This is a genomic window from Pseudidiomarina sp., from assembly GCF_048267825.1.
Lineage (GTDB): Bacteria > Pseudomonadota > Gammaproteobacteria > Enterobacterales > Alteromonadaceae > Pseudidiomarina.
This window is the reverse complement of the sequence record NZ_JBLWWR010000002.1, coordinates 57672-115342: the sequence shown is the minus strand read 5'-3', so window position 1 is coordinate 115342 and position 57671 is coordinate 57672. Positions and strand designations below refer to the sequence as shown.

At 49.5% G+C, this 57671-nt stretch carries 52 protein-coding genes, 1 other RNA gene, 1 pseudogene and 2 riboswitches; of the genes and pseudogenes, 19 read left to right on the top strand and 35 right to left on the bottom strand.

The features are described from left to right. Positions 1 to 42 precede the first annotated feature (42 nt). The 5 genes from aceF to ampD form a co-directional block, all read right to left on the bottom strand. Positions 43 to 1773: a dihydrolipoyllysine-residue acetyltransferase gene (gene aceF, locus ACN0UN_RS03445; RefSeq protein WP_417658748.1), complete on the bottom strand. Its 1731-nt coding sequence runs from the start codon at positions 1771 to 1773 to the stop codon at positions 43 to 45. A 21-nt stretch (positions 1774 to 1794) separates the two neighbouring features. Continuing rightward, positions 1795 to 4467 carry a pyruvate dehydrogenase (acetyl-transferring), homodimeric type gene (gene aceE, locus ACN0UN_RS03440; protein ID WP_417658747.1) on the bottom strand — a complete coding sequence of 891 codons (2673 nt, stop codon included), beginning with the start codon at positions 4465 to 4467 and terminating at the stop codon, positions 1795 to 1797. 10 nt (positions 4468 to 4477) lie between these two features. Next, positions 4478 to 5233 carry a pyruvate dehydrogenase complex transcriptional repressor PdhR gene (gene pdhR, locus ACN0UN_RS03435; RefSeq protein ID WP_417658746.1) on the bottom strand — a complete coding sequence of 252 codons (756 nt, stop codon included), beginning with the start codon at positions 5231 to 5233 and terminating at the stop codon, positions 4478 to 4480. Positions 5234 to 5397: 164 nt separating this feature from the next. Further along, positions 5398 to 6180: a regulatory signaling modulator protein AmpE gene (gene ampE, locus ACN0UN_RS03430; protein ID WP_417658745.1), complete on the bottom strand. Its 783-nt coding sequence runs from the start codon at positions 6178 to 6180 to the stop codon at positions 5398 to 5400. Between the two features lie 2 nt (positions 6181 to 6182). After that, positions 6183 to 6743, bottom strand: coding sequence for a 1,6-anhydro-N-acetylmuramyl-L-alanine amidase AmpD (ampD, locus tag ACN0UN_RS03425; protein WP_417658744.1), 561 nt, complete (start codon positions 6741 to 6743; stop codon positions 6183 to 6185). 244 nt (positions 6744 to 6987) lie between these two features. Between ampD and ACN0UN_RS03420 the strand changes: the two genes are divergently transcribed. From ACN0UN_RS03420 to zapD, 12 genes are all read left to right on the top strand, one after another. Beyond that, positions 6988 to 7575: a sigma factor-like helix-turn-helix DNA-binding protein gene (locus ACN0UN_RS03420; protein ID WP_417658743.1), complete on the top strand. Its 588-nt coding sequence runs from the start codon at positions 6988 to 6990 to the stop codon at positions 7573 to 7575. 151 nt (positions 7576 to 7726) lie between these two features. After that, positions 7727 to 7817, top strand: a riboswitch (cyclic di-GMP riboswitch). Between the two features lie 141 nt (positions 7818 to 7958). Beyond that, positions 7959 to 8417, top strand: coding sequence for a spore coat U domain-containing protein (locus tag ACN0UN_RS03415; protein ID WP_417658742.1), 459 nt, complete (start codon positions 7959 to 7961; stop codon positions 8415 to 8417). Positions 8418 to 8428: 11 nt separating this feature from the next. Further along, a complete protein-coding gene (locus ACN0UN_RS03410) occupies positions 8429 to 9193 on the top strand; it encodes a molecular chaperone (RefSeq protein WP_417658741.1) in 765 nt (254 codons plus the stop codon). Beyond that, positions 9150 to 11903, top strand: coding sequence for a fimbria/pilus outer membrane usher protein (locus ACN0UN_RS03405; RefSeq protein WP_417658740.1), 2754 nt, complete (start codon positions 9150 to 9152; stop codon positions 11901 to 11903). The genes ACN0UN_RS03410 and ACN0UN_RS03405 overlap by 44 nt, the downstream gene beginning before the upstream one ends. Further along, positions 11894 to 12340: a spore coat U domain-containing protein gene (locus ACN0UN_RS03400; protein ID WP_417658739.1), complete on the top strand. Its 447-nt coding sequence runs from the start codon at positions 11894 to 11896 to the stop codon at positions 12338 to 12340. Before ACN0UN_RS03405 ends, ACN0UN_RS03400 begins: the two co-directional genes overlap by 10 nt. A gap of 88 nt (positions 12341 to 12428) precedes the next feature. Beyond that, on the top strand, positions 12429 to 13295 hold the full coding sequence (gene nadC, locus ACN0UN_RS03395; RefSeq protein WP_417658738.1) for a carboxylating nicotinate-nucleotide diphosphorylase: 867 nt from the start codon (positions 12429 to 12431) through the stop codon (positions 13293 to 13295). Positions 13296 to 13401: 106 nt separating this feature from the next. Next, positions 13402 to 13508, top strand: a riboswitch (cyclic di-GMP riboswitch). Between the two features lie 193 nt (positions 13509 to 13701). After that, the gene (locus ACN0UN_RS03390; protein WP_417658737.1) at positions 13702 to 14220 is read left to right on the top strand and encodes a pilin; all 519 of its coding nucleotides are present in this window, start codon (positions 13702 to 13704) and stop codon (positions 14218 to 14220) included. Between the two features lie 109 nt (positions 14221 to 14329). Further along, a complete protein-coding gene (gene pilB / locus ACN0UN_RS03385; RefSeq protein ID WP_417658736.1) occupies positions 14330 to 16027 on the top strand; it encodes a type IV-A pilus assembly ATPase PilB in 1698 nt (565 codons plus the stop codon). A 54-nt stretch (positions 16028 to 16081) separates the two neighbouring features. Further along, positions 16082 to 17308, top strand: a complete 1227-nt coding sequence (locus ACN0UN_RS03380) for a type II secretion system F family protein (RefSeq protein ID WP_417658735.1) — start codon at positions 16082 to 16084, stop codon at positions 17306 to 17308. A gap of 1 nt (position 17309) precedes the next feature. Then, positions 17310 to 18176, top strand: a complete 867-nt coding sequence (locus ACN0UN_RS03375; RefSeq protein ID WP_417658734.1) for a prepilin peptidase — start codon at positions 17310 to 17312, stop codon at positions 18174 to 18176. After that, positions 18176 to 18787: a dephospho-CoA kinase gene (gene coaE, locus ACN0UN_RS03370; protein ID WP_417658733.1), complete on the top strand. Its 612-nt coding sequence runs from the start codon at positions 18176 to 18178 to the stop codon at positions 18785 to 18787. The genes ACN0UN_RS03375 and coaE overlap by 1 nt, the downstream gene beginning before the upstream one ends. Positions 18788 to 18818: 31 nt before the next feature. Further along, the gene (gene zapD, locus ACN0UN_RS03365; RefSeq protein WP_417658732.1) at positions 18819 to 19583 is read left to right on the top strand and encodes a cell division protein ZapD; all 765 of its coding nucleotides are present in this window, start codon (positions 18819 to 18821) and stop codon (positions 19581 to 19583) included. A 13-nt stretch (positions 19584 to 19596) separates the two neighbouring features. Here the strand turns inward: zapD and mutT are convergent, their stop codons facing one another. From mutT to ACN0UN_RS03350, 3 genes are read right to left on the bottom strand one after another with little or no spacing between them, the layout of a single operon-like run. Beyond that, positions 19597 to 19995 (bottom strand): 8-oxo-dGTP diphosphatase MutT, encoded by a 399-nt coding sequence (gene mutT, locus ACN0UN_RS03360; RefSeq protein WP_417658731.1) that lies wholly within the window; start codon positions 19993 to 19995, stop codon positions 19597 to 19599. Beyond that, entirely contained in the window at positions 19982 to 22681 is a 2700-nt protein-coding gene (secA, locus tag ACN0UN_RS03355) for a preprotein translocase subunit SecA (RefSeq protein WP_417658730.1), read from the bottom strand. Before secA ends, mutT begins: the two co-directional genes overlap by 14 nt. Positions 22682 to 22717: 36 nt before the next feature. Continuing rightward, a complete protein-coding gene (locus ACN0UN_RS03350; protein ID WP_417658729.1) occupies positions 22718 to 23650 on the bottom strand; it encodes a M23 family metallopeptidase in 933 nt (310 codons plus the stop codon). A gap of 29 nt (positions 23651 to 23679) precedes the next feature. Here ACN0UN_RS03350 and ACN0UN_RS03345 point away from each other — a divergent pair, with 29 nt between their 5' ends. Further along, entirely contained in the window at positions 23680 to 24156 is a 477-nt protein-coding gene (locus ACN0UN_RS03345) for a DciA family protein (RefSeq protein ID WP_417658728.1), read from the top strand. A gap of 105 nt (positions 24157 to 24261) precedes the next feature. Here the strand turns inward: ACN0UN_RS03345 and lpxC are convergent, their stop codons facing one another. The 16 genes from lpxC to mraZ form a co-directional block, all read right to left on the bottom strand. Next, complete coding sequence (lpxC, locus tag ACN0UN_RS03340) at positions 24262 to 25176, bottom strand: UDP-3-O-acyl-N-acetylglucosamine deacetylase (RefSeq protein WP_417658727.1); 915 nt, start codon at positions 25174 to 25176, stop codon at positions 24262 to 24264. 89 nt (positions 25177 to 25265) lie between these two features. Continuing rightward, entirely contained in the window at positions 25266 to 26489 is a 1224-nt protein-coding gene (ftsZ, locus tag ACN0UN_RS03335) for a cell division protein FtsZ (RefSeq protein ID WP_417658726.1), read from the bottom strand. Positions 26490 to 26554: 65 nt separating this feature from the next. Continuing rightward, positions 26555 to 27787: a cell division protein FtsA gene (gene ftsA, locus ACN0UN_RS03330; RefSeq protein ID WP_128352137.1), complete on the bottom strand. Its 1233-nt coding sequence runs from the start codon at positions 27785 to 27787 to the stop codon at positions 26555 to 26557. Positions 27788 to 27804: 17 nt separating this feature from the next. Continuing rightward, on the bottom strand, positions 27805 to 28539 hold the full coding sequence (locus ACN0UN_RS03325) for a cell division protein FtsQ/DivIB (RefSeq protein ID WP_417658725.1): 735 nt from the start codon (positions 28537 to 28539) through the stop codon (positions 27805 to 27807). 1 nt (position 28540) lies between these two features. Continuing rightward, positions 28541 to 29464, bottom strand: a complete 924-nt coding sequence (locus tag ACN0UN_RS03320) for a D-alanine--D-alanine ligase (protein WP_417658724.1) — start codon at positions 29462 to 29464, stop codon at positions 28541 to 28543. Further along, positions 29464 to 30957 (bottom strand): UDP-N-acetylmuramate--L-alanine ligase, encoded by a 1494-nt coding sequence (murC, locus tag ACN0UN_RS03315; RefSeq protein ID WP_417658723.1) that lies wholly within the window; start codon positions 30955 to 30957, stop codon positions 29464 to 29466. Before murC ends, ACN0UN_RS03320 begins: the two co-directional genes overlap by 1 nt. Continuing rightward, entirely contained in the window at positions 30957 to 32057 is a 1101-nt protein-coding gene (gene murG, locus ACN0UN_RS03310) for an undecaprenyldiphospho-muramoylpentapeptide beta-N-acetylglucosaminyltransferase (protein ID WP_417658722.1), read from the bottom strand. The genes murC and murG overlap by 1 nt, the downstream gene beginning before the upstream one ends. Next, positions 32054 to 33340, bottom strand: a complete 1287-nt coding sequence (gene ftsW / locus ACN0UN_RS03305) for a cell division protein FtsW (protein ID WP_417658721.1) — start codon at positions 33338 to 33340, stop codon at positions 32054 to 32056. The genes murG and ftsW overlap by 4 nt, the downstream gene beginning before the upstream one ends. Then, on the bottom strand, positions 33330 to 34685 hold the full coding sequence (gene murD, locus ACN0UN_RS03300) for a UDP-N-acetylmuramoyl-L-alanine--D-glutamate ligase (RefSeq protein ID WP_417658720.1): 1356 nt from the start codon (positions 34683 to 34685) through the stop codon (positions 33330 to 33332). The genes ftsW and murD overlap by 11 nt, the downstream gene beginning before the upstream one ends. Positions 34686 to 34688: 3 nt before the next feature. Next, the gene (gene mraY, locus ACN0UN_RS03295; RefSeq protein ID WP_417658719.1) at positions 34689 to 35771 is read right to left on the bottom strand and encodes a phospho-N-acetylmuramoyl-pentapeptide-transferase; all 1083 of its coding nucleotides are present in this window, start codon (positions 35769 to 35771) and stop codon (positions 34689 to 34691) included. Next, positions 35765 to 37210, bottom strand: coding sequence for a UDP-N-acetylmuramoyl-tripeptide--D-alanyl-D-alanine ligase (locus ACN0UN_RS03290; protein ID WP_417658718.1), 1446 nt, complete (start codon positions 37208 to 37210; stop codon positions 35765 to 35767). The genes mraY and ACN0UN_RS03290 overlap by 7 nt, the downstream gene beginning before the upstream one ends. Then, complete coding sequence (gene murE / locus ACN0UN_RS03285; protein ID WP_417658717.1) at positions 37207 to 38700, bottom strand: UDP-N-acetylmuramoyl-L-alanyl-D-glutamate--2,6-diaminopimelate ligase; 1494 nt, start codon at positions 38698 to 38700, stop codon at positions 37207 to 37209. The genes ACN0UN_RS03290 and murE overlap by 4 nt, the downstream gene beginning before the upstream one ends. After that, positions 38693 to 40441 carry a peptidoglycan D,D-transpeptidase FtsI family protein gene (locus ACN0UN_RS03280; RefSeq protein WP_417658716.1) on the bottom strand — a complete coding sequence of 583 codons (1749 nt, stop codon included), beginning with the start codon at positions 40439 to 40441 and terminating at the stop codon, positions 38693 to 38695. Before ACN0UN_RS03280 ends, murE begins: the two co-directional genes overlap by 8 nt. Beyond that, a complete protein-coding gene (gene ftsL, locus ACN0UN_RS03275) occupies positions 40432 to 40749 on the bottom strand; it encodes a cell division protein FtsL (RefSeq protein ID WP_417658715.1) in 318 nt (105 codons plus the stop codon). Before ftsL ends, ACN0UN_RS03280 begins: the two co-directional genes overlap by 10 nt. Continuing rightward, positions 40739 to 41689 (bottom strand): 16S rRNA (cytosine(1402)-N(4))-methyltransferase RsmH, encoded by a 951-nt coding sequence (gene rsmH, locus ACN0UN_RS03270; RefSeq protein ID WP_417658714.1) that lies wholly within the window; start codon positions 41687 to 41689, stop codon positions 40739 to 40741. The genes ftsL and rsmH overlap by 11 nt, the downstream gene beginning before the upstream one ends. Further along, positions 41689 to 42147, bottom strand: a complete 459-nt coding sequence (mraZ, locus tag ACN0UN_RS03265) for a division/cell wall cluster transcriptional repressor MraZ (RefSeq protein ID WP_128352147.1) — start codon at positions 42145 to 42147, stop codon at positions 41689 to 41691. The genes rsmH and mraZ overlap by 1 nt, the downstream gene beginning before the upstream one ends. Before the next feature lie 187 nt (positions 42148 to 42334). Between mraZ and ACN0UN_RS03260 the strand changes: the two are divergent. Then, positions 42335 to 44485 (top strand): annotated as a pseudogene (locus ACN0UN_RS03260) (putative bifunctional diguanylate cyclase/phosphodiesterase); the annotation flags it as partial. Positions 44486 to 44580: 95 nt separating this feature from the next. On the opposite strand, the gene rnpB reads toward ACN0UN_RS03260, so the two are convergent. Both rnpB and rsmI read right to left on the bottom strand, forming a co-directional pair. Then, an RNA gene (gene rnpB, locus ACN0UN_RS03255) (RNase P RNA component class A) lies at positions 44581 to 44942 on the bottom strand. Between the two features lie 12 nt (positions 44943 to 44954). Further along, the gene (gene rsmI / locus ACN0UN_RS03250) at positions 44955 to 45806 is read right to left on the bottom strand and encodes a 16S rRNA (cytidine(1402)-2'-O)-methyltransferase (RefSeq protein ID WP_417658713.1); all 852 of its coding nucleotides are present in this window, start codon (positions 45804 to 45806) and stop codon (positions 44955 to 44957) included. Positions 45807 to 45900: 94 nt separating this feature from the next. On the opposite strand from rsmI, the gene ACN0UN_RS03245 reads away from it, so the two are divergent. Genes ACN0UN_RS03245 through dolP form a run of 4 tightly spaced genes read left to right on the top strand, consistent with a single transcriptional unit; the run spans position 45901 to position 49291 of the window. Then, positions 45901 to 47748, top strand: a complete 1848-nt coding sequence (locus tag ACN0UN_RS03245; protein ID WP_417658712.1) for a penicillin-binding protein activator — start codon at positions 45901 to 45903, stop codon at positions 47746 to 47748. A gap of 38 nt (positions 47749 to 47786) precedes the next feature. Further along, positions 47787 to 48137 carry a YraN family protein gene (locus ACN0UN_RS03240; RefSeq protein WP_417658711.1) on the top strand — a complete coding sequence of 117 codons (351 nt, stop codon included), beginning with the start codon at positions 47787 to 47789 and terminating at the stop codon, positions 48135 to 48137. Between the two features lie 9 nt (positions 48138 to 48146). After that, a complete protein-coding gene (locus ACN0UN_RS03235; protein WP_417658710.1) occupies positions 48147 to 48719 on the top strand; it encodes an SIS domain-containing protein in 573 nt (190 codons plus the stop codon). Beyond that, on the top strand, positions 48716 to 49291 hold the full coding sequence (gene dolP / locus ACN0UN_RS03230) for a division/outer membrane stress-associated lipid-binding lipoprotein (RefSeq protein ID WP_417658709.1): 576 nt from the start codon (positions 48716 to 48718) through the stop codon (positions 49289 to 49291). The genes ACN0UN_RS03235 and dolP overlap by 4 nt, the downstream gene beginning before the upstream one ends. A 6-nt stretch (positions 49292 to 49297) precedes the next feature. On the opposite strand, the gene ACN0UN_RS03225 is transcribed toward dolP, so the two are convergent. From ACN0UN_RS03225 to zapE, 9 genes are all read right to left on the bottom strand, one after another. Beyond that, positions 49298 to 49765: a ClpXP protease specificity-enhancing factor gene (locus ACN0UN_RS03225; protein ID WP_417658864.1), complete on the bottom strand. Its 468-nt coding sequence runs from the start codon at positions 49763 to 49765 to the stop codon at positions 49298 to 49300. A gap of 11 nt (positions 49766 to 49776) precedes the next feature. Further along, the gene (gene sspA, locus ACN0UN_RS03220) at positions 49777 to 50406 is read right to left on the bottom strand and encodes a stringent starvation protein SspA (RefSeq protein ID WP_417658708.1); all 630 of its coding nucleotides are present in this window, start codon (positions 50404 to 50406) and stop codon (positions 49777 to 49779) included. A gap of 17 nt (positions 50407 to 50423) precedes the next feature. After that, the gene (locus ACN0UN_RS03215; protein ID WP_417658707.1) at positions 50424 to 51170 is read right to left on the bottom strand and encodes a cytochrome c1; all 747 of its coding nucleotides are present in this window, start codon (positions 51168 to 51170) and stop codon (positions 50424 to 50426) included. Next, positions 51170 to 52432, bottom strand: a complete 1263-nt coding sequence (locus ACN0UN_RS03210; RefSeq protein ID WP_417658706.1) for a cytochrome b — start codon at positions 52430 to 52432, stop codon at positions 51170 to 51172. The genes ACN0UN_RS03215 and ACN0UN_RS03210 overlap by 1 nt, the downstream gene beginning before the upstream one ends. After that, positions 52432 to 53022, bottom strand: a complete 591-nt coding sequence (petA, locus tag ACN0UN_RS03205; protein ID WP_417658863.1) for a ubiquinol-cytochrome c reductase iron-sulfur subunit — start codon at positions 53020 to 53022, stop codon at positions 52432 to 52434. The genes ACN0UN_RS03210 and petA overlap by 1 nt, the downstream gene beginning before the upstream one ends. A 206-nt stretch (positions 53023 to 53228) precedes the next feature. Continuing rightward, positions 53229 to 53621, bottom strand: a complete 393-nt coding sequence (gene rpsI / locus ACN0UN_RS03200; RefSeq protein WP_128352158.1) for a 30S ribosomal protein S9 — start codon at positions 53619 to 53621, stop codon at positions 53229 to 53231. A gap of 17 nt (positions 53622 to 53638) precedes the next feature. Next, the gene (gene rplM, locus ACN0UN_RS03195; protein WP_128352159.1) at positions 53639 to 54067 is read right to left on the bottom strand and encodes a 50S ribosomal protein L13; all 429 of its coding nucleotides are present in this window, start codon (positions 54065 to 54067) and stop codon (positions 53639 to 53641) included. Between the two features lie 263 nt (positions 54068 to 54330). Then, positions 54331 to 55884 carry a Na/Pi cotransporter family protein gene (locus tag ACN0UN_RS03190; protein WP_417658705.1) on the bottom strand — a complete coding sequence of 518 codons (1554 nt, stop codon included), beginning with the start codon at positions 55882 to 55884 and terminating at the stop codon, positions 54331 to 54333. Continuing rightward, on the bottom strand, positions 55881 to 57002 hold the full coding sequence (gene zapE / locus ACN0UN_RS03185) for a cell division protein ZapE (RefSeq protein ID WP_417658704.1): 1122 nt from the start codon (positions 57000 to 57002) through the stop codon (positions 55881 to 55883). The genes ACN0UN_RS03190 and zapE overlap by 4 nt, the downstream gene beginning before the upstream one ends. Before the next feature lie 76 nt (positions 57003 to 57078). Here zapE and ACN0UN_RS03180 point away from each other — a divergent pair, with 76 nt between their 5' ends. Beyond that, a complete protein-coding gene (locus ACN0UN_RS03180) occupies positions 57079 to 57495 on the top strand; it encodes a YhcB family protein (protein WP_417658703.1) in 417 nt (138 codons plus the stop codon). Positions 57496 to 57671: the final 176 nt, after the last annotated feature.

The following is a 57671-nucleotide window of genomic DNA, read 5'->3' as shown; positions in this document are numbered from 1 at the left end:
ACGTGGGGCTGATTATAACAGCCCCTGCACAATTTGTTTAATTTATAGAACCAATTTACGAATATCCGACAGCACGGCGCTCAAGTACACGCTGAAACGCGCGGCTACGGCGCCATCAATTACACGGTGATCATAGCTCAGGCTAAGTGGTAACATCAGGCGTGGATCAAAATCTTTGCCATTCCACTTCGGTTTCATTTCGCTTTTCGACACGCCTAAGATGGCAACATCTGGCGCATTCACAATTGGCGTGAACGCTGTTCCACCGATACCGCCAAGGCTTGAGATTGAGAAGCAACCGCCTTGCATGTCTTGTGCTTTAAGCTTGCCGTCACGTGCTTTCGCACTAACTTCGAGTAGCTCGTCAGACAGTTCATAAATGCCTTTTTTATCGACATCACGGATAACCGGCACAACCAGACCATTTGGCGTGTCCACCGCGATACCGATGTGCACGTACTTTTTCATAATCAAGTGTTCGCCATCCGGCGCCAATGACGCGTTAAAGACAGGGTACTCGCGCAATGCCTTGGCAACAGCTTTCATGATGAAAACCAACGGGGTGATTTTCACGCCGTCTTTCTTCTTCGCCTGCAGTTCGTTTTCTTGCTTGCGGAATGCTTCCAGCTCGGTGATATCAGCTTCATCAAACTGCGTCACGTGCGGGATGGTTACCCAGTTGCGATGCAGATTTGGGCCTGAAATTTTCTGAATGCGCGTTAGTGGCACTTCTTCAATTTCACCAAACTTGCTGAAATCAACTTTCGGTGGCGCAATGACTTGCAGACCGCCTTCACCTTGTGCAACACCGCTTGATGCGTTCGCTTTCGGGCGTGACAGTTCGTATTTCACGAATTCTTGCACGTCTTCTTTAAGGATACGTTCTTTGCGGCCCGAGCCTTTGACTTTGTTCAAGTCAACGCCAAACTCGTTCGCCAAACGGCGTACTGCAGGTGACGCATAAGCTAGGCCTTCGGCTTTCGATTTTTTGTCCAGCGGGTGATCGGGCACCGGTGGTTTGCGATCGGTTTTTTCAGAGTCGCTGTCAGCGGCTTTGCCGCTGTGAGATTGGGGGTCAGACACCGCTTCCGCGGTATCAGACCCCGATTTGGCTGAGGTTTCGAGTTTTATGACGAGCGAGCCTTGTTTCACTTTGTCACCGACTTTTACTTCTACAGACTTAACCACACCCGCTTCCGGGCTTGGCACGTCCATGGTTGCTTTGTCGGTTTCAAGCGTGATGAGGCCGTCTTCTGCGTTAATTTCATCGCCTTCTTTGACGAGCACTTCGATAACATCAACTTCACCGTCTTCACCAATGTCCGGCACGTTAACTTCAATCACTTTCTTCGCTGCCGGTTCAGAGCTGCTCTCGTCACTTCCGCTATCGGGGTCTGGCTTGGCGTCAGCCGTGCCTGACCCCTCACTTACTTTTTCAGCATCACTGTCAGCGCCTTCGCCGCTGGGAGATTGGGTATCAGAACCCGCTTGCGCGGTGTCAGACACCGGTTCGTCTGCTGAGTCAGCATCGCCTGCTGCCGCTTCGAACATTGCCAACAGGTCGCCTTCTTTGATTTTGTCGCCGACTTTAACCTTCAGTTCAGCCACAACACCGGCAAACGGTGCTGGGATGTCCATCGATGCTTTGTCGCTTTCAACTGTGATCAGTGAGTCTTCGGCTTCCAGGCTATCGCCTTTGCTCACCAAAATTTCTATGACTTCAACTTCATCACCGCCCACATCGGGGGCTTTTACTTCTTTTAAATCTGCCATGCTTGCCTCCGCTCCCGTTGCTTACGCGTACAGTGGGTTGATTTTATTGGTATCGATGCCGTATTCCTTGATCGCTTTTTCAGCGACCTTGGCATCAATATCGCCCGCCTTCGCCAGCTCAGTTAGAGCAGCAACAACAATGTACTGTGGATTCACTTCAAAATGACGGCGTAAGTTTTCACGGCTGTCTGAACGACCGAAACCGTCCGTACCCAATACACGATAAGGTGTTGGCATCCATGCACGGATTTGATCCGCGTATTGCTTCATGTAATCCGTTGCCGCAATGGTTGGGCCTTTGGCTTTTTCAAACACTTTGGTTACATAAGCGGTTTTCTGCTTCTTACCTGGGTGCAGCATGTTATGGCGTTCAACGTCATAACCGTCACGGGCCAATTCATTAAACGACGTCGCGCTGTAAACTTTTGCGGTAATGCTAAAGTCATCTGCCAACAACTTCGCAGCAGCACGTACCTGCTCCAAAATTGTGCCAGAGCCAACCAGCTGTACTTCGCCTTTCGCTTTACCCGAGGCTTTTACTGTTTCGAACTCATAAATACCTTTAACAATGCCTTCTTCAACGCCTTCTGGCATTTCCGGCTGTTTGTAGTTCTCGTTCATAACAGTCAGGTAATAGAACACATTCTCTTGTTCACCATACATACGGCGTAAACCGTCTTGCACGATAACTGCCACTTCGTAGCCATAGGTTGGGTCGTACGTAATACAGTTCGGCACGGTGTTGAACAGGATGTGGCTACTGCCGTCTTGGTGTTGTAAACCTTCACCATTGAGCGTGGTTCGCCCTGCAGTACCGCCGACTAAGAAGCCGCGTGCTTGGCTATCACCGGCAGCCCACACCAAGTCACCCACACGTTGGAAACCAAACATGGAGTAGTAGATGTAGAACGGAATCATCGGCTCGTTGTTGGTAGAGTAGCTGGTGGCTGCTGCAACCCATGACGCCATAGCGCCGAGCTCATTGATACCTTCTTGCAGTACTTGGCCCTTGGTATCTTCGCGGTAGTAGGCAACTTGATCCGCGTCTTGTGGTTCGTACTTCTGGCCTTGGCTGGAATAAATACCCACTTGACGGAACAAGCCTTCCATACCAAAGGTACGGGCCTCGTCTGGAATGATTGGCACAATGCGTTGGCCAATCTTCTTGTCTTTCAACAGCGCAGTAAGAACACGTACAAACGCCATGGTGCTGGAGATTTCACGATCGCCTGAACCTTTGGTTACAGCTTCAAATGCTTTTAATGAAGGAATCTCTAGTTCAACGTCGGTTTTCGGTAGACGTTTCGGCATGAAGCCGCCAAGCGCTTCACGGCGCTCGCGCATGTACTTCATTTCTTCGCTGTCGTCTGGGAACTTGTACAATGGAATGTCTTCAAGTTCGCTGTCTTTAATAGGAATATTAAAGCGGTCACGGAAGTGTTTAATTGCCTCCATGTCCATCTTCTTCACTTGGTGCGCAATGTTTTTACCTTCACCCGCTGTGCCCATGCCATAACCCTTAACGGTTTTAGCAAGGATGACCTGTGGGCGGCCTTTGGTGTTCACGGCTTTATGATATGCCGCGTAAACTTTCATTGGGTCATGGCCACCGCGGTTTAAGCGCCAGATGTCTTCGTCGGTCAGGTTTGAAACCATCGCTTTGGTTTCTTCGGTTTTGCCGAAGAAATGCTCACGGGTATAGGCACCGCCCTTCGCTTTGTAGTTCTGGTATTCGCCGTCGACGCTGTTTTGCATAATTTCAGCAAGCTTGCCTTCGGTATCACGGTACAACAATGGATCCCAGTAGCGCCCCCAAATTACCTTGATAACTTCCCAGCCTGCGCCACGGAATGTACCTTCCAGCTCTTGAATGATTTTGCCGTTACCACGTACCGGACCGTCTAAACGCTGCAAGTTACAGTTTACAATAAAGGTTAAGTTGTCTAAGCCTTCGCGCGTTGCCAAGCCAATAGCACCTAAGCTTTCTGGCTCGTCCACTTCGCCGTCGCCCAAGAAGCAATAAACGCGCTGGTTTGAACAGTCTTTAATGCCGCGATCAGTTAAGTACTTCAGGTAACGTGCCTGATAAATTGCCTGAATGGGACCAAGGCCCATAGATACAGTTGGGAACTGCCAAAAATCAGGCATTAAATGTGGGTGCGGATACGATGGCACGCCTTTGCCGTCTACTTCTTGACGGAAGTTATTCAACTGCTCTTCACTAATACGGCCTTCAAGGTATGCGCGCGCATAAATGCCCGGCGAAACGTGCCCTTGAACATACAGGTAGTCGCCACCGTCTTGATCAGTCGGAGCGCGGAAGAAATGATTAAAACCAACATCGTACAGCATGGCTGAAGAAGCAAAACTTGAAATGTGGCCACCTAATTCGAGGTCTTTTTTCGAACCACGCAGAACCATCGCCAATGCGTTCCAACGAATTGCAGCACGCACCCGCGCTTCAATTGAGCGGTCACCCGGCATGGTTGGCTCTTGACTAGCAGGAATGGTGTTCAGGTAAGCTGTCGTTGCGTTATACGGCAGATACGCACCGCTTCGGCGAGCCTTTTCAATGAGTGATTCGAGTAAGAAATGGCCGCGCTCGGCGCCGTCTTCTTCCAACACGACCTCGAGGGCTTCAAGCCACTCGCGCGTTTCTTGCGGGTCGATGTCGTCTTTTAAATGGTCAGTCATACTTCTGTCCTTACCCTTGCTGAGTTCGGCGTAGCGACCGCTGAATTCGTGACTGTTCACGATTCGAGGTGAGCAACGCATGTTCAATATAGGCTAGCAACTGATGGCAGGTTTCTCGAGCCTGCTCCGGTTCGCCAGCGGTAATGGCAGCCACAACTTGCTGCCGATGTTCGTGTAATTGCTGCATAACGCCCGGCTTGTGCGCTAGGTCCTGCAGGTTTTGAAGAATATTTTTCTGCAACAGTGGCAACATACTGCGCACCAAGTGCAACAGGATCACATTGTGCGAGGCTTCGGTAATACGCAAATTAAACTCGGTCAGCGCCTGCGCTTGTGCGGCGAGCTCCGCACCTGGGTCTAATTGCAGTGCGGTGAACGCTGATTTTATCGCCTCAATGTCGGCGCTGGTGCCACGCAACGCAGCGTAATATGACGAGATGCCCTCTAAGGCATGACGAAACTCGAGTAAATCAAATTGGGATTCTGGATGCTGCGCTAACAAGTTTAGTAACGGCTCTGCAACACGCTCTTGCATGTTATCGCAAACATAAGTGCCGCCACCTTGACGTCGCTCAACTAAACCACGTGCTTCAAGTTTCTGAATGGCTTCACGCAAACTCGGACGGGACACTGAAAACTGTGCGGCAAGATCGCGCTCAGACGGCAACCGCGCCCCGGCTTCGAGCGTGCCGTCAACAATCATGGCTTCAATGCGTTCCATGATCACATCTGAGAGTTTAGTCTGCTGAATGCGTTTGAATGTCATGAAAACCCGTTACTGGTTAGTCGTTATTGGTTATTCGTTATTCGTCGGTGGGTTTTTCGAGCAACCAATAACCAACAGCCAATAACGCTTTTGCTTTTATCTTTGGTAATACCAATAGACCAACATTGTAGATCAGGGTTTCGTAAAAACCAAACAGATTCCGACTAAACCCAACCGCCAATGGTTAATAATGCAACAAAAACGACGTATAACAAGAAGTTACGTTTAACCAGCGCCGTAGTGGTCGGAGCAGTGAGGTCATCAGCGAGTTCGCCTACCTTGGTCAACGCGATAAAGTTGTTTTGCGGTTTGTTGCCAATGGAGCTTAACCACACCGGCAGCGCTTTAGAGAAGTTACCGACCAGAAGAAAGCCCAACGTCATCAGGCGGGTTGGTAACCAGTTGATAATTTGATGCACGGTTTGCCAGCGCCGGCTTTTATTGTGACGCATGTCACGCAGCGTGGCGTAGACCAATGCACCGGTAACGCCCAACAACACGAAGTAGATCATCACTGCAAAATAGTGCCGCAGATGAATCCATAGCAATAGATGTTCAACCGGGGCGGGTTCTTTAAGCCCTGAGGCCTGTTGCAATAATTTCAGTTGGCGTGCTTGTTCCGCGCCGTCTTCTTCAGATTCGGCCTGTAAGTAACGCTTGTAAGCTGCACGCGCGGCGGGTGCCTGAATGGCGGCCAGTAAGCCGGCTGCACTTACCAGGAAGGTCAACAACACATTGTTGAGGAGCGCCAGCACAAAACCGATAAACAGCGCTGGAATAATTGCCCAGAGCACTTGGCCTAAATCGTGCTGACGCCAAGCCTCCAGTTGTGTGCCGCGCACCTGCCAATGTTGCCAACGTAAAATGATTCGCCGCCAATGCAAATTACGGGTAATTTCTAGCGTTCGTTCTAACGAATATGCAAGCAATATTACCAACAAATACATGCTTATACCTTCTTACTGAGCAATTGGTGGAACCGCTGCCAGTCAAATGCTGGGCCTGGGTCGGTTTTGCGCACTGGCGCAATATGTTCGTGCCCTACTATACGATGCCGCGTTAAGCCCGGGTAGTGTTCGATGAGTTGTCGGGCCACTTCAGCGAGGCGCTGGTACTGTTCATTAGTGTAGGGCTGGTGGTCGGTTCCCTCAAGCTCTATTCCAATTGTGAAGTCGTTACAGCGGCGGCGGCCGCAGTAATGCGAGCGCCCAGCATGCCATGCACGACGATGAAACGGCACATATTGAATCAATTCACCGTCGCGTCGAATGAAGCAATGCGCGGAAACACGCAGCCCCTCAAGCACAGCGAAATCTGGATGCGCGCTGGTATCCAATGTTCCCATAAACAAGTCGTCGATATACGGCCCACCGAATTCGCCGGCTGGCAGACTAATGCCATGCACCACCAACACGCTGATGTCGTTCGCGTCGGGGCGTTCGTCAGCGTGGGGTGATTCGCGATGTTGGGCCTGTGATAACCAGCCATCATTAATGTTAGGTGTTGTCATGTGTGTGACTTCATGTGCCTCGTTGTGCCTCGTTAACTAACCAAAGCTAACCAATGCGGTGCTAAGCAACAGCTACCACCATAGTTTTATCTTCAGTAATTTTATAGGCTTTTTATAAATCAGATGTAAGTTCAAAGCAAAATAACGTACCGACTCGAATAATCTAAATGTAATTAAATTTGATTACTTTTATTTATGTAACTATATTCAATTACTAATATATCAGTCGAGGGGAGTATCCGCTATGACGTCCAAACGCGCCGTGTTGACCGGTGAAGTCGTCGATTTACCAAATAATACGCCCCAAAGCAGTCGGCACTTAAGTGCGCACATTGAATTGGGACTGCGGTTACTCCATGACTATGTTCCGTTTTCCTATGATGTGTTTCGCGGCAAACACTTTGTTATCGAAACGGCGCAAGCACGTCATGCGCTTGATATTGCCATGCTGCTGCGGTTATTTCTTAAATCGAAACAACAACAGGATGATTGGGATGTACGAATTGGGGTTGGGTTAACCGAAGACTTATCGAACCAGGCACTGGCGTCTTTAAAGAAAGACCGGCTTATGGTTCTAACCGGAAGCCCCGGCACAGATGATCGGTTCAGATTAACAACTAAGTTTGCTGATACGTTGCTGTCGCAGTTAACGTCGACCCAAGCTCAGGTGCTCAGCTATTACCTGAGATTTATGCCGATAACCCATCAGGATTTAGCGGATAAACTGAATAAGTCGCGTGTCAATGTCACGCAGATACTTAATAGCACACATTACAAACTATTTGAGCTTTATTTAAAGGAAGCTCAAACTCTTCTAGGAGCCTCAAAATAATACCTTTTTGCAAATCTGGCTTGCCGGAAAAGGATCACTTTGGAACGCGTCTTTACCGAATATTTTCATTGTAAATTTGATCTATATCAAACTTCATACGACAATGCCCATACAAGCAACTGCAATATTGGTTCTTGATTTAGCAACGTTGAGTTGATAAAGGCAAACCCACCGAAAGGTGGCGACGCAAAGTTACCTGTCTAAAGGCTAACAAATTAGCCCATGATCGAGGAACCGCCACACATCGTTTTATACTGCGAAACACCTCGGTGTTTCTTAGCTTGCTGTGGTTTTTAGTGGCAGTTTTCATCCTCTTACTGTCCCCTCTCAATGTTGTTCTTTTTAAACGTATTTATACGTTCACAGATTTGTGGAGAGAACACATGAAAAAGATTTTACTCACGACTATCATTACTTCAGCCTTAATGGCATCGGCTCATGCTGCAACCGAAACTTCAACCTTTGAAGTTACTGCTGAAGTTGCTGCAAGCTGCCAAATCACGACCAATCCGTTGGCATTCGGTGCATTTGACCCGTCGGTAGGCACCACAGGTTCAGCGGCACTTGATGTTGCCTGCACTTCTGGCTCTACCGGCACAGTCACGTTAGCTTCAGCAAATACTTGGAGCATGATCGACGGAGCCAACACTCTTGCGTATGGATTATACACAGACTCAGCGCATACAACTGTGTGGGATAGCGCGACAATTGGCCAATCGGTAACGGGCGCTGGTTTATCAACCCCAACCAACTTTACTGTTTACGGGAAAATTGATGCTCAGCCGAGCGCTGCGGTTTCCGCTGCGTACGCCGACACTGTTACTGTAACTGTAACTTACTAAGCAGGATGCTTATGAGCCTTTTACATCGAATAAAAGGTTATGATCAGCGGGTTAGTCAAACTAGCCCGCTGAGTTTATTGGGGCGCACACGCACAGTTTGGCTGGTGGTTTTAATCATTCTAGGACTGCTCAACATTGCCGAAGCTGGCTCGCTTGGGGTTTCCCCTGTTCGCGTAGATTTATCGACGCAGCAGCGCGTCGCATCCATAACCGTAACAAACTCAAGTAACGAGCCGAAAACCATACAAATGCGTTTATATAAGTGGCATCATGACGGCACTCAAACCAACTTGGAAAAAACTAAAGATATACTTCCAGCCCCCCCGATTGCTGTGATTCCTCCTAAGCAGTCACAGTTATTACGTGTCGGACTTCGCACCAAGCCAGGCTCAAAGCTCGAGAAAAGTTATCGTTTAATGATTGAAGAAATCCCTTCGCAACAGAATGTTGGGGTAGCTTTAGCACTTCGAATTTCTATTCCCGTATTTGTGAAGCCCGAAGTATCCGTGCATGCGCAACTGTCCTGGAGTATTGAATCTTTGAACGGCAAAAAATTCCTGCGTGTGGATAATCATGGCAATGGCCATGCCAAACTTAATGATTTTAAGGTTGCACCCGCCGTTCTTAAAACAGCCGCACCAACGAGTAATGTTTACGTTCTACCCGGTGCACATTTTCGTTGGGAACTAACATCACAGTTCAATTCTCACCAAGCGTTGCAGGTTGAAGCCATTGTTCACGGAAAAGAAATTTCGTTGGCTGTGCCGCCGCATTAAAGCTTCACAACCCATTATCTATTTTGCCATTGCGTATGCACTGGTCGGTTACCTGCTATTCTCCCAACCGTCAGCCCAAGCGCAAAGCACGATTGCGAGCACTGAATCAAGCATTGATGCAGTGCGTTTGGGGAAATGGCCAAATAAGTCGCGCCTCGTATTCGAAGGGCGCGAAGGAATGCACGCCCAAGTAATTTCGGGCAGCCAAGCGACCATTATTCGCTTGCGTCTTAGTTTACCGAGCCCCCACCATACGACGTCTTGGCTGAAAAACATCGTTCCACAAAATCATCACGCCATCAAAAGTCTATTAGTTACTGACATTTCAGCAACTCAAGTTGAGCTTACTGTTCATTTTTACCGCCCAACCGTAGCGGAAATTTTTAATCTGCGCGCTATGGAGGGGTTTCAACCACGTTTGGTCATCGATTTTTACGAAGCTGATTTTGCCCTCGAAGAGCTTTGGGTAGATGTGAACATTAACGGCAATAGCGGATTCGGTACCGTATTGGCTTTGGCGTTTGAAGACAACGACGTACTCATTTCAGAAAGCGATTTAAAAATGTGGCGCGTGAAATTACTTAAATCAGGTTACCTAGAGTACTTTGGTGAGAACTACTATTCACTTCACGACTTGGGGATTGGTTTTCTACTGAATCGCGCCCAATTGCAATTGAACATTCAAATCCCAGCTCAACAGTTTGCGAAACTAAATCTACAAGGCCACCAACGGCAAGACGTTCAGCTCACGCGGTCAAATTTTGGTTTTTATTTAAATTACGATCTAACCGCATATCGGCACAACGCCACAACCAGTGGTTCTGGGTATGCGGAACTCGGTATTTTCAACCATTTTGGAACGCTAAATCATCGAACCATTGCTCGTTATGACGATGCAACCCAGCAGTCTGAAATGGTTCGCTTAGATACAGTTTGGCGAAGCGATTTCCCAGACGCAATGGCGTCACTCTATTTGGGAGATTTTATAACACGCACTGCTTCATGGAATCGTAACCTGCATGCAGCAGGGATCAAGTGGGAAACCAACTTCGAAACGCAACCTGAGCTCATTAAGCAACCAACCCTAGCGTTTACTGGATTAGCAACGGAACCCTCAACGGTCGATCTATTCATTAACGATGCATTACGGTTTCGTAGGGACATTCCAGCGGGTCCATTTTCAATTGATGACTTACCCACGATAACCGGGTATGGCGATGTGCAGATGGTGATAACTGACGCCCTTGGCCGCACACAGCGGGTCACACAAAATTATTTCACCGACCGGCGCTTGCTGCGCACGGGACTGCATGAATATTCCTATGCTCTTGGCTCTATTCGTCGTAACTATGGCTTTGCCGACAGCGACTATCATCACTGGCTTGCCAATGCTTATCATCGCATCGGTATCTCCAACAACTGGACTGCAGAATACGCCGCGCGATTTAGTAGCGCCTATGAAATGCTTAGCTTAGGTTCTGTTTTTACCTTACCTTGGCACAATTCACTTAACTTTTCTGTAGCGGCGAGTCGCAGCGACGGGCGTCACGGTCAATTGATTCAGCTTGGTGTTCAACATCAGCGCCGCGGATTCAACTTCGGCGTTGACGCACAAAAGTCATTCAACGACTTTCAAATTGACCCACCGCAAGTGGAATCTTTACTGCTACCGGAGTTTCAACTGACATCCTTCATCAGTTGGTCTTCGGCGGACTTAGGCAGTTTTAGGGTCGCTTACACGGAACAACAACGCATCACACAAGATGTTGCATTTATCAACGCAGGATATTCAACAAGTCTGAATAATTGGGGGTATTTATCATTAAACGCCGTAAAGTTTTTGAATGATAAAAACGATTTCCAATTATCGTTGACATTAAACTTCCCGTTGGGCGAGCGTACTAACTTCACGACAGGAGCTACAAGATATTCCGATCGAAAACGTGGTTATGCTCAATTGCAACGTCAAGCACCAACCGGATATGGCTTAGGTTATCGCATAAGACAAGGGTTACTAACACAGCCTGTTACGCAAGCCGAAGTTCAAGCCAAAACTCCGGTAGGCAACTATCAGCTTAGCTATGAGAACAATCCACAGTGGGCCTCGGTTAACCGTGAAACATCCGCATATCGGTTTTCTGCTCGCGGATCACTTAGCGCGGTTGGCGGTTACATATCCGTTGGCCAACCAATTCATGATAGTTTCGGTTTGGTGCGCTTGCCCGAATTCCCCAACGTACGTATATATTCAGACAACCAACACGTGGCAACCACCGACCATGACGGTACAGCGCTGATTCCTAGACTTCGAGCCTACCAACGCAACCGAATTCGTGTCGACGCCAAAGACATACCTTTACACGCTGATTTTTCGTCGTTGCAACAGGAAATTTCGCCGTATCATAGAAGCGGTGTGGTTATTGAGTTTCCAATCTCAAACAATATGAGCATTGTGGCTAATGTCGTTGACACGAATGGTGAATATATTCCAGTAGGCGCTCAGGCATTCCTAAACGCCACTAACGCCCCCGTGACGATTGGCTATGATGGTTTGCTGTATTTAACGTCGGCACCACCGGACAGTGAAAATAGACTTAAAGTAACCGTTAATTATTACGCACAGAAGAAACGCGTAACCTGTGTCATAAATATCCCAATACCACAATCTACGGATAAACGCGTAGATTTAGGAGTAACACCATGTCTTTAGCTGTTCGGGCACATAAATATTTGAGCGTTTTGGTGGTGATAGCTATCTCCATTCAACAAGCTGCGGCATCGTGTACACTCACTGCTCAGGGAGTACGTTTTGGTCCCTATGATGCGCTTTCGATTAGCCCAGCAGAAAGCACTGGCGCCGTTGAGGTGACCTGTACAGTTCCTACCAGCTACCAACTATCATTAAGCAGTGGCAATGGCGTGTTTACCGAACGCACAATGGTAAATGGCTCGCACACGCTTATCTACAATTTATATACGGACGCAAGTTATTCGTTTATTTGGGGAGATGGAACTGGCGTGACGCAAGTGGTGAATGGTTACACCGAAAGTACAACCATTCATGACATATTTGGTCGAATTCCTGCTAATCAAGATGTTGCCGTTGGTTCATACAACGACTTTATCGTTGTTACGATTGAATTTTAATCCTAAATACGCCTTGTTAGATGCGCTTTCGCCCCCTAAAATAAGTGCAACCCTGAAGCAACGTCCATTACATAAATAAAGGCTCCCCATGGAAACCCGTGTCGACTCCACACTCTTGGTCACTGATCGCGAGCACATGGTGCAGCGCGCCCTGCAAGAAGACTTAAACGGACTCGCTGCTGATTTAGACATTACTGCGCAACTGATACCTGCCACCGAACAAGCGCGTGCCACTATTATTACCCGAGAAGATGCCGTGGTCTGCGGTGTTGATTGGGTGAACGAAGTGTTTAAGCAGCTCGGCAGTGACGTTACGGTAAACTGGTTGGTGGCCGATGGCGATATGGTTGATGCCGACTCCGTACTGTGTGAACTGGAGGGCCCCGCACGTGTCATTCTAACTGGCGAACGCACTGCACTTAATTTTCTGCAAACGTTATCGGCCATCGCGACCACCACAGCCCATTATGTTCGGCATTTAGAAGGTAGTGAAACGCGGTTGCTGGATACTCGCAAGACAGTTCCTGGTTTGCGTACAGCATTAAAGTACGCCGTAGCCTGCGGCGGCGGCTTTAATCACCGTATTGGATTGTATGATGCCTACCTTATTAAAGAAAACCACATCATGGCATGTGGCGGTATTATGCAAGCAATTGGTAAAGCTCGCGAACTAAATCCAGGTAAGCCCGTCGAAGTGGAAGTCGAAAATTTAGACGAATATTATGATGCTCTGCGCGCAGGGGCAGACATAATTATGCTCGATAACTTCTCTTTACATGATATTTACACGGCTGTAGAACAACGTACTGGCTCGACACGCTTAGAAGTGTCCGGCAACATTACTGATAAGCGCTTGACTGAGTTAGCATTAACCGGTGTCGACTATATCTCTTCTGGCGCTTTAACAAAAAATATACATGCCATTGACCTTTCTTTAAGATTTCAAAAACTTTAACTATTGACGAATTAAATTGATCTGCTATGTTTTAGAGGCAATGCGCAACTAAAAGCCCCCACTGTCGAATGAAAAGACAGGAATGGTGGTTCTTAGGTGCCAGGCATGCTTTAAAAGGCAAAGCTACTGAGAGGTAGTGACGCAAAACCTCCGGTCCAACTGGTATGGGCGGCTTAACTGCCAACCAAATTAGCGGATAGCGGGGCTGCAGGCTAAAGTCTGGTGGATGGAGTAGCTTTCCGATGTTATGTCGACAAAGCAAAAACCACTTGTTCTTTCGGCTGATGCAGATGACTTGTTGTGGTTGATTTTTGGAACCATCCAAGTGCTGACTGTGCATCTGGATGCTACTTAAACAGACACAACAACAACTAATAAGTTCGAAATTACTTTCGGGAGATATTTCATGAAAGCGCAAGTACAAAAAGGTTTTACCCTAATCGAATTGATGATCGTTGTTGCGATCATTGGTATCTTGGCAGCTGTAGCAATTCCAATGTACAGCGACTACACCCAACGTGCTAAAGCTTCTACTGGTTTAGCTGCATTGGCAAATTACAAAACTACTGTAGCTATGTGCTATCAGACATACGGCGCGTTGACTAACTGCAATGCGACTACTGGCCCTGTTGTAGACGACCCAAATACTACTGAAGACGAGACTGCTGCAGGTAACCCAACTCCGATTCCACCAGCAATTACCGATGGTGATAACGTGAATGGTGTCACCTCTGCAAATGTTCAAGGTGGTGTCATATCGGCCACATTGGAAGCTGTAGATGTTGACGGAACACCAATTAACGTAACTATCAAACCAACTGCTTCAACTGGTGGTGGTGTATTGACTTGGACCATCGGGTGCTCGGATTACTCTAAAGGCACACGAGTAGATGGTTGTTCAGCAGAACCTGAACCAGCTGCTTAAAATCTATTACAGAAATAGTTAACACTTAAGCGGTATAATGCTATAAAGGCCTCAAACCGAACTATGTTTGAGGCCTTTTGCTTTAACCTGCTAACTTGGGTAAAAAAACATGCTGCACCACTCCCTCGCGGCGCTGCTGCTGCGTGACAAACTTATCCCTGAAGAAAAACTCACCCGTTGCAGTGAGTATGCTTGGGAAAATAAGCTTCCTTTTAGTGCCTGCTTAATTGAACAAAAGCTTATTTCGCCAAGCGAACTTGCCAACTTTTGTTACCTCGAGTCCAACGCGCCCTGGCTTGATCTCGACGCTTTTAACGCCGATTACATACCTCAAGAATTCATCAACGAACGTTTAATTCGTAAGAACCACGCGATTCCACTCTACCTGCGCGGCAATGTGCTTTATGTGGCTGTTTCTGATCCAACTCGGATTGAAACGCTCGATGAATTCCAGTTCCGTACACGTATGCAAACGGAAGCGGTACTCGTTGAAGAAAGCAAACTGCAAAAACTGATTGATACGGTGCTGGAAAACGACTCTTCGGCGCTGGGTGTTACTGCGGAAGATGAACAAGAACTTCGCGATATCGATGCCACGGATGATCGCCAGGATGATACTGGCACGGTATCAGCAGACGTAAAAAATGACGCGCCCATTGTTATTTACATCAACAAGATGTTGTTAGATGCCATTAAACGCGGTGCCTCGGATTTGCACTTCGAACCCTATGAGCAGGAATATCGGGTGCGCTTTCGTATCGATGGCGTGTTGCATGAAATTGCCAAACCACCAGTGCAGCTAGCAGGCCGCATCGCAGCGCGGTTAAAAGTTATGTCGCAGCTTGATATTGCCGAGCGCCGACTGCCCCAAGATGGACGTATAAAACTCAAACTTTCCAAACATAAAGCCATAGATTTCCGGGTTAGCTCATTGCCGACTTTGTACGGCGAGAAAATTGTATTGCGGATACTTGATGCCGCAGCTGCCATGATCGGTATCGAATCACTCGGTTATGAACCGGATCAGCAAAAGCTTTATGAAGAAGCACTAGAAAAGCCGCAGGGCATGATATTAGTTACCGGCCCAACGGGTTCAGGTAAAACCGTATCACTGTATACAGGCCTCAATATTCTTAATACCCCCGAACGCAATATTTCTACCGCCGAAGACCCTGTAGAAATTAACTTAATGGGGATTAACCAGGTTCAAATTAATGTGAAAGCCGGTTTGGGTTTTGCTGATGCGCTGCGCTCGTTTTTGCGGCAAGACCCTGACGTGGTCATGGTTGGCGAGGTACGTGACTTAGAAACAGCAGAAATTGCGATTAAAGCGGCGCAAACGGGTCACTTAGTGCTATCTACGTTGCACACGAACTCAGCCGCCGAAACACTGACTCGTCTCATGAACATGGGCGTGCCCGCCTACAACATTGCGGGCTCTGTGACACTCATTATTGCGCAGCGACTGGCGCGACGCCTCTGCGGCCACTGCAAGGAAGAAGAAAAACTTCCAAAAGAAGAAATGCTGCGCCAGGGTTTTAGTGAAGAACAGGTAAAAACTGCCACTGTTTATAAAGCGGTGGGTTGCGATCAGTGCACGAACGGTTATAAAGGTCGTACAGGTGTATACGAGGTAATGCCCATTACACCCAACATCGCAGACCTTATAATGACCGGTTCATCGTCGTTGGATATTGCCAAACAAGCACGCAAAGATGGTATTAACTCTTTGCGCGAATCGGCATTGCTTAAGGTCGCCAAGGGCACCATTAGCTTGATTGAAGCCAACCGCGTGACCAACTTCTAATTCGACTTACCAGAAGAATAAACAAAATAATAATCAGAATAAGTAGGTGCAGTAATGGCAAAAAAACCTCAGACCATGAAAGAAATCACCGAGTTTGCCTGGACTGGTATCAACAAACGCGGACAGAAAGTTAAAGGCGTGATGCGCGCTGATAGCGACCGCATGGTGCGTACCAAGCTGCGCGACCAAGGCGTAATGCCGAAAAGCGTGAAGAAAAAGGGCAAGCCGTTACTAGGTGACAAAAAGATTGTTGGTGCTGATATTGCGTTATTTACGCGCCAAATTGCCACCATGCTTGCTGCTGGTGTGCCGCTATTGCAGTCATTGGAAATGGTGGCCAAAGGCGTTGAGAAAGTCAAAGTTCGTAACCTCATGCTAACCATAGCCAACGATGTCGCTGCAGGCTCACCGTTAGCTGGTGCTTTGCGCAAACACCCAGACGTATTTGATAGTTTGTATTGTGATTTAGTTGATTCCGGCGAGCAGTCCGGCTCACTCGAAACCATCTTTGACCGTATCGCTACGTACCGGGAAAAGTCCGAACAATTGAAGGCGAAAATCAAGAAAGCTTTGGTGTATCCAGCCTCTGTTATCGTGGTCGCAATTGCCGTAACAATTATTTTGCTGGTATTCGTGGTACCACAGTTTGAGGCGGTGTTTAAAGACTTCGGTGCTGAACTGCCTGCCATGACGCAATTTGTGGTTACCTTATCGGAAATCGTCCAAGCCTACTTTTTATACGTTATCGCTGGATTTATCGTGGCTGGTTGGTTGTTCAAACGGGCCTATAGTAAAAGCCAAGCGTTGCGCGACAAAGTGGATAAGTACTCGCTAAAAATTCCTGTCATTAAAGAGATTTTAAATAAGGCCGCAGTAGCCCGTTTTGCCCGTACGCTGTCGACCACTTTTGCCGCTGGTGTGCCGCTGATTAGCGCACTTGATTCAGCAGCAGGCGCATCGGGTAATGCTGTCTATCGCGACGCTATTTTCCGCATCCGCGATGAAGTGACGTCGGGCATGCAAATGAACACGGCCATGCAATCGCAGGACTTGTTCCCTACCCTTGCCGAGCAGATGGTTTTTATCGGCGAAGAATCCGGTTCATTGGACGACATGCTTGCGAAAGTTGCCGATATTTACGAACGCGAAGTTGACGACTTAGTCGATAACCTAACCGCACTGCTCGAACCGATGATCATGGTTGTTATCGGGGTGCTGGTAGGTGGTTTGATTGTCGCCATGTACTTGCCTATCTTCTCACTCGGTAAGGTGGTGAGCTAACGTGGATATTATCTTTGATTATCCAGCGCATACCTGGTGGGTTACGGTGGTCGGGTTACTTCTTGGCTTAGTGGTTGGCAGTTTTTTAAATGTGGTGATTGGCCGTTTCCCTGTGATGATGCAACGCCAATGGCAGCGTGAATGCGCGGAAGTTTCCGGCACCGCGCCTGAACCCCAAGTGCCCTTCAATTTGGCCACTCCCAATTCGCACTGTCCCAAATGCAAAACCCCCATCAAATGGTACGACAACATTCCGGTTATCAGCTGGTTGTTGTTGCGCGCCAAGTGCCGCAGTTGTGGCACCAAAATTTCAGTACGTTACCCGCTGATAGAGCTACTCACAGGAATCGTTTTCGCGTTGATTGTGTGGAACCTTGGCTTCAGCATCACTACCTTCGTGTATTTGTTTTTAACCTGCTTGCTAATCAGCATGTTTTTTATTGATGCCGACCACATGCTGTTGCCTGACCAAATGACCTACCTGATGCTGTGGACTGGCTTAGGCTTTGCAATTTATAGCGCACATATACCACTGCAAGATGCCGTGATTGGTGCCATAGCGGGCTATTTAGCCCTCTGGAGCGTCTACTGGGCGTTTAAACTGCTAACGGGCAAGGAAGGCATGGGGTATGGTGACTTTAAGCTGTTAGCGGCGTTTGGGGCCTGGCATGGCTACCAGATGTTACCCGTTACCATCATTGCTGCTGCTGGCAGTGGCGCAGTTATCGGTATTGCCTGGCAATTTATTCATCGTAACAAACAAGGCCAGCCCATACCTTTTGGTCCATTTCTAATTTGTGGCGGTGTGATTGCCATGCTGTGGGGTGAGCAGATAATGCACAGCTACTTGAACTGGGTGTATGGCTAATGTTTGTGGTGGGAGTTACCGGCGGCATTGGTAGCGGCAAAACCACCGTCACCGACTTGTTTAAAGCGCACGGAATTACCATTGTCGACGCCGACGTGATTGCCCGCCATATTATGGATATTGGCAGCCCCGCTTTAGCTGCTGTTGAACAACGGTTCGGCACTGCTGCATTGAACGATAACGGCAGTTTGAATCGGGCGTGGCTACGCGAGCGCATTTTTAATCACCCCGAAGACAAGCAATGGCTGAATGACCTCACCCACCCACTTATTCGCGAACAGTTACTGCGCGAACTCGAAGCGGCCACGTCGCCCTACGTGATTCTCTCGGCGCCCTTACTGGTCGAGAACCGCCTCACCACGCTTTGTGATAGGGTACTGGTTGTTGATGTCAGTGAAGCGACGCAAATTGAACGTACGCTTGCACGTGATGATGTATCCAGAGCGCAGGTGCAGGCCATTATCGACGCCCAAGCAACGCGCCAGCAACGCTTGGATGCTGCCGACAATGTCATCCACAATGAAGGCGACCGGAACCTTCTTGTCAGCCAAGTTGAACAATTGCATGAAATTTACCTGCGCTTAGCAGATACCAGTAAGCCAAGTGATTGAAAGTTCGCTGTAAGCAGCTATGATAGAGGCCATGAATAACAATAATAATACGGCGACTATTGAATACGAGTACCCGCTACTAGAGCGGGTGCGCACTTATTTGCGCCTGGAGCATATTGTTCATGCGCTGCAACCAAGTACCCCTGTCAGCCAGCAGAATTTTACCCGTTATTTTAGCGCGTTATTTTCTGTGCTCGATTTATGCGAGCGCAGCGACGTGCGCACAGATGTACAAAAAGATTTAGAACGCCGCAAAGCCCAGCTGAAAATTTGGGCTGAACACCCGGATGTGAATCAACAGCAACTGCAAGAAACCATGCAACGGGTTGGTGATGCGCTGCAAGCTATTCAGCCCATGAGTCGCGTAGGCAGTAACCTTAAGCAAGACCGCTTACTTAGTGCAATTCGTCAGCGGTTCGCAATGCCCGGTGGCACCTGTAATTTTGACGTGCCGCAGCTGCATTTTTGGCTGCATCAACCGCAGGAAGTGCGTGACGCAGACACCAATCGCTGGTGGTCTGAATTGGACGTATTGGTGAACGGTTTACTGTTGGAGTTGGAGCTGATGCGCGGTCAAGCGCGGTTTCAAACAGCCAGCGCGCCCAATGGATTACTGCAAGAAAGCACTGAGCCGTTAAGCTTGTTGCGTATTCGTGTGGCGGCCGACTTGCCTGCTTACCCAGTTATTTCTGGGCATAAACAACGCTTTAGTATTCGCTTTTTGCGTTATGAGCCGGTGAACGGCAAAGCCTCTTATGACCAAAACATTGAATTTGAACTTGCGCTCTGCCCGTAACCCTCTGTCCGGTCTATAACGTTAATAACCGCTCGATAATTGCTTCGTTGGCTGCTGGAAACGGATAGGCTTCAAGCTGATGCACTGGCACCCAAGCCCATTCCTGCCCTTCTTTTTGCTGCACAGCACCACGAAACGCGGTGACCATCCACACGTCCAGAAGCACCTGCTTATCGGGGTAATCGAATTGAATGGCAGTTAACGGTGAGGCGGCATCCACCGTGATATTACATTCTTCATGCAACTCACGACACAATGCGCTGTAAACGTCTTCGTTGGCTTCCACTTTGCCGCCGGGAAACTCCCACTTATTGCCTTGATGCAAATGGGCGTGGCGACGGCTAATGAACACATCACCGTTGGTGTTTTGAATCACACCAACGGCAACATGTACGCGTTTAGATTTTGCCATGGCACTGTTTAAATTTCTTACCTGAACCACAGGGGCATGGGTCGTTGCGGCCAACTTGCTTGGCTGAACTGGCTTGCGCCGGAGCTTCGCTGGTACCACTAGTTGGCGCACCTTCGTGCTGATATTCTTTTTGCTGTGACGCTTCTGCAGCGCGGCGTTTGGCTTCAACCGCTTCTACTTCTTCTTCAGCACGCACACGTACTTTGCTGAGAATTGTGACCACTTCAAGCTTCAATGCTTCAAGCATTTCGGCAAAGAGTTCAAAGGCTTCACGCTTATATTCTTGTTTCGGGTTCTTCTGCGCATAACCACGTAAGTGAATACCTTGGCGCAGATGATCCATCGCCGCGAGATGCTCTTTCCAGTGCATATCAAGGCTTTGCAGCATGATGGTTTTCTCGAACTGACGAATTACTTGCTCGCCAACCATTTGTTCTTTGTCACGGTAAGCTTTCACCAGCTCATCAAGAATGCGTTCGCGCAATACTTCTTCGTGCAATTTATCGTCTTCGTCTAACCATTGCTTAATTGGCAACGGTAGGGCGAAGTCGGCACGCAAGCGCTCTTCTAATCCGTCTAAATCCCACATTTCCAGCAATGACTGCGGCGGAATGTACTCGCTGATCACGCGATCAATCACATCGGCGCGAATCACTTCGATGGTTTCTGAAATATCGCCTTCATCGAGCAGTTCGTTGCGTTGCTCGTACACCACTTTACGCTGGTCATTGGCAACATCATCGTATTCAAGCAATTGTTTACGGATATCGAAGTTGCGGCCTTCCACTTTGCGTTGTGCGTTTTCAATAGCGCGGCTGACCCACGGATGCTCAATGGCTTCACCTGGCTTCATGCCAAGGCGTTTCATCATGGTGGCCATGCGCTCTGATGCAAACATGCGCATCAAGGCATCTTCAAGTGACAAGTAGAAGCGTGACGAACCTGGGTCACCCTGACGGCCTGAACGACCACGTAACTGGTTATCGATACGGCGTGATTCATGACGCTCGGTACCAATAATATGCAAACCACCCGCTTCTATGACTGCGTCGTGACGTTTCTGCCACTCGGCTTTCACTTCTTCAATTTTTTCTGGGCTTGGATCGTTCAGCTCAGCAATTTCAGTTTGTAAGTTGCCACCCAATACAATGTCGGTACCGCGGCCAGCCATGTTGGTGGCGATAGTGATTGCACCTGGCATACCCGCTTGCGCAACAATTTCAGCTTCACTGGCGTGAAATTTTGCGTTCAGTACTTTGTGCGGAATCTTTTTCTTCTTCAGTAGCTTCGACAGCAGCTCTGAGGTTTCAATTGAAATGGTACCCACCAACGCAGGGCGTTTGGCAGCACGGCATTCTTCAATATCGGCCACAATGGCGTCGTATTTTTCTTCAGCAGTAATAAAGATCAAGTCTGCACGGTCATCACGAATCATTGGCCGGTTGGTTGGAATCACCACTGTTTCCAAGCCATAAATAGACTGGAACTCGAACGCTTCCGTATCGGCAGTACCTGTCATACCTGCCAGCTTGGTGTACAAGCGGAAGAAGTTCTGGAAGGTGATTGACGCCAAGGTTTGGTTTTCGTTTTGAATTTTAACGCCTTCTTTGGCTTCAATGGCTTGGTGCAAGCCTTCTGACCAACGACGCCCTTCCATGGTACGACCGGTGTGTTCATCAACAATGATGATTTGGTCGTCTTTGACAATGTAGTCGACGTCTTTTTGGAACAAGTGATGCGCACGTAACGCTGCGTTGACGTGGTGCAGCAGGGTAATATTTGCGGCAGAGAACAAAGAGTCGTCTTCGGCCAACATGCCACGTTCTTTTAGAATTTCTTCCACGTGCTCCTGACCGTGTTCGGTCATGTGTACTTGCTTAGACTTTTCATCAATGGTGAAGTCACCCACACCGCGCTCTTCTTCGGTGTCTTCTTTTTCCTGACGCTCTAGCAAAGGTACAATGTCATTCATTTTCATGTACATTTCTGAGCTGTCTTCGGCGGCACCTGAGATGATCAACGGGGTACGCGCTTCGTCAATCAAGATGGAGTCCACCTCATCGACAATTGCATAGTTCAATTCACGCTGCACGCGTTCTTGTGGGCTGAACGCCATGTTGTCGCGCAGATAGTCGAAGCCAAATTCGTTGTTGGTGCCGTAGGTAATATCGGCGGCATAAGCTTCGCGCTTTGCCTGCGGGTTCATACCTGGAATATTGAACGCAACACTAAGACCTAGGAATTCAAACAAAGGACGGTTGGTTTCGGCATCGCGGCGCGCCAAATAGTCGTTTACGGTAACAATATGAACGCCTTTACCAGAAAGTGCATTCAGGTAGGCAGACAAGGTGGCGGTAAGGGTTTTACCTTCACCGGTACGCATCTCGGCAATGCGGTTGTCGTTCAAAATCATACCGCCCACCAACTGCACGTCGAAGTGGCGCATTTTAAACACCCGCTTCGATGCTTCGCGCACGGTGGCAAAGGCTTCGACAAGTAGGTCGTCTAACTTTTGGCCTTGCTCGACACGCTGCTTAAATTCAACGGTTTTTTGTTTGAGTTCTTCGTCGCTTAACGCTTCAAATTCAGGTTCAAGCGCATTAATTTGCTGAACCTTTTTTTGTAAACCTTTAAGAATGCGATCGTTGCGGCTACCAAATACCTTGCGGAATAAACTACCTAACATGTGAATCTAATTTCCTGTTGTAGCAATCACTCGGCTTTAGTCAGCCGAGCGATAGACATATTTGTATGGGTCGATTTGACGGTTATTACGTAACACTTCGTAGTGCACATGCGGCCCTGTTGAGCGCCCTGTGCTACCGATAAGAGCGATTTGCTGCCCCCGTGTTACCACGTCACCTTCTTTGACTAACAGCTCTTTGCTGTGGCCGTAGCGGGTTTTTAAACCGCCCCCATGGTCAATTTCGATTAACTTGCCATAACCTGAGCGCTCACCAGCCCACGTTACAACGCCAGCACCCGTCGCATAAACACCGGCACCTTCTTCAAGGCTCGCGAAATCTAGGCCTTTGTGCATTGCGGGACGACTATTAAACGGGTCTTTACGAATTCCGTATTGCGAAGACAGCCAACCAGACTCAATGGGACGTCCGGCAATGTAGCTCTCTGCTGAGATATGGTGACTCATCATCACAGACTCAAGGAGTGCAAGCTGTTTTTGTTTGCTGGAAAGCTCACCGAGCATGCCTTCGATTTGGTCGATGACATCGCGGCCATCTACTTTTGGCGCATCGATGATTGAGGCCTCGGGGCCACCCATGACTTCAACCAGGGGTTCGTCAAAAGCGAACTCACCGTTATCTAAGTCAGCCACAGAGGCTAAACGTTGCCCTAAGGCATCTAAACGGCGTAACTGTGACTGCATCTCACCCAAATAGATGGTCATGGCAGTCAGTTTTTTCTCGGTCTCGTTTTTTAATTCGAGCACCGCCTGCTCTTGTGCAGCCAATGCCAGTTTTTCTTCTGTAATTTTTGCCCGCGCGCTATCTGGGTCTAGCCCCTGATGCGCCCACGGCTTCGTCACAGCAAGTACACCAAACGCAGCAAGGCCAGCCAGCGACAGGATACGTCGACGACTTAGCGCAAAACTGAATTTAACTTTGGTGCCTCGGTAGAAGACTGATAAACTCATGCAATCTCTCGCTGCTAATTATATATGTTATGGCACGAAAACGACCACGCGATATTCAACAACTGTTCGGCGGTCAGCGCTTACAGCGTTTTACTGACTTTACAGAGCAATACCAACGCTGGCAACAGCAATTGCAACAATGTTTTGATGCACTGCAGCTGTCGCCTTTATTGGCACATTGTAAAGTGGTGTCGGTTCGTGCGCACACCCTTGTGCTGGAAGCCTCATCAGCGGCCTTGGCCAATCGAATAAAGCTGCAGCAAAGCCGCATTATAACGCATTTTCAATCTGAATCTACGGGGCATATTTCGCGCCTTGAAGTGCAGGTGCGTCCACAAATGCGTACGCCTTTGGCGCAAAGCATGGAAAAACCTACGCAAGCTGTTCAAAAAACAGGCAATAACGATGATGAAACGGTTGCGAAATTACGGCAACAGGCGGAATTATGTGAGGAGCCACTGCGCTCGCAGCTGCTCGCTTTGGCGGAGAAATACGAGAAAAACTAAAAACAAAAGCGATATTAGCTATTGGATATTGGCGGAAACAAAAAGACCGCTTCCAGCCTCAGCGGTCTTCTCTAATATCTAATATCTAATATCGTACTTGCTTTTCTACGCCAGCGATGGGTTCGCGAAGGCGATTGGCGCGCTTTCTGCTTCAGCTTCGAAGGTGACGAATTCCCACGCTTCTTGATTCTGCAATACCGCACGCAACAATTGATTGTTTAGCGCATGGCCTGATTTGAAAGCACGTAAGTTACCCAGAATTGCATAACCGCCCATGTATAAGTCGCCAATTGCATCTAAAATTTTATGTTTGACGAACTCGTCGTCGTAACGCAAACCGTCGTTATTTAGAATACGGAATTCGTCCAATACCACGGCGTTATCAAAGCTGCCGCCTAACGCAAGGTTATTAGCGCGCAGCATTTCGATGTCTTTCATGAAGCCGAAAGTGCGTGCACGACTGATTTCTTTAATAAAATTACTGCTATTAAAGTCAATACTCAGCACTTGCCCGGTATCTGCAATGGCCGGATGGTCAAAGTCGATGGCAAAGTCGATACGGAATCCATTATGGGGTAGTAGTTCCGCCCACTTGTCATCTTCTTCAACACGAATCGGCTGTTTAATCTTAATAAACTTTTTCGCGGCGCCTTGCTCTTCAATTCCCGCGCTCTGCAGCAGGTATACAAAGGGGTGTGAGCTACCATCCATGATCGGGATTTCATGGCTATCAACTTCAATGATCAGGTTATCGATGCCCATCGCCGCAACGGCCGCAAGCAAGTGCTCTACGGTTGATACACGAACGTTGTCATCATTGATCAGACAGGTACACATACGCGTATCCCGCACTAACTCAGCGTTAGCAGGAATATCTACAGCAGGGTTTAAGTCTACGCGACGAAACACCAGACCTGTATTCGCAGGTGCTGGGCGCAGCGTAAGCTGAACCTTATTGCCTTTATGCAAACCAACACCAGTGGTTGCAATCGGCTGCTTGATTGTACGTTGTTTAATCATGTCTGTTCTTCTTCTCATCAAGTCTTTTGACCAGCAAAAGGCGCGATAGTTTAACGGATTATCTAAAAAACCGCAAGAAAACGACGTTTCTAATCGACTTGACGGCGCAAAAATGCCGGGATGTCGAGATAATCCATGTCTTTGCCTTGATTTGCCTGAGGTTTTGCCGTCGGTTTACTTGCTACCGGCTCGGCTTCCACAGATTCTTCATCAGCTTCTGGTTCAATGTTGCGTGCAGTTGCAGTATTGCCGTAACTGCCACCACTGCTGGTGCTGCTACCACTGCTTCGGCTACCATAGCTTGGTGCAGGTTCACGACGGTTCACTAATGCGATGTCGGGCTTGCGCTCGCCACCAATCCCCGTTGCAACCACAGTGACACGCAACTCTTCAGACATGTCCATGTCAATAACAGTACCGACGATGACGGTTGCATTCTCAGATACAAACCCTTTCACCACGTTACCGACAATTTCAAATTCTTCCATGCTCAAGTCCATGCCAGCAGTGATGTTCAATAACACACCACGTGCACCCGACAGGTCGATGTCTTCCAACAGCGGGCTGTTGATGGCCATCTCTGCCGCTTCTTGAGCGCGGTCTTCGCCGCGTGCGACGCCGGTACCCATCATGGCAGTACCCATCTCACGCATTACCGCACGTACGTCTGCAAAGTCGACGTTGATCAGGCCGTCGCGGGTAATTAAGTCTGAAATACCTTGTACAGCCCCTAATAGTACGTCGTTTGCCTTAGCAAAAGCATCAAGTAGGCTGGTACCTTTACCTAAAACTTTCAAAAGCTTTTCATTAGGAATAGTAATGAGCGAGTCAACATTACGCGCTAATTGCTCAATACCTTCTTTGGCTGCAGCCATGCGACGTTGGCCTTCGAATGGGAATGGTTTGGTTACCACTGCCACCGTCAAAATGCCCAGCTCACGAGCCACTTCTGCAACGACTGGTGCAGCGCCCGTTCCGGTACCACCGCCCATACCAGCAGCAATGAATACCATGTCAGCACCTTGCAGATGCTTGCGAATTTCGTCGCGCGCTTCTTCTGCAGCCTGACGGCCAACTTCTGGATTCGCGCCAGCACCAAGCCCTTTGGTGATGTCGGTACCCAATTGAATGGTTGCGTGAGCACCATGATTGCGCAACGCCTGCGCATCGGTGTTGGCAACAATAAATTGCACACCTTCAATGGACTCGCTAATCATATGTTTGACAGCGTTACCGCCGCCGCCTCCGACGCCAATGACCTTAATCACTGCGTCCGAATCAAAGTTGTCGACTACTTCGAATACTTCAGACATGTTGTTTCTCCTTATACCTGCTTATTGTACTACCCCTAGTGAAGATATCCAAAACGTTGTTTTATTTAAAATTCGCCTTTAAACCAGCTCAGCAAACGTTTTCCCAAACCAATCACGTTGGTTGTGCTTGCTTCACTTTGGCGGTTTTGAACATCTTCCTGACCATAACGTAGCAAGCCAACCGCTGTAGCATAGGTTGGATCTTGCACGTAATCGCTCAGACCGTGCATGCCCAGTGGCTCACCTAAGCGCACTGGCATTTGAAATATTTCTTCAGCAAATTCGATAGCGCCTTCCATACGCCCACAGCCGCCGGTTAATACAATACCGGCCGCAATTTGATCTTCGAGTCCGCTTTGATTGATTTGATCACGTATCAATTCAAATAATTCTTGATAACGCGGCTCCACCACCTCCGCCAAAATATGACGCTGCATGGTGCGCGACGGGCGACCACCCACAGATGGCACCTCGATGTTGTCGTCTTTGCTCACCAGCTCACGTAATGCACACGCATATTTTGTTTTAATTTCTTCAGCGTGGTTCAGCGGCGTGCGGAATATCTTGGCAATGTCACTGGTTACTTGGTTGCCAGCAGCCGGAATTACAGCTGTGTGGCGCAGCACCCCACCGGTGTAAATATTAATGTCGATGGTGCCAGCACCCATATCCACCAAGGCAACACCTAGGTCTTTTTCATCATCCGTTAGTACCGCGTAGCTTGACGCAAGCGCGGAAAAAATCAGCCGATCGACGCTTAAACCGCAACGCTCAACCGCTTTTACAATGTTTTTAGCCATGTCGTTGGCGCAGGTAATGATGTGTACCTTGGCTTCCATGCGTACGCCCGACATGCCAATTGGGCTCTTTATACTTTCTTGCGAGTCGATGATGAATTCCTGCGGTAGTACGTGCAAAATGCGCCGTTCTTGCGCTATCGGCACCGATTTTGCCGCGTGAATCACGCTATCAACATCATCTTGTGTCACTTCAGCTTCGTTAATTGGCACCATACCCGATTCGTTTTGACAGCCAATGTGGCGCCCGGAAATATTCAGGTAAACCGATGCAATACGACAGTCAGCCATCAATTCCGCTTCTTCAACGGCCCGTTGAATGGACTGCACCACCAGATTCAGATCGTTAACGCCGCCCTTATCCATGCCACGCGCAGTTGCCGCACCAACACCAATGACGCTGATGTCGCTGTCAGGCATTACTTCGCCTATCAGCGCCACCACTTTGCTGGTGCCAATGTCTAAACCTACTACCATGTTCCGTTCTGCTGCTTTCGACATGTTGCGTATCTCTCTTTTTATTCTTCGTTTTCTTCTTTCCAGGCCACCGCAACGCCGGTGTCATAACGTAAATCCACATAGTCTATCGGCTTGGCTTTATGCCGAATTATGGTTGGGAACAAATCAATAAAACGTTGTACCCGTTCCAGTAACCCTTCACGACCTAGCCGCAAACGAATGCCGGACAACAACTCCACATCCACTGCGAAACGCTCCGAGAGCGTCAGGGCCACCACTTGGTGGCCGTTAATTTTGAGCAGCTCATGCACTTGCTGATACTGCTCAACGGTTTCTTTTACTGCATGTTCAGGGCCATTGAGTTTTGGTAACAACACATCAATGACCGATTTATCCACTTCAAACACTTCGCCTTTTGCACTCACCAACGCATTGGGTCGTGTTGCCTCGTTCCAGTGCCCGATTGGCTTCTGTTCAACCAAAAACACTTTCAAAATGTCGGGCCATTCTTTTCGTACTGAGGCCTGCTCTATCCAGGGCTGAGCTTCCAGTCGTGTTCGAATGCTATTTACATCGGCCGAAAAAAAGCTTCCCAGCTCTTCTCCAGCTAATGCATCGCGCACTTCGGCGTGTTTCAAATACTGCAACTCGCCTTGTACCACTAAGCGTTTCAACGGCACTTCATTGGCGTCCATCGCCAAATAATACAGCCATGCAACGCCCGCTATCGCTCCGATGACGACGCTGAGAAAAAAACTAAACCCCAGCCAAAACTGCCAGCGGACTGCCGCCACCTTAAACCTCGCTAAGTTCGAGTATGCGCAATACCAACTGCTCGAAACTCATACCCACTGCCTTGGCCGCCATCGGCACCAAGCTTTTGGTGGTCATGCCGGGCACCATGTTCGCTTCCAACAATTTAAAGTTGCCGTCTTGGTCGCACATCACGTCAATGCGACCCCAACCTTTGCCGCCAACCGCACGAAACGCTGACACCGCCAATTGTTCTAAGGCGCGCTCTTCCAGTTCGCACAAGCCAGCCGGACAATGGTATTGCGTGTCACCGGCCTGGTACTTGGCGTCGTAATCATAAAATTCATGGGTAGACTGCACGCGAATTGCTGGCAATGCCTGGTCACCCACAATGGATACCGTGTATTCAGGGCCACTTAACCAACTTTCTACCAAAGCTTCCTGATCGTATTTGTGCGCCAACGCCACGGCCTGTTCCAGTTCAGCCGCATTGCGGGCCGGGCTCATACCGATGCTGCTGCCTTCTTGAGCGGGCTTCACCATGACTTTGCCACCCAACTCTTCAATCATTGAGGCCCAATCGACTGGCTTGCCACGAACGATAACAGCACTTGGCGCAACCGGCAGACCGGTCGACTGCCACACCCGTTTGGTGCGTACCTTATCCATTGCTAGGGCGCACCCTAACACGCCACTGCCAGTGTACGGAATGCCTAGATATTGCAGTGCGCCTTGAATGGTTCCGTCTTCACCACCCCGCCCATGTAATACAATAAAGGCGCGGTCAAAATGTTGGTCAATCAATCCTGTTAGCGGTTGCTCCGCAGGATCAAATCCGTGTGCGTTGATGCCCTGTGCCTGCAGCGCGGCCAATACCGCCTGCCCTGATCGCAACGACACCTCGCGCTCGGCAGAATCGCCGCCGAACAGCACAGCTACTTTGCCAAAATCTTTGCTCGTAGCCATTACGACTTCTCTCCCTGCAATTGATCGGCTTTGGCGCGCAACGACGCAGGCGCCAATTCGGTTGCAACTAAATCACGTGCGATTGCGCCGATGGTGCCAGCGCCTTGCGCCAGTAGCATATCGCCGGGCTGCAACACATCAGCTAAAACCTTATATAAAGCACTGCGGCCGCCGACATAAATCGGCTCCATTTGTCCGCGCATGCGAATTGCTCGCGCCAGAGCACGGCTGTCCGCCCCAGTAACTGGCGCTTCACCCGCGCTGTAAACATCAAGTAACAGCAGTACGTCCACTTCGCTGAGTACATTCACGAAGTCGTCAAATAGATCACGTGTACGTGAATAACGGTGCGGCTGAAACGCCATTACAATGCGTCGATTAGGCCAGCCGGCTCGGGCAGCAGCGATGGTTACGGCAACTTCCGATGGATGGTGCCCATAATCATCCACCAGCAGCACATCGCCTTGCTGGCCGTTGTGTTCGCTCGCAAAAGCGCCAAGATGTTCAAACCGACGTCCGATGCCACCAAATTTCTCCAGTGCTGCGATGATTGCCGCATCACTGACACCTTCATCCGTTGCCACGGCTATAGCCGCCAGGGCATTTAATGCATTGTGCCTACCGGGTAAATTCACGGTTACGGGCAACGGCTGCTGGCCCGCACGATGCACTGTAAATGAGCTCATACCGCCATTCTGGTGATAATCTGCGCCACGCACATCGGCGTCTTCGCTAAACCCATAAGTAATCATTTGTCGGCCCACGCGCGGCAATAACTCCCGCACCACTGGGTCATCAACACACATCACTGCTAACCCGTAAAATGGTAAGTTGTGTAGAAAATCAATGTAGGTGTCGAGCAGCTTATTGAAGTCGCCCCCGTACGTGTCCATATGGTCGGCTTCGATATTGGTCACTACCGCAACCATCGGCTGCAAGTGCAAAAACGATGCGTCTGACTCATCGGCTTCAGCAATCAAGTACTTGCTGGTACCCAAGCGTGCATTGGTTCCGGCGCTATTGAGCAAGCCACCAATAACGAAGGTGGGGTCTAACTCACCTTCGGCAAATACGCTGGCGATTAAGCTGGTGGTGGTGGTTTTACCGTGTGTGCCTGCGATGGCTACGCCATGGCGAAACCGCATTAATTCGGCCAGCATTTCGGCACGACGCACCTGCGGAATTAACAGCTCTTTGGCAGCCACTAACTCTGGGTTGTCGGCCTTAATCGCCGATGACACCACAATAACATCCGCACCTTTGACATGCTCGGCGGCATGGCCGATAAAGATTTTTGCACCAAACCCACGTAGGCGCCGAGTATTGGCGTTTTCAGCCAGATCTGACCCAGCAATTTCATAGCCTTGATTCAGCAGCACCTCAGCAATGCCTCCCATCCCAGCACCGCCAATACCGACAAAGTGGATGCGGCGCACACGACGCATCTCCGGCACATTAACGACTGTAAATGGGGTTGCTTTGTCTTGCTTCATTACTTAATGCCTACGGTTAATTTTTCTGGATTTGCCCAACGCTCGCACTGATTCACCACGGCTTCAGTTGCGTTGGGATAAGCGGCTTGTGCGGCATGCTTCTGCATGACCCTGCGCGTTTCTTCATCACGCAATAATTCATTTAATAACCGAACCAATGGTTCTATCTGCACCAGTTCTGACTGGGGCAATAATCGTGCGGCTCCGGCCTCAACCAGCTCGCGCGCATTTGCCGTTTGGTGGTCATCCACCGCATGTGGCAGCGGCACGAAAATTGCTGGTGTGCCTACCACAGCCAATTCTGCAACGGTCAGTGCCCCGGCGCGGCAAATTACAATGTCAGCGCTACTGTAGGCCCGATGCATATCGGTAATAAATTCTTCCACCTGAACTTGCGCAGTAACGGGCCCATAAGCAGCCGTTACTGCAGCGACACGGCCTTGCCCGCATTGGTGCTGCACTGTTAAATTCTGCTGCAGTGCCGCATCCAATTGCGCGATAGCGCTTGGTACCGCTTCGTTTAATGCTTGCGCACCAAGGCTGCCACCAACAATTAATAGCTTCAATTTACCGTCGGCAGGCGCAGTAACTTCCTTTGCCAGCCAGTTAGCACGCAACGGATTGCCAGTAACCTCAGCCATAGGCAACTGCTTCTTCGCAGCCCCGAAACCAAGCATGACGTGCTGCGCAAAACGCGCTAATAACTTGTTGGTTAAACCCGCTACAGCATTTTGTTCGTGTACCAGCAATGGCACACTCAGTGACCGCGCGGCAAGCCCTGCGGGCCCACACACGTAGCCGCCAAAGGTCAGTAATAGTTGCGAGCGATGCCGTTTCAGCAATTTCCGGCACTGCAAGAATGCTTTGAATAGACGCCAAGGGGTGCCCAATTTACGCATCACCCCGTGCCCACGCATACCTTGCATGCTGATTTGTTCCAGCTTAAAACCCGCCGCCGGCACAACTTTGCTTTCAAGTCGCTGTTCGGTTGTTCCCAACCAAACAACTTCCCAACCGTAGTTGCGTAATTGCTCGGCTACGGCCAAAGCTGGAAACACATGGCCGCCTGTGCCAGCGGCAGCAATCATGATACGGTTCATGCGCGACCTCCAGCCTTAGTCGATGTTCTGCGCCGCGGCGCTACTTTGATCTGGCTAACGCGCACTTCATAGTCAACCCGCAGCAAAATACCTATCGCAATACAGCTAATCAATAAGCTGGTACCGCCATAGCTAATCAACGGCAGTGTCAAACCTTTGGTGGGCAACAAGCCCGCCGCTGCGCCAATGTTCACCATGGACTGGAAGGCGAACCAAATGCCGATACCGTATGCAATAAAGCCGCCGTATTGATGTCCCGCATGCAAGGCTATTCGTCCCAACTGCATGGTGCGAATCACCAGCGCAAACGACAACACCAGTACCACGACAATGCCGAAGAAACCGAGTTCTTCACCGACAACCGCCATAATAAAGTCGGTGTGTGCTTCAGGCAGGTATTGCAGTTTCTGAATGCTGTTTCCTAAACCTTGTCCGAACCAGTCGCCGCGCCCAAAAGCCATCAGCGACTGCGTTAACTGATAACCACTGCCGAACGGGTCTTGCCATGGGTCCATGAATGACACTACCCGGCGCATACGATAAGGTTCTTTAACGATTAATAGCGTAATGGCCAGCGCAAAGGCGACCAGTACTGCGAAAAATTGCCACAACCGAGCTCCGGCAAGAAACAACATACCCACAGCGATACAGGACATAACCACCAGCGAGCCGAAGTCGGGCTGCAAGAGCAGTAGGCCTGCAAAAAAGAACAAGACGATTAGCGGCTTGATAAAACCACGCAAGTTTTCCTGCACCTGGTCAACGCGCCGTGTCAGGTAGCTGGACATATAAACCACAAAGAATAACTTCGCGACCTCAGCCACCTGCAATGTGAGCGGGCCGAGCTTTATCCAACGCTTGGCACCGTTCACTTCATGACCGATAACCAACACCATCGCCAACATTCCCATGGCAATCAATAACAGTGAGCCGCTACCGCGATACCACCAATGCACAGGAATTTGTATCACTGTAAATAACAGCACGAGACCCAGCCCGACATACATGCCATGGCGAATCATGAAGTGAAACGGATTACCGGTTAGTCGCTCTGCTGCTGGGAATGACGCCGAAGTCACCATGATTAAACCGATGGCAATTAAACTCAGCGTCAGCCACAGCAATACACGGTCATACAACAGCGTTGCATCGCTGGCAGCCCACCAATCGCGCCAGCGCTGCCACAATGGCGCACCCATAGCATCAAGCATTGGCTGGATACCAAGTTCCAGTTGCTGCTCGGTGCCATTGGCAGTGCGCGCTTTGTGCGCTTTAGCGACCATAGTGTGCCTCCACGGCAGCGCGGAATTGATCACCGCGGTGCTCGTAATTTTTAAACATGTCTAAACTGGCGCAGGCCGGCGAGAGTAAAACCATACTTTGCGGCGTTGCCAGTTCAGCCGCGGTACTTACCGCCTCTTCAAGGTTGGTGACACGCACTGCGTGTTCAACTTGATGGGCAATGCGCTCGCCGTCTTTACCCAGTACAATCACTACATCAACGTGCTGCAAAGCGGCTCGGAAGTGGCTGAAATCAGCACCCTTGCCATCGCCGCCAGCAATCAATATTAGTTTGCCGCTTACCAGTTGGCGCATACCAAAAATTGCAGCCTCAGCAGCGCCAATATTAGTAGCCTTGGAGTCGTTCACCCACCGCACTTGCTCAAATTCACCGATAAGTTCACAGCGGTGCGGCAAGCCTTTAAATGCCCTTACTGCGCCAAGCACATCTTTGGGCTGAATATCGAGTGCGTAGGCTAACGCGAGCGCCGCCTGCACGTTCAAGAGGTTGTGGATGCCAGTTAGCTGCAGTTCACTGGCCTTGACTAAGGGTTCACCGCAAAAGCTAATTGCAAACTCACCCTCTTGCTCCACTAAACCAAACATCGCTGGGCCATGGTCGTTACTTGGACCGAGTCCGAACGTAATTTGAGCATCCATCGGAACCTGCACCGGTGCAGTCATTTCCTGTTCACGATTCCAAACGGCAATGTCGGTGCGGTTATAAATACGATGCTTCGCATTTGTGTAGTCGCGCAAATCACTGTACCGGTCCATGTGGTCATCGCTGATATTCAGGATGGTTGCACCACGCAAGTGCAAGTCGTGCATGAGTTCGAGCTGAAAACTTGAAAGCTCAATAACAAAGGCATCCACCGGCTGACCGACCAGCTCAAGCACCGGAACCCCAATATTGCCGCCCATCGCCACTTTTTTACCGGCCGCGATGAGCAGCTCTGTCACCAAGCGCGTTACGGTTGATTTACCATTTGACCCAGTGATACCTAACACAGGCTTATTGGCATGGCGCGCAAAGAGATCCATGTCGCCAACTACTGGTATTGCCGCGTCATTCGCGAGCTGCAATGCTGGGGTGCGCAAGTCAACGCCGGGGCTAACTATCAGCAAATCCATACCGAGTATGTGTTCCAGTTCAAGTGCACCGGTGTGAACCTCAAGGTCAGGCGCCAGTTGTTGGAGTTCAGCGACGCCCGGTGGTTCAACACGGGTGTCAAATACCACAGGGGTAATACCACGCTGCAGCAAATAGCGTACGCACGATTGCCCAGTTTGGCCGAGGCCAACTACGCCGATCATTTCATAGCTGTCTAACGCTGCTAGTTTCATGGTTTATCTCAGTTTCAATGTCGCTAAGCCAATAAGCACAAATACCAGGCTCAATATCCAAAACCGCACGATAACGCGCGGCTCTGGCCAGCCTTTTAATTCATAATGGTGATGGATAGGGGCCATACGAAAAACCCGTTTGCCACGCAGTTTATAAGACCCTACTTGCAATATTACGCTCAGGGTTTCCATCACAAACACACCGCCCATAATGAACAGCACCAATTCTTGACGTACCATCACGGCAATGATGCCCAACGCGGCGCCCAAGGTCAGCGAGCCAACATCGCCCATAAATACCATGGCCGGATAGGTGTTAAACCATAAGAACCCCAAGCCAGCCCCGAAAATTGCGGTACACACAATCAACAATTCGCCAGACAGTGGTAAAAATGGAATATTTAAATACTGCGCGAAATTAGCGTTACCGGAGGCGTAGGCGAATACACCGAGTGCGCCAGCAACCATGATGGTTGGGACAATCGCCAAACCGTCGAGACCGTCCGTCAAGTTCACGGCGTTGCTCGTGCCCACCACCACAAAATAAGCCAACAAAATGTATATCATGCCCAGTTGCGGCATCACGTCTTTGAAAAATGGAACCAGCAGTTGCGTTTCTGCGCCGATGGTTGCGTTTGCGTACAAATAGACAGCGGCCAAGGTTGCGATGAGTGACTGCCAAAAATACTTCCAACGCGCCGGTAAACCGCGTGAGTTCTTCTGTACCACTTTACGGTAGTCATCAATGAAACCCACTAAGCCAAAGCCAATCACCACCGCTAACACCACATGCACGTAACGGTTGCTTAAGTCAGCCCATAGTAATGTCGACAACACGATGGATGCGATAATCAATACCCCACCCATAGTTGGCGTGCCGGCTTTACTTAAATGCGATTGGGGGCCGTCGTCACGTACCGCCTGACCCACTTGTAAACGTTGTAAGTATTTGATGAGCGTCGGGCCCATCCATAACGAGATTAACAAAGCGGTGAGCACGCTAAGAATAGCGCGCATGGTAAGGTACGAGATGACGTTAAAAGCACTCGCAAATTGGGTTAAATATTCGGCTAACCACACTAGCATGCGTGCTTTCCTTCTTTTGGTGCCATAGGTTGTAATTCTTCCTTACGGTGTTGCAACGCCTCAATGACACGCTCCATTCGTGCGCTGCGCGACCCTTTTACTAAAATGGTTATCGGGGCTTGGGCTTGCTTCACCGTAGCAATGATGGCTTCAACCAAGCCTTCAATTGCCGAGAAGTGGCGGCCGCCGCGCCCATTAAAAACTTCGCTCGCACTTTGGCTTAGCACCCCTGCGGTATACAAATTATCGATACCCGCTTTAATGGCGTAAGCACCTACTTCTTCATGGTATTCCCGAGCTTGACTGCCCAGTTCGCCCATATCACCGAGTACCATCATGCGGTAACCTGGATACGTGGCGAGCATGTCCAGTGCGGCTTTGACCGAGCCCACATTGGCGTTGTAGCTATCGTCAATGAGGCGAATATGGTCATTGAGGCGAATCACGTGTAACCGACCAGCAACTGGTGTCAATTCAGCCAGTGCGGTTTGCGCATCAGTGAGCGCACAACCTACCGCAACCGCGGCCCGAATAGCCACTAGTGCGTTGTCAACATTGTGTAAACCAGGCAGGCTCAGCTTGATATGCGCTTGCTGGGGCGCGGTTCCGCCCAGTTCAACATCAAATTCTGCACAGCCTTGCTCATCCACGGAAATATTGCGCGCACGCACTGTCGGTTGTGGTTGCTGCGCATCGGCCTGTTCGCGGCCAAAAGTTTCGTGGTGCATACCGCTGAGCTGCTGCGCCCAGCCCTGCGCGAAGTCGGAATGAAATGGTGTAAGCGCCAAGCCATGCGGACCCAGCCCACGGAAAATTTCAGATTTAGCGCGATAGACCCCGTGAATGTCGCCAAAACCCTCAACATGAGCAGGCGCTACATTATTGATGATGGCCACATCCGGTTGGGTTAAACGCGTGGTATACGCAATTTCACCTAAATGATTTGCACCGAGTTCAATCACCGCAAACTGATGATGCGGCTCAATGCGTAACAGCGTAAGCGGCACCCCAATATCATTATTAAAGTTACCCGCAGTTGCCAACACCTCGCCTTGCTTACGTAATATTGCAGCAAGCATTTCTTTGACAGTGGTTTTTCCGCTACTCCCCGTAATAGCAATGGTTTTTGGTGCAACCTTTGCTTTCACTGCGGCACCGAGTAAACCTAACGCATGGCGGGTGTCCGCCACCACGATCTGCGGCGCACCTTGGCTGTCTTCCGGGCTAAGTTCGCGTTCTACCATGACCGCTGCCGCACCATCGCGGATTGCTTGGCTGGCAAAGTCATGGGCATCAAAATTGGGCCCTTTTAAGGCAATAAACAAGCACCCTTTGGGCATGTGCCGCGTGTCGGTGCTGACTTGATCGACGGTACGATTGGCACCAATCAAGCGCCCTTCAACAGCTGCGGCAATCCACGCGAGATCAATGCGAATCATGATAATTCCTCCGCGGATTGGCTGGTTGCAATGATTTCAGCAACCAGTTTGCGTTCATTATAATCAATACGCTGTTGGCCGATAACCTGGTAGTCTTCATGCCCTTTACCTGCCAGCAATACCACGTCATCAGCCTTGGCCTGTGCAATCACCTGACGCACTGCATTATCACGCCCCATGATGACTTGCACGCGCTGACGGCTTGGCATACCAGCAAGAATATCTTTGACAATTTGCGCCGGTTCTTCAGTGCGCGGATTGTCGTCAGTAACCACTACCTGATCAGCCAAATCTGCAGCGACTGCGCCCATTTGTGGCCGCTTACCGCGGTCACGATCACCACCACAGCCGAACACGCACCACAGTTGTCCGTGACAGTGGCGGCGCAATGCGCTCAGCACTTGCTGCAGGGCGTCGGGTGTGTGCGCATAGTCCACAATGACCAATGGTTTACCGGCTGTTCCACCGAAAGCTTCCATGCGGCCAGGTACTGCATGCAATTGGGAGCATGCGGCCACCACGGCTTGGGGTGAATGCCCAAGCGTAATTACGGCGCCGATTGCCGCTAATAAATTGTAAACGTTAAAGCCACCTAACAACGGCGAGTGCACAGTTAGCTGTTCGAGATTGTCATGGCTGTGACGCACATTTAAAGTAAATTCAGTGCCGTCATGCGCATATCGAACTTCACTTGCCCACAAACTGTGGGCCGCTGACTGCGGCGTCAAGCTAAAGCGCCAGCTGTCGGTACGGTCAGGCAACCAGGCAGCTACAGCTGCATCGTCGGCATTCAGCACACTAAACTGCGTGTCGAGCTCGGTAAATAGGCGGCGTTTTGCGCCAGCGTAATTGGCCATGGTGCCATGATAATCAAGGTGGTCACGGCTTATATTCGTTGCGACACCTACCTTAAAATGCACCGCTTCAACGCGGCGCTGTACTAATGCGTGTGAGGATACTTCCATTGCCACGGCTTGTGCGCCTTCGCTACGTAGCACGTGCAGACGATGCTGTACGGCGATCGCATCAGGCGTAGTGTGAGTTTCAGGCAATAAGCGTCCTGGGAAACCGCTGCCTGTGGTACCGATGACACCACAGCGAATGCCCAACGCTTCAAGCAACTGAGCGGCAATATATGTCACCGACGTTTTACCGTTGGTACCTGTAACGCCAATCACATCGATTGCTTGCGACGGCTCGTGGAAGAAACGTCCAGCGATGTGTGACAGTTGATTCTTAAGTTGTGGAACTTCAATGACCCAGGTTGAACCGCGTAGTTCCATGCCTACGGCTTCTGAATCAGCCAGCACCACTGCGGCTCCAGCTGCGATTGCGGCATCAATAAAATGGCGCCCATCCACCTGATAGCCAGGTACCGCAATGAAGAGGTCATTCGCAGCAACCTGGCGGCTATCGAGCTTCAGACCACCCACTTTCACAGCTGGCAGTTGCATCGGGTATTCCGGTAACAAGGTCATGAGATCAATCACGTGAACCTCCGAAGCCGGCAGCTTTTAATTCTGTGTTGGCCAAATTATCGGGTGGCACATTCATGACTCGCAACGCGTCGCTGACGATTTCAGCGAATACAGGCGCTGACACCTCACTGCCATAATACTCGTCGCCACTGGGCTCATTAATGGTAACCACTACGGCGATGCGCGGATTACTAACGGGAGCCACACCTGCGAAGAGCGTTACGTATTCATCGCCATAGCCGCCCGCAATTGCCTTACGCGAGGTTCCGGTTTTTCCCGCCACACGGTAGCCACGAACCTGCGCGCGACTGCCTGAACCGTTCGCCACCACGCTTTCTAACATGGCTAATACGGTGTCAGCGTTTTGCTTTGAAATCACTTGCTCACCTGCGGGCTTGCCTTCTCGGCGCTGAATGGTTAACGGGTTACGAATTCCGCCATTACCAATAATGGCGTACATTTGCGCTAACTGGAGCGTGGTTGCCGACATACCATAACCATAAGATAACGTTGCAATTTCAAAGTCCGACCAACGCTGACGGTTTTGTAAAATACCAAAGCTTTCGCCCAACATGGCGACTCCTGTATCGTTGCCGAAGCCCACTGCAGCATAAGTATTCAGCATTGTGTCGATACCTGCTGCTAACGCTACTTTGGCAGTGCCAACGTTACTTGAGTTCTCTAAAATTTGTGTAATTGTTAATTCACCCCGATTGCGTGGGTCACTTACCCGGCGTCCACCTAAGCGCAGCCAACCCGGGCTGGTGTCGATGACATCACTGGCCTTAATCACGCCTGACTCCAAACCTGCAAGAATAGCAAGCGGCTTAACGGTAGAGCCCGGTTCATAAGCATCAGTAATTGCTCGGTTGCGCAATTTGTGCGGCTGCATGTCCGAGCGGTTATTTGGGTTGTAGGACGGGCTGTTGACCATTGCGAGCACCTCGCCGGTTTGCACGTCAAGAATCACGGCCGAACCTGAAGTCGCCTGGTGATAGCGCACGGCTTTTTTGACTTCGGCATAAGCCAATGATTGCAAACGTTGATCAATACTCAGCGTTAATTGTTGTGGTTGTTGTGCTTCGGTAACTCGTATTTCTTCAACAACCCGTCCTGCCGCGTCCTTGCGATAAACTCGCTCACCGGGAACACCGGTGAGTACTTGGTTATAAATAGCCTCAAGGCCATCAATGCCGAGGCCGTCAATATCGGTGAAGCCCACCACATGCGCGGCAATTTCACCGGCGGGATAAAAACGCCGCGATTCGGTTTTTAGATAGACTCCTGGAATACCCAGTTGCCGCACAAAGTCAGCCACGCCGGGTGTTACTTTGCGTTCCAGGTACACAAACCGACGGGTCGGGTCCGCAACTTTGCTCATCAGATCGTTCACGTCGGTGCGGAACACTTCCGCCAACGCTAACCAGCGCTCACGATTGTCCAGTCCGTGTCCTTCATGCACACGTTTGGGGTCTGCCCATACCGTTTGTACCGGTACACTTACTGCCAGTTCACGACCATTGCGGTCAAGAATGCTACCCCGTTGAACGGTGGTCGCATCGGCCCGTAGTGAACGGCGATCGCCCTCATAGATCAGGCGCTCAGGTTCTATAATCTGGATATATGCTGCACGAGCCACCAAGCTGCCGAACACGCCCAAGACCACCAGCATGGCGAAGTAGAAACGCGCCTTGCTTAAATGTGGTTGCGCTTTTTTAGTTGCGCGGCGGTTTGGCTTCGGTGTCACTGCCATGGCACGAGCACCTCCTGTTCAGCTTCTGCACGCACCATATTCAGGCGCTGTTCAGCAATGCGTTCAACCCGGTTGTGTTCGGTCAGGGTGTTTTGCTCAATCTGTAAATGCCGCCATTCAATATCAAGCGCATCACGCTCTGACAGCAGCTCATCACGCTCGATGGTGAGCAAGCGATGCCCATGCGAAACATAAATAACGGACAAGGCACTTGTTATGGCCATTAAAAACAGCAACACCAGCACAAGGTGCTGGCGAAAATCGTCAAACAAAACAGAGACTAACGCAGGTACTCGGCTAGCTTTCATAATCTAACCTCGCTGCAATGCGTAGCACCGAACTGCGGGCGCGTGGGTTTAATTGTGTTTCAGCCGCCGAAGGTTTAATTGCTTTACCGACCAAGCGCAATGTTTGGCCCCGATCAAAGTCGGCATCACGAATCGGCAACCCAGCTGGAATTGAGCGGCCTTTGGCCTGCCCACGCATAAACCGTTTTACCAGCCGGTCTTCAAGGCTATGGAAACTAATCACCACCAAGCGGCCTTCGGGCTTTAAGCCAGATACAGCCGCCGTTAATGCCGTTTCAATTTCATCCAGCTCGCCGTTAATATGAATTCGAATACCCTGGAAACTACGGGTAGCTGGGTGCTTGTGCTTATCTTTAAATGGCACAGCATTAGAAATCAGCTCAGCCAATTCACGGGTGGTGGCCAGTGGCTGTTGTTCGCGGTGCTTAACCACAGCTTGAGCAATACGCCAAGCGAAGCGTTCTTCTCCGTATTCGCGCAGCACAAATGCAATTTCATCGGCACTGGCATGATTTAGAAAGTCTGCGGCAGTGGGACCACAGCTGGTATCCATGCGCATATCGAGTGGCCCTTCGCGCATGAAACTAAAACCACGTTCAGCGTCATCCAATTGTGGGGAGGAGACGCCAAGATCAAATAAAATTCCGTCGAGCTTGCCGCGCAATTGCTGCGTTTCAAGCACGTCGTCTAATCGTGAAAATGGAGTGTGGATGATGGTGAACCGTGGATCATCGCGCAAGGATTCTGCTGCTGCTATCGCGGTGGGGTCACGATCCAGTGCATAAAGTTTACCTTGAGCGTTTAGTTGAGCCAGAATTGCGCGCGAGTGCCCCCCTCTACCGAAGGTTGCATCTAAATAAATTCCGTCTGGTTTGATCGCAAGGCCCTCGATGGACTCTTGTAACAACACCGAGACGTGTTGTTGCGCTTCTGTTGTCATTATAATGAGAAGTCTTGTAGTCGATCAGTGAGTGCCAAGTCGTCTTGTTGCTCCGCTGCCATATCGGCTGCGATCTGTTCTTGCCATGCCGCTTCAGACCAGAGTTCAAATTTGTTGAGCTGACCAATAATCATGATCTTTTTGCTCAAGTCCGCATGTTGACGCAGGGTTGGTGCAATCAAAATACGGCCATTTTTATCCATCTGACAATCTTCGGCGTGACCCAGTAACAGGCGCTGGAGACGACGCTCCGCGGGGTTCATGCTGGATAAGGTGGTGAGCTTCTGTTCAATCAACTGCCACTGTGGCAGCGGATACAGCAATAAACAGGGTTGCTTGATATCGATGGTGCAGACCATTTGTCCGTCACAATCCAAAAGCAGGCTCTTGCGATACTTTGATGGTATCGCGAGCCGGCCTTTGTCATCTAGACTGAGTGCTGCTGCGCCACGAAACATGATATTGATCCACTATTACCCACAAATCCCCACAATGTGACAGTCTAGGTGCCGATCTTTCCACCTGTCAAGGAAAAATCCTAAGTTTGCGGTGTGCGACCGCTCTTGACGGAAAGGTTCATGTAAAGGATGATGCGGTAGGTATGTTATCTAGCATATAATTCTAACAATAAGCTTTCTCATATAAATGAAGCAGATAGATGTTGTGAGTTTTCCAGATAAGTTCGGTAAGCAGTCCGAACGCTGGCGCTTATTGCGCTACCTTGTTGTCGTGCTCTTCATCGCGTCGGCTTTGCTGTATGCGGTTTACCTTGTGGTTGACGGTGAACGCCAACAGCAACTCGAGGTTGAAAAGCGGCGTGCAGGGGAACATTTAAGCGCAATGCGCGGCCAGATTGAGCAACGTCTACAAGCTAACATGCTTGCGCTTAGGGCTTTGCGCCCAGAAATTCTTTGGCAAGACACCCCTGACCGAGTGCGCCTGCAACACATCATGGATGAATTCCTGTCGTCCAATCTTGACATCATGCACGTTGCGCTTGCCCCTGATCTTGAAGTTAAATTTGTTTACCCCGTGGAAGGCAACCAATCCATGATTGGGTTCAACTACCGCCTTGACACCGAACAATATGCTGGCATTTTACGGGCGATTTCGGTTAAAGACGTGGTGCTTACGGGTCCATTGCGCCTCGCTCAGGGGCGCGAAGCGTTAGTTGCGCGCATGCCTATATTCCGAAATGACCGTACACTGTGGGGCGTTGCTTCCTTAGTGATTGATCACGTTCATTTATTAGATGGCGTGCGTTTTTACCAGCATCCCAACTACTCCTTTGCGATTCGTCATGTGGTAGTAGATGCCGAAGCAACCGCCCCCGCATTTGCCGGCGAAAATGATGTATTTCAGCAAGACGCGCTGGTTACAGAAATCACCTTCCCCCGCGGGCGTTGGGAACTAGCCGCTTATCCGCGTGACGGGCGCTGGGTAGCCACCAACGCCGACTTCTGGTTGCACTGGGCTATTGGTATTGGCTTAACGGCGGTTATTTTATCTGCCTTCTTAATGCTGATATTTACCCAACATCGTTTGCGCGGCGCAATTTCCACCATTGCTTATCAAGCACGCTATGACGGGCTGACTGATTTACCGAATCGTAACTTCTTCTCCGAGCAACTTGGCGCTGATATACGTTCTGCATTACGCAATCAACAGAAGTTCGCATTGTTGGTTCTTGATCTCGACCATTTGCGCGAAATCAATGATGTGCTCGGCCATGAAGTTGGCGACGCGTTACTACAACGTGTCGCTGAGCGTATCCGCACCAGTATTCGCGAAGATGACTTGCTCGCCCGAATTGGTGGTGATGAATTTGCGATTGTGTTGCGTGACTTGAATGACCCAAGCGAAGCCGAAATTCGCGCGAAAGCCATTATGAATGATCTGCTGCATACGCTGGATATTGAACACAACCATATTAATATGACCGCCAGCACTGGCATCGCGATGTTTCCCCATGACGGGCAAGAGGTTCAGCAGTTACTGAAGCACGCAGAATTGGCAATGTACGCCGCTAAAACGCAAGGTGCCATGAGTGTGCATTTCTTTGATGAGCAATTGCGTCAAAGTACCGAGCGGGATATTAATCTGCACCATCAAATTATTAAAGGCATTGAGGCCGAACAGTTTGAAGTGCATTACCAACCGGTTATTGAAACGGAAACCGGCTTGCTGACGCGTTGTGAAGCACTGCTGCGTTGGACACATCCTGAGCGTGGCGCTATTTCGCCAGCTGAGTTTATTCCAATTGCAGAAAAAACCGGCGCAATCATTGGTCTGGGTGATTTTGTCCTGCGCCAGGTTGTGCGCGATTGGAAGAAAATGAACGCAGCTGGGCTTGATTTGTCCATAGCGCTTAACCGTTCACCGCGAGAGTTTAACGATCGCCAAGCCGCAACCCATTGGTTAAATGTCATCGCCGCTGCCGATGTACCGCCGAATCGCCTGATGTTTGAGATTACCGAGTCGATGCTCATGCGTAATAAAGAACGTCAGTTTGCGAATCTCCGCAAACTACGTGATGCGGGCATTACACTTGCCATTGATGACTTCGGTACCGGCTATTCGAGCTTGAACTACCTGCGTTCATACCCAATTGATGTGATTAAAATAGACCGCAGCTTCTTGCATAATGTACCGCATCAAGGTCAACAAAAAGCTTTGGTTGAAGTGCTGATTCGTATCGCCCACACCTTAAATATGAAGGTGGTTGCAGAAGGTGTTGAGCATGAGCAGCAAGTTGAATTTCTGCAGCAACAACACTGTCACTTCCAGCAAGGATTCTTCTACGGTCGAGCGATGCCGCTCAATGAATTTATTCGATTCACGAAGCAATTTAATCGCAACGTGATGGATAACAATGGCATCCAAGGTGAAGTGTCGGGAGCCAGCCGATAAGCCGGGTTCTGTCGAGGACAATCATTCGTCTAGCCGCTAAATCACTCTAGCGTTCAAGCAGTCTACCCGGGTTCAACGCGGGCCGCGCCAATGAACCCCTATTTGACCTTGCTCCGGGTGGAGTTTACCGTGCCACGAACTGTTGCCAGCCGCGCGGTGCGCTCTTACCGCACCCTTTCACCCTTACCTGATCCTGCTTACGCAGGCCATCGGCGGTTTGCTCTCTGTTGCACTGGTCGTCGGCTTACGCCGCCCAGACGTTATCTGGCACCCTGCCCTATGGAGCCCGGACTTTCCTCCCCTTGCGTGCAAGCACACAAGCAGCGATTGCCTGGCTGACTCCCGAGCGCGCATTCTACGTGTTATCTTGCTCGAGCGCTAGCTGATACAAGGTGTTTTTACGCGCACCGTGAATTTCTGCGGCCAGTGCAGCGGCTTTTTTAAGCGGTAACTCTTTGCGCAACAAATTTAATGTCTTCATAGCTGCTGGATTCACATCATCTGCCGCCTGTTCTTCAGCACCCCCTAAAATCAGCACAATTTCGCCGCGTTGTTGATTGCTGTCTTCGATAACCCGTTGTTGCACTTCGGCAACGCTGCCGCTCAAATACGTTTCGAACTGTTTGGTGAGTTCGCGCGCCATAACCAACCGCCTGTCGGGGCCAATTTCACTAACCATATCGGCCAAAGTGTCGGCAATTCGATGCGGCGATTCGTAAAAAACTAAGGTACGGGTTTCACCAGCCAGTTCCTGCAAACGCTTACGTCGCTGTTGTGGCTTGGCGGGAAGAAACCCCTCAAAGGTAAACCTGTCGGTGGGTAACCCTGCCCCTGAAAGTGCAGTGACGAAGGCGCATGCACCGGGCAATGCTGTCACGGCCACGCCTGCTGCACGGCATTGCTGCACCAAAACGTAACCAGGATCACTAATTAGCGGGGTTCCGGCATCGCTTATCAACGCAATGTTTTCGCCATTTTGTAAACGCTCTATAACCTGACTGGCGCGTTGGCGTTCATTGTGCTCGTGCAGCGCAAACATTTCTTTGCGAATGCCCAAATGCTGCAGCAGCTGTCCGCTATGGCGGGTATCTTCAGCAGCAATCGCATCACAATCGCGCAAGACATTTAATGCGCGTTCAGTGATATCGCCCAAGTTACCAATGGGTGTCGGTACGATGAATAAGCTGCCAGCTTTCGTTGCGCTCATGTTAACCCCTTGTAAGAACCACACAGCTCCGTTGTTTAGGTGTGCCGTACGGTTTATAGTATGACCCATTCATGAAACTATTGGTGGATCAAAAATGACGGCTGCTATTGTGCCAAAGAAGTTGCTGCTGTGCATGGTTATTGTTGCACTAACAGCATGTTCTTCCGGCCCGCGTTCAGGGTCAGAACAACCGCAAACGCGCGGAGACGATACCGATTTCATTGCGGTACCATTAACCGAGCAAGATCGCTCGGCGTCTAGCTGGTTGGCTAACGCACGGCTGCTAGAGGGTGCTGAGCAAGTGGATGCCTTATTGCAAGCAGCGGCAACCTTTCAACGTGATGAGCAATGGCAACAAAGTGCGGTGGTTATTGCGCAAATGCAACGCCACTTTGAGCCAAACACTCTAAGTGCGGAGCAACAACAACTTGTTGCGTTGTTGGAAGCACGCTTCGCCGCGTATGAAGGCCGTTGGACCTATGCCGAGCAGTTATTACAACCGTTGTTAACACCACGCTTATCGCAAGATTATCCAGAGCAAACACTTGAGCTCGCCTTGCAAGCAGCGCGCGCACAGCAGCATTGGCAGCAGGCTGCCCGTTATCAGTTGCAACTGGTGAATGTGGTACCGGAACATACCGAGCCCACTGAAGTTTGGGCGGTATTGAAACACGTTACCGATCCGAACGCGGTGGTGTTGCCACCAAGCTCTCAGCGCAGCCGGTTGGTGGCTGGGTGGGTGCAACTGATGACTGCTCTGCATGAAATTAGCGTCAACCCGAATCAATTCGATGCCATTTTAAATCAGTGGCAGCAGCGCTTCACTGACCACCCCGGTCAGTTCGTGGTGGACAACCTCACTGCGCTCACCGCTCAGCCCCGTAATCGCGTGTTAGTGTTACTGCCGCTAACCGGGCAATACCAAGAACAGGGTAACGCGGTACGCGACGGCATCATTAAAGCATTAACACGCCAGCCACAGGTTAAGGCTGTGTTTCTTGATACCAATCAGCTGGATTTCGCAGTCTTGCCTGAGCTACTTCAGCAGCATCAGGCAAGCATGCTTTTAGGGCCTTTATTGAAGCCCAATGTGGCTGCCATTGATGTCAGTATGCTGCCAGAAGACTTACCCTGGCTAACGCTCAATGAGCCGGAAACTGGCTTTGTGGCCGTGCATGGTCTGCAACATTTTTTCGCATTGGACACCGAAACTGAAATTAAGCAAGCGGCTGCCTATATGGCCCAGCGTGGACATCGGCACCCAGTTGTATTAGCGCCGGCGACTAATCGTGGGCAACAGCAAGCCGATGTGTTCAAGCAAGCATGGCAAGCACAGTTTGCTGACGACGCCAGCATTGCGTTGGGTAGTTATCGCAATACCGAAGAAATGAAATCAGCAGTGCAAGACCAGCTTGGTGTTACCACCAGTGAAGCACGTATCTACCAAGTGAAAATTGCGGCTGGCAAGATTATTGTTGAGTCACAAGCGCGTAGTCGAGCGGATATCGATTCGGTATATTTGGTTGGCGGGATAGAACAAACGCGTTTGTTGAAACCATTTATTGACGTAAATATTTCGCCGTTTATGAAACCGTTACCGGTGTATGCCAACTCCGGCAGCCACACCCTACGCAACGATCTTAGCGAAAATGACTTAGACAATGTGCGTTTCACAGAAGCACCATGGTTACTGCCTGGTCATAGTGAAAGCGCGGTTTTGGACGAACTTTTAGCGATGCGTACTGGTTGGGGCTATAGCACAGCACGGCTCGTGGCATTTGGTCACGATGCCCTATTATTAAGTCAACGATTGCCGCTACTGCAAACAATGCCAGGCATATCTGCGAAAGGGTTGACCGGTGAATTACAGGTTACCAATGAGCAAGTAACGCGAAAACTTAATTGGGCGCGCTTCAAAGGGCACGAAGTCGTCGCCGAGTAATTAAAAACTCAGTAACATCGACACGTTAAGGACATGGAATGTCACGTAAAGATATGGGAAATCAGGGCGAAGAAATAGCCCGCACGTTGCTTGAGCGGAATGGTTTAGGCCATGTACAAAGTAACTTTCGCTGCGATATCGGCGAAATCGATTTAATTATGCGAGATGGCGACGCCTGGGTGTTTATTGAGGTAAAATCTCGAAGCAACGAAAGATTTGCGAGTGTGGTTGAACAGATTACTGCAGATCAATGTCAAAGAATTCGACGTTGCGCGCAACTCTTTTTAATTCAGCAAAACTTAAATGAGCATGTTACTTTCATGCGTTTTGACATCGTCGCCATTGTGATGGACTTTGAACAAGCCCAATGGCTGCAGGATGCATTTTGAAGAGGCTATATGCAAGACCCAATAAAAACCTTATTTACTGAGTGCATTCAAACACAAATTGCGGCAGCAGATATGCTGCAAGAACCGCTAGAAAGTGCTGCTAACTTATTGGTTGAGTCGTTACTGCAAGGTCGCAAGATCTATTGTTGTGGCGAGAGCCTGGCGCACGCAACGTCGCGCCATTTTGCCCATATCATGTTAACCGGTTTAAGTTTCGAACGGCCGCCCTTCCCAGTTACCTCGCTGCATGCCGATTATGGCGCCAAGGAACATACCCGTATGTTCGCCCAGCAAATTCAAGCTGTGGGGCAGGCAAATGATGTGCTGATGGTATTCAATGCCTGTGAGCGAGCCCCACGTGTCAGCGCGGCGATGGAAGCTGCGCTCAGTCGCGATATGCTTATTATTGCGATAACGCATACCAGTGACACCGACATCGCCGGACTACTTGGTCCCGAAGATGTTGAGATAAGAATACCAACAAGCAACAGCGCAAGAGCTAGTGAGCACTTACTACAAATTTCAAATATGCTGTGTACCATTATAGAGCATCGAATTTTTCCACAGGAGACAAATTCATGAGCAACCGTCGGAAATTGATTCGTACGGCGTTTCTTAGCGCCGTTCTTACCGTAACCTTAAGTGGCTGTGCCGCAGCCTTAGTAGGCGCCACAGCGGTGGGGATTTCTGCGGCAACCGATACCCGTAGCGTGGGCACTCAAATTGATGATCAAACCATTGAGGTACGCGTGATTACGGCGTTAAAAAATGACGACCGAATGGATGACTCACGCGTGCAAGTGGTTTCGTTTAACCGTTCGGTATTGTTGTTGGGGCAGGTGAATAACAGCTCACTGCGCGAGCTTGCCAGCCATATTGTTCGCAATACCCAAGGCGTGGACCGCGTGCACAACGAACTTCAAGTGGCGCCAGTTATCTCGTTTGGCCAAATCAGTAAAGATACGTACATTACCAGCAAAATAAAGGCAAAGTTCGTTGCTAACGATAAAATTAACGTAAGTGATATTAAGGTCGTTACAGAAAATGGCGAGGTTGCATTAATGGGCTTGGTCGACCGTGACACTGCGAAATTAGCTATCGACATAGCGCGCAACATTAATGGGGTTACGCGCGTTATCGACGCATTTGAATAACACGTTTTATTTTACAACGCGTAAATGCGAGCCTGACGATTTCTTCTTGGTTGCTTTAGATTTTGATTTGGGTTCGCTTTGTGCCGCTTCCTTGTCTTCATCAATCTCTGAAGACAACTGTTCCGACGATTGCTCGAGTGTGGTTACACTTGGCGTGTCGTAATAAGGCTCTGGTTCAAACACTGACCCAGCACCGTTCTCGCGAGCATACAGCGCTAATATTGCACCCATAGGCACAATCACCCGATGCGGGTTGCCAGAAAATCGCGCATTAAACTGCACCGATTCATTGTCGACAACAAAGTTTGTCACCGCGGTTGGGGAAATATTAAGAATAATCTGACCATCTTGAACGAACTGCCACGGCACCTGACAGCCAGGATAATCTGCATCAACCACTAGATGCGGTGTAACTTGATTATCGATTATCCACTCGTACACCGCCCGTACTAAGTACGGACGGCGTGGTGTCATCGCTTGTTCACTCACCGACCTAAGTCTCGCTCGTTCTCGGTGAGGGATTCCTGAAATGACTCGCGCTCAAACACACGAACCATGTAGGCTTTTACTTCTTTCGCACCGGCACCTTCTAACTCGATACCATACAACGGCAAACGCCATAGTAATGGGGCGAGGTAGCAATCTACCAAGCTAAACTCTTCACTCATGAAGAAAGGTGAGTCTGCAAACAATGGCGCTAGCGACAAAATGCCTTCGCGTAGCTCCTGACGTGCTGCTTCTGCACCTTTACCACCCGCTGTAATTTTCTCCGCAAGCGCATACCAATCACGATCAATGCGGTACATCATTAAGCGGCTGGTACCCCGGGCAACAGGGTACACCGGCATTAATGGCGGGTGCGGGAAACGTTCATCAAGGTATTCCATGATGATATGAGCGTTATAAAGCACTAACTCGCGATCAACCAGTGTCGGCAATGAGTCCGCATATGGGTTGAGTTGCATTAAGTCTTCCGGACGATTGTCCGGGTCAACAAATGTTATCTCAACACCAACGCCTTTCTCTGCAAGCACGATACGCGTTTGATGGCTGCGTAAGTCATTTACGCCCGAATATAAGGTCATTACTGACCGTTTGTTTGCCGCAACCGACATGTTGTTCTCCATAAAGCTTATTTCACGTCCTTAAAGAATTCACGTTTCAGCAGTATCGCGAAAATCAAAAAGACTAATAGGAAACCGAACACATACCAGCCAATGCGCTTCTGTTGCAACATCATTGGTTCACCTGTGTAAACCAAGAAATTGGTCAAATCAAGCGCAGCTTGGTCGTATTCAGCTTCAGTCAACATACCGCTGCCATCGGCTTTAATACCTACATAAACGTCCTGCATTTCGCCGTCGATCATGCGCTGTTCTGTTGTTTTACGCGGCACGCCTTGCAGTTCCTGCAATGCATGCGGCATACCAACCGCTGGAAATACCGTGTTATTCACGCCAAATGGACGGCTTTCGTCTACATAAAATGAACGCAAATAGGTGTAAATCCAGTCAGCACCACGAACGCGCGAAACCAGAGTTAAGTCCGGAGCTGTTGTACCAAACCAATTACCTGCATCGTCAGCAGTCATGGCGTTGGTTATTAAGTCACCGACTTTTTCGCCTGTAAATTGTAAGTTCTCGACCCCTAATTCTTCAGGAATCTCAAGATCTTTGAACGTACGATTGTAGCGTTGATACTGCATTGAGTGACAACCCAAGCAGTAGTTCATGAACAACTGTGCACCACGCTGCAACGACGCTTTGTCATGCAAATCAACGTTCGCTTTATCCAGTGGAACTGTTGGGCCAGCTGCTAATGTTGCAACTGACCACAGTGATGCTGCTACCAGCAGAGTATTTTTAATAAACTGTTTCATCACTTAGTAATCCTCTCTGGAACTGGCTTCGTGTTCTCGTTCTTACTGTAGAAGAACAAGACAACAAAGAACGCAAAGTACAAGAAGGTGAAGATACGCGCGAACATGGTGTAAACCTCAGTCGCAGGCTTCAAACCTAAGTAGCCGAGCGCGATGAAGCTGATCGCAAATACCGTCAGGTTCACTTTGTGAATGGTACTACGGTAGCGAATTGAGCGTACTTTACCGCGGTCAAGCCATGGCAGTACGAACAAGGCAACGATAGCGCCAAACATCAAGATAACACCGAATAATTTATCAGGAACTGCACGCAAAATTGCATAGAACGGCGTGAAATACCAAACAGGTGCTATATGCTCTGGCGTTTTCAGCGGATTAGCCGCTTCAAAGTTTGGTGGCTCCAGGAACAGACCACCCATTGCCGGAGCAAAGAAGATGACGTAACAGAAGAAGAACAAGAAGATAGCAACACCCACCAAGTCCTTCACGATGTAATACGGGAAGAATGGGAATGCATCGACAATGTCGTACTTCTTCGTGAAGCGCTCATGGAACGTGAACTTCGGCTTCTCAGACTCGGGTACCGAGCCTTTAGGCTTCTTAATTGAAACACCTTCAGGGTTGTTCGAGCCAACTTCGTGCAATGCGATAATGTGCAAGAACACTAAGATAACCAAGACCAATGGCAAGGCAATAACATGCAATGCAAAGAAACGGTTCAAGGTAGCGCCGGAAATGACGTAGTCACCACGAATCCACAGCGTTAAGTCATCACCAATGATTGGAATTGCACCAAACAATGAAATGATTACCTGTGCGCCCCAGTATGACATTTGGCCCCATGGCAACAAGTAACCCATAAAGGCTTCAGCCATTAGTACCAGGAAGATCAGCATACCGAACACCCACAGCAATTCGCGTGGCTTCTGGTAGGAGCCGTACATCATACCGCGGAACATGTGGAGATACACCACCACAAAGAACGCAGACGCGCCAGTGGAGTGCATATAGCGCAACAACCAACCGTACTCAATGTCTCGCATGATGAATTCAACCGAGGCGAATGCGCCTTCGGCTGATGGGACATAGTTCATTGTTAACCAGATACCGGTGAGGATCTGGTTCACTAAAACCAAAGTGGCCAGCACACCAAAGATGTACCAGAAGTTAAAATTTTTCGGAGCAGGATATTGCGCTAAGTGAATATTCCACGTTTTGGTCATCGGAATACGTTCGTCAAACCATGCAATGAGCTTTTTCATTAGGCTTGTCCCCCGTCTTCACCGATTAAAATCGTTGTATCACTGACATAGTAATGCGGCGGAACAACCAAGTTATATGGCGCTGGAACACCTTGGAATACGCGACCGGCGATATCAAACACTGAACCATGGCATGGACAGAAGAAGCCAGACTCTGCACCTTCCACATATTCACCCATACCTTGATCTAAAAACTGCGGTGAACAGCCTAGGTGGGTACAGATACCAACCGCTACAAAGAACTCTTCTTTGCGTGAGCGATGCAAGTTTTTTGCATACTCTGGTTGTTGTGGCTCGTCAGAGTTCGGGTCACGAAGCTGACCGTTGACAGCTTCTAGTGACGCCAACATTTCTGGCGTACGACGCACAACCCAAACAGGTTGGCCACGCCATTCAACCCGAACCAATTGGCCCGGCTCTGCTTTTCCAATGTTCACTTCCACTGGTGCACCCGCGTTTTTTGCTTTTTCACTCGGGTTCCACGATGCAATGAAAGGAACGGCAACACCAACCGCGCCCGCTGCTCCAACGACAGATGTCGCGACAGTCAGAAAACGACGGCGGCCTTTATCTACAGGCGCATTGCTCATCCACTTACTCTCCAGTTTGGACGCTTCACGGGACTTTGCCGCGAAGTCAGTAATTAGCTGCTGCGTTAGGCTCACCCAAACAACTTGCGGGCGAGCGACAATAAAAAAATGCTTTCAGATGATAAAGAAATGCCCTGATTTTTACAAGGATAAAGACAAAAAACCCGGCACAAAGGCCGGGTTTTTGACGTACTCGAGTTTTCGAATTAACGCTTCGAGAACTGTGGACGCTTACGCGCTTTATGCAAGCCAACTTTCTTACGTTCAACTTGACGTGCGTCACGCGTTACATAACCCGCGCTACGCAAGTTGCTACGTAGAGTTTCGTCGTACTGCATCAGTGCACGGGTAATACCGTGACGTACTGCGCCAGCTTGACCACTGGTACCACCACCTTTAACAGTGATGTACAAATCGAATTTTTCAACCATTTCTACCAACTCAAGCGGTTGACGAACAACCATACGAGCGGTATCACGGCTAAAGTATTCTTCTAAAGTGCGGTTATTGATGCTGATGTTGCCGCTGCCTGGACGCAAGAAAACGCGTGCAGTCGAGCTTTTGCGACGACCAGTACCGTAGTATTGATTCTGTGCCATAGTCTTCATGCTCCGTCTTAAATTTCAAGTTGTTTTGGTTGCTGAGCTACATGGTTGTGCTCTGCACCAGCGTACACTTTCAGTTTACGGAACATGGCACGACCTAGTGGACCACGAGGTAACATACCTTTCACCGCTTTCTGAATTACCATTTCTGGTTTCTTAGCAATCAACTTCTCGAAGCTGATTTCTTTGATACCGCCTGGGTAACCAGTGTGTGAATAGTAGATCTTGCCCTGTGCCTTACGGCCAGTAACAGTCACTTTCTCAGCGTTAACGATGATGATGTAATCACCAGTGTCTACGTGAGGAGTGTATTCAGGCTTATGCTTACCGCGCAAGCGTGTAGCAACTTCAGTCGCTAAACGACCTAAGGTTTTGCCTTCAGCGTCAATAACATACCAGTCACGTTGTACAGTTTCTGGTTTTGCAACAAATGTACTCATTGAAATTACTCTTTTCTTTAAGGTTCACGACAGTAGTTCCGGGCTTCCCCGCGAACCACAACAACCGCTGTGGTTGAGCCACTTAACGGTTAGTTGTACCTGTAACGTGGGCTGCGCGGATTATAGGGAAAAGTGATCGAAAGATCAACGGCGATGTTCGTTAATCGTTATTCGTTAATCGTTATTGGTTATTGGTTAATCGTTATTGGTTATTGGTTAACGAATAACGACAAGCGCAGCGATCGAATAACGAATAACGCTTTTCAGGCTTTCAGTGCTGCGATGATTTCGGCACTACGTTCCCACAGGCTCGCAAGCTGGAACAATGCGGCACCCTCTGTTGGCGATAATTCGTTCGCTGCGATATTCGTCAACCAGGTATGCCGCAGTAGGTTGCGCGTTGCGCGTATTGAACTTAATAGTGCCGACCAACTCGCTTCTGAACGGTCTTTCATGTCTGCGCCACTCAATAATTCCAGCAGTTGATTGCGCATGTCATGATTGAGGCTAGCGTCGATATGCGCCGGCTTAGCAGCGCGAAGTTTTTCGACGATATCGCGTAAATCGATTAACCGGGCATAACTATTATGAAGCTCCGCCAGTTTTAATGCTTCGTCACCATGCAGTTGCTTTTCACTCAGTAAATTGAGGTAAACCTTGATGTGTCCGAGTAGCTCGCCCGTCGCAATATCTTCTTCAGTATCAGCGTGTAAAGCATCATCTCGCAGTAACGCTCTTAGGCGCATGATATATTGGCGCAAAACACGGTTGAGTTCTTGCTGCGCTGCACCCAAACCCATGGCGGGAATTTGAAGTACAGTTTTATCCAGAAAGCGCGGCTCACCAGAGCGCAAAGGCGGTAGCCGATACCAACGCTCAACCTGGCGAAAAATGCGGGTATCCAGCAACCACATTAAAGCCAAGCCTAACACGTTGAACAATGTATGAAACACTGCAAGCCCTGAACTGATATTAGTGACTTGTTCACCACCAGAAAGCAACTCTGCGACCCACCATAAAGGGACCAATAACACCAGTGCAACTGCGCCAGTCACGCTGTTCATGAGAACATGCACTGCCGCCAAGCGTTTCGCGTGTGCGGTTGCGCCCACACTGGCCAGCAACGCCGTGATGGTAGTGCCAATGTTGGCACCGATAACCACAGCAGCACCGGCAAGTGGGCTAAAGACGCCACTGACTGAAGCCGTTAAAACAATTGCGAGTGCAGCTGAGGACGATTGCACCAGCGCCGTTAGTATCGCCCCTGCCATTACCGCCAATAGCACACCTGTTATACCCGTAACGTGCAATTGCTCTACCGGTAACACCGTTACCACTTGTTCAAATGCATCGCGTAGTGTATCCAGCCCGACAAACAATACACCGAATCCAGCAATCGCCGTGCCTACGTTGCCAGCAACTGAGTTTTTACGAACCAGTTGAATGAGCATGCCAAAACCAATAAGCGGCCAGGCAAAAACGCCAATATTGAGCTTCAGACCAATCAGCGCGACTATCCACGCCGTCATGGTGGTACCGACGTTGCTGCCGAAAACCACCCACGCAGCTTCGCGCAACTTAAGCATGCCAGCGTTAGTAAAACCGAGTAAAGCGACAACAACTGCACTTGACGATTGCACCAAGGCAGTTACTGTGAAACCTGATAAAGCCGCGCGCAGACGGGTTTGAGTGGAGCGTTCGAGGAAATTTTGTAAGTGGCTGCCCGCTGCAGCTTTCAAACCATCAGTGAGCAACTGCATACCAAGTAGCAGTAGGCCTAGACCTCCAATTGCTAACGTCAGGTCAGTTAAAGTCATGGTTTGTGTGCGAGCCCTAAATATTCGTGACTTTGCATTTCGAGTAAGCGGCTGATACAGCGCTTGAACTCAAAGTTAAGTTTGCCGTCCGTGTACAGCGCATCAAGTTTCGTCGCGGCCGACATGATCAGCTTAACGCGTCGTTCATAAAACTCATCAACCAAGGCGATGAAACGACGCGCGGCGTCATCGTTATGCGAACCCATTTGCGGTACATCACTAATCAGCACCGCATGATAACACTGTGCTAATTCAATATAGTCGTTCTGTGAGCGAGGGCCACCGCAAATTGCCTCAAATGAAAACAACACCACATCATCACACTCCATACGCACCGGAATATTACGATTGTTCACCGTAATGTATCCGTGCTCATCACGGTTGCAGTGATCGGGCGCTAATTCCGTGAAGTATCGCTCAAGATTGGCATCCGCTGCCGCGTCCGCTGGAGCGTGATAAATTTCAGCCTGCGTCAATGTACGCAGTCGGTAATCAATACCACTGTCAACATTGATGATTTCACAATGCTGCTTAATCAGCTCAATCGCTGGCAAGAAGCGCTGACGCTGTAAACCGTTGCGATATAACTCGTCTGGCACAATATTCGAGGTAGCTACCAGCACCACATTGCGTTTAAACAATTCCTGCATCAGTGTGCCCAAGATCATGGCGTCGGTAATGTCTTGCACGAAGAACTCATCAAAACATACCACCCGCGCCTCGGCCGCAAGCTTGTCTGCAATCAATGGCAACGGATCGCTACGCCCTTTGAGTTCTTTAAGCTCAGCATGCACACGGTGCATAAATCGATGAAAGTGGACACGTAACTTCTGTTCAAATGGTAGCGTTTCGTAAAAAGTATCCACCAAATAGGTTTTACCGCGGCCTACACCGCCCCAGAAATAAATGCCCTTGGGTACCTTGGCTGTAGCACCAAACAGGCTTTTAATGGTTTTTAACAGGCTGGGTTGCGTCGCTTGGTTATGAAATAAGACCAGTTCGTCGTATAGACGCTGCAAGGCTTCCACAGCGCACCGTTGAGCCTCGTCCGGCGTGAAATTACCACTGTTAAGGTCCTGCTCATACTTTGAGATTGGCGTAAGCTTGTTCGTTGTCACTACCACTTTGACCCTTTTCTAGATTATGCTAGTAGGTGTTAGTTTATCATGCGAATTGCATTTTTAAGGAGTAATTATGAGCTGGATTATTGGAATTTTATTAGTCGTTGCCGGAGCAATTGTTGGTTTTTTTGCGGCGCGCTACTGGCTCGCAGAGCATTCGGATGAAGCAGAACTGAGCGACGAAGTGACTCAAACTAAGCAAAAGTTGGCTGATTATCGCCAGGAAGTCGCTGAGCATCTTGCTACAGCGCAAGCGCTGGTGGGTCAGTTAGAAGAAACACAAGATAAGCTAAAAGCGTATTTACACCACAGCGCAGACCTATTGCAGCGCGAGCAAGAACAACCAAGTCTGCCATTTTTCGCTGAAGACACCATGCGTGAACTACGTATGGCTAACAAAGTAAATAGCGAAAAGCGCAAGTCGGACGATAAAGCCGCAAGTGATATGCCGCGCGATTACAGCGATAAAAAATCTGGACTATTTAAGTAATTCAAAAGCGTTGTTCGTTGTTCGTTATTCGGAAAAGCCGAGAAAAAGCGTTTTTTGTTTAAACGAGTAACGAATAACGAATAACGAATAACGAATAACGAATAACGAATAACGAATAACGAATTTACATCTTGAAACACATCCCACCTGAACTTATTTATAAAGCGTCAGTCTTT

Coding starts and splice junctions, on each gene's coding strand:
- ACN0UN_RS03400 (WP_417658739.1), top strand. CDS start 11,894: ATGTCTTTAGCTGTTCGGGCACATAAATATTTGAGCGTTTTGGTGGTG.
- ACN0UN_RS03235 (WP_417658710.1), top strand. CDS start 48,147: ATGCAAGACCCAATAAAAACCTTATTTACTGAGTGCATTCAAACACAA.
- ACN0UN_RS03345 (WP_417658728.1), top strand. CDS start 23,680: ATGGCACGAAAACGACCACGCGATATTCAACAACTGTTCGGCGGTCAG.
- ACN0UN_RS03225 (WP_417658864.1), bottom strand. CDS start 49,765: ATGACACCACGCCGTCCGTACTTAGTACGGGCGGTGTACGAGTGGATA.
- sspA (WP_417658708.1), bottom strand. CDS start 50,406: ATGTCGGTTGCGGCAAACAAACGGTCAGTAATGACCTTATATTCGGGC.
- mraY (WP_417658719.1), bottom strand. CDS start 35,771: ATGCTAGTGTGGTTAGCCGAATATTTAACCCAATTTGCGAGTGCTTTT.
- ACN0UN_RS03350 (WP_417658729.1), bottom strand. CDS start 23,650: ATGAGTTTATCAGTCTTCTACCGAGGCACCAAAGTTAAATTCAGTTTT.
- ACN0UN_RS03280 (WP_417658716.1), bottom strand. CDS start 40,441: ATGGCAGTGACACCGAAGCCAAACCGCCGCGCAACTAAAAAAGCGCAA.
- murG (WP_417658722.1), bottom strand. CDS start 32,057: ATGAACCGTATCATGATTGCTGCCGCTGGCACAGGCGGCCATGTGTTT.
- aceF (WP_417658748.1), bottom strand. CDS start 1,773: ATGGCAGATTTAAAAGAAGTAAAAGCCCCCGATGTGGGCGGTGATGAA.
- secA (WP_417658730.1), bottom strand. CDS start 22,681: ATGTTAGGTAGTTTATTCCGCAAGGTATTTGGTAGCCGCAACGATCGC.
- zapD (WP_417658732.1), top strand. CDS start 18,819: ATGAATAACAATAATAATACGGCGACTATTGAATACGAGTACCCGCTA.
- ACN0UN_RS03245 (WP_417658712.1), top strand. CDS start 45,901: ATGACGGCTGCTATTGTGCCAAAGAAGTTGCTGCTGTGCATGGTTATT.
- ACN0UN_RS03210 (WP_417658706.1), bottom strand. CDS start 52,432: ATGAAAAAGCTCATTGCATGGTTTGACGAACGTATTCCGATGACCAAA.
- ACN0UN_RS03180 (WP_417658703.1), top strand. CDS start 57,079: ATGAGCTGGATTATTGGAATTTTATTAGTCGTTGCCGGAGCAATTGTT.
- ftsW (WP_417658721.1), bottom strand. CDS start 33,340: ATGGTCGCTAAAGCGCACAAAGCGCGCACTGCCAATGGCACCGAGCAG.
- ACN0UN_RS03410 (WP_417658741.1), top strand. CDS start 8,429: ATGAGCCTTTTACATCGAATAAAAGGTTATGATCAGCGGGTTAGTCAA.
- pdhR (WP_417658746.1), bottom strand. CDS start 5,233: ATGACATTCAAACGCATTCAGCAGACTAAACTCTCAGATGTGATCATG.
- mutT (WP_417658731.1), bottom strand. CDS start 19,995: ATGGCAAAATCTAAACGCGTACATGTTGCCGTTGGTGTGATTCAAAAC.
- coaE (WP_417658733.1), top strand. CDS start 18,176: ATGTTTGTGGTGGGAGTTACCGGCGGCATTGGTAGCGGCAAAACCACC.
- murD (WP_417658720.1), bottom strand. CDS start 34,685: ATGAAACTAGCAGCGTTAGACAGCTATGAAATGATCGGCGTAGTTGGC.
- ACN0UN_RS03390 (WP_417658737.1), top strand. CDS start 13,702: ATGAAAGCGCAAGTACAAAAAGGTTTTACCCTAATCGAATTGATGATC.
- murC (WP_417658723.1), bottom strand. CDS start 30,957: ATGAAGCAAGACAAAGCAACCCCATTTACAGTCGTTAATGTGCCGGAG.
- mraZ (WP_128352147.1), bottom strand. CDS start 42,147: ATGTTTCGTGGCGCAGCAGCACTCAGTCTAGATGACAAAGGCCGGCTC.
- ftsZ (WP_417658726.1), bottom strand. CDS start 26,489: ATGTCTGAAGTATTCGAAGTAGTCGACAACTTTGATTCGGACGCAGTG.
- ACN0UN_RS03415 (WP_417658742.1), top strand. CDS start 7,959: ATGAAAAAGATTTTACTCACGACTATCATTACTTCAGCCTTAATGGCA.
- ACN0UN_RS03420 (WP_417658743.1), top strand. CDS start 6,988: ATGACGTCCAAACGCGCCGTGTTGACCGGTGAAGTCGTCGATTTACCA.
- rpsI (WP_128352158.1), bottom strand. CDS start 53,621: ATGGCACAGAATCAATACTACGGTACTGGTCGTCGCAAAAGCTCGACT.
- petA (WP_417658863.1), bottom strand. CDS start 53,022: ATGAGCAATGCGCCTGTAGATAAAGGCCGCCGTCGTTTTCTGACTGTC.
- ampE (WP_417658745.1), bottom strand. CDS start 6,180: ATGTATTTGTTGGTAATATTGCTTGCATATTCGTTAGAACGAACGCTA.
- ACN0UN_RS03215 (WP_417658707.1), bottom strand. CDS start 51,170: ATGAAACAGTTTATTAAAAATACTCTGCTGGTAGCAGCATCACTGTGG.
- ampD (WP_417658744.1), bottom strand. CDS start 6,743: ATGACAACACCTAACATTAATGATGGCTGGTTATCACAGGCCCAACAT.
- ACN0UN_RS03240 (WP_417658711.1), top strand. CDS start 47,787: ATGTCACGTAAAGATATGGGAAATCAGGGCGAAGAAATAGCCCGCACG.
- aceE (WP_417658747.1), bottom strand. CDS start 4,467: ATGACTGACCATTTAAAAGACGACATCGACCCGCAAGAAACGCGCGAG.
- ACN0UN_RS03290 (WP_417658718.1), bottom strand. CDS start 37,210: ATGATTCGCATTGATCTCGCGTGGATTGCCGCAGCTGTTGAAGGGCGC.
- rplM (WP_128352159.1), bottom strand. CDS start 54,067: ATGAGTACATTTGTTGCAAAACCAGAAACTGTACAACGTGACTGGTAT.
- dolP (WP_417658709.1), top strand. CDS start 48,716: ATGAGCAACCGTCGGAAATTGATTCGTACGGCGTTTCTTAGCGCCGTT.
- lpxC (WP_417658727.1), bottom strand. CDS start 25,176: ATGATTAAACAACGTACAATCAAGCAGCCGATTGCAACCACTGGTGTT.
- ACN0UN_RS03190 (WP_417658705.1), bottom strand. CDS start 55,884: ATGACTTTAACTGACCTGACGTTAGCAATTGGAGGTCTAGGCCTACTG.
- nadC (WP_417658738.1), top strand. CDS start 12,429: ATGGAAACCCGTGTCGACTCCACACTCTTGGTCACTGATCGCGAGCAC.
- ftsL (WP_417658715.1), bottom strand. CDS start 40,749: ATGAAAGCTAGCCGAGTACCTGCGTTAGTCTCTGTTTTGTTTGACGAT.
- rsmH (WP_417658714.1), bottom strand. CDS start 41,689: ATGACAACAGAAGCGCAACAACACGTCTCGGTGTTGTTACAAGAGTCC.
- pilB (WP_417658736.1), top strand. CDS start 14,330: ATGCTGCACCACTCCCTCGCGGCGCTGCTGCTGCGTGACAAACTTATC.
- ACN0UN_RS03380 (WP_417658735.1), top strand. CDS start 16,082: ATGGCAAAAAAACCTCAGACCATGAAAGAAATCACCGAGTTTGCCTGG.
- rsmI (WP_417658713.1), bottom strand. CDS start 45,806: ATGAGCGCAACGAAAGCTGGCAGCTTATTCATCGTACCGACACCCATT.
- ftsA (WP_128352137.1), bottom strand. CDS start 27,787: ATGTCGAAAGCAGCAGAACGGAACATGGTAGTAGGTTTAGACATTGGC.
- ACN0UN_RS03320 (WP_417658724.1), bottom strand. CDS start 29,464: ATGGCTACGAGCAAAGATTTTGGCAAAGTAGCTGTGCTGTTCGGCGGC.